47 protein-coding genes (2 of these 47 cut by a window edge) are annotated in these 57671 nt (G+C 60.1%); 42 read left to right on the plus strand and 5 right to left on the minus strand.

The window, feature by feature from the left end:
- The 3 genes from FE782_RS08065 to FE782_RS08075 all read right to left on the minus strand — a co-directional run.
- Positions 1-415, minus strand: partial view of a carbohydrate ABC transporter permease gene (locus FE782_RS08065; RefSeq protein ID WP_238392402.1) — the 5' end (the start) only. It extends 443 nt beyond the left edge of the window; only the first 415 of its 858 coding nucleotides appear in the window; the start codon lies at positions 413-415; its stop codon lies off the left edge, out of view.
- A 39-nt stretch (positions 416-454) separates the two neighbouring features.
- The gene (locus FE782_RS08070) at positions 455-1366 is read right to left on the minus strand and encodes an ABC transporter permease (RefSeq protein ID WP_439116427.1); all 912 of its coding nucleotides are present in this window, start codon (positions 1364-1366) and stop codon (positions 455-457) included.
- 144 nt (positions 1367-1510) lie between these two features.
- On the minus strand, positions 1511-3385 hold the full coding sequence (locus FE782_RS08075) for a DUF8769 domain-containing protein (RefSeq protein WP_138193573.1): 1875 nt from the start codon (positions 3383-3385) through the stop codon (positions 1511-1513).
- Positions 3386-3565: 180 nt separating this feature from the next.
- Between FE782_RS08075 and FE782_RS08080 the strand changes: the two genes are divergently transcribed.
- The 24 genes from FE782_RS08080 (at position 3566) to FE782_RS08185 (ending at position 33199) form a co-directional block, all read left to right on the plus strand.
- Positions 3566-5386 (plus strand): cache domain-containing sensor histidine kinase, encoded by a 1821-nt coding sequence (locus FE782_RS08080; RefSeq protein ID WP_158299295.1) that lies wholly within the window; start codon positions 3566-3568, stop codon positions 5384-5386.
- Positions 5387-5424: 38 nt separating this feature from the next.
- Complete coding sequence (locus tag FE782_RS08085; protein WP_158299296.1) at positions 5425-6537, plus strand: response regulator transcription factor; 1113 nt, start codon at positions 5425-5427, stop codon at positions 6535-6537.
- A complete protein-coding gene (locus FE782_RS08090; protein ID WP_138193576.1) occupies positions 6534-7733 on the plus strand; it encodes a DegT/DnrJ/EryC1/StrS family aminotransferase in 1200 nt (399 codons plus the stop codon). Before FE782_RS08085 ends, FE782_RS08090 begins: the two co-directional genes overlap by 4 nt.
- A 26-nt stretch (positions 7734-7759) precedes the next feature.
- Entirely contained in the window at positions 7760-10267 is a 2508-nt protein-coding gene (locus tag FE782_RS32240) for a hypothetical protein (protein WP_158299297.1), read from the plus strand.
- Entirely contained in the window at positions 10264-12762 is a 2499-nt protein-coding gene (locus FE782_RS08095) for a glycoside hydrolase family 38 N-terminal domain-containing protein (protein ID WP_158299298.1), read from the plus strand. Before FE782_RS32240 ends, FE782_RS08095 begins: the two co-directional genes overlap by 4 nt.
- Positions 12763-12769: 7 nt before the next feature.
- Entirely contained in the window at positions 12770-14464 is a 1695-nt protein-coding gene (locus FE782_RS08100; protein ID WP_138193578.1) for a polysaccharide deacetylase family protein, read from the plus strand.
- 18 nt (positions 14465-14482) lie between these two features.
- Complete coding sequence (locus FE782_RS08105) at positions 14483-15502, plus strand: Gfo/Idh/MocA family protein (protein ID WP_138193579.1); 1020 nt, start codon at positions 14483-14485, stop codon at positions 15500-15502.
- 137 nt (positions 15503-15639) lie between these two features.
- Positions 15640-16623 carry a 2-hydroxyacid dehydrogenase gene (locus tag FE782_RS08110; RefSeq protein WP_138193580.1) on the plus strand — a complete coding sequence of 328 codons (984 nt, stop codon included), beginning with the start codon at positions 15640-15642 and terminating at the stop codon, positions 16621-16623.
- 126 nt (positions 16624-16749) lie between these two features.
- Positions 16750-17517, plus strand: a complete 768-nt coding sequence (locus FE782_RS08115; protein ID WP_138193581.1) for a YheC/YheD family protein — start codon at positions 16750-16752, stop codon at positions 17515-17517.
- Positions 17518-17644: 127 nt separating this feature from the next.
- Positions 17645-18880, plus strand: a complete 1236-nt coding sequence (locus FE782_RS08120; protein ID WP_138193582.1) for a GGDEF domain-containing protein — start codon at positions 17645-17647, stop codon at positions 18878-18880.
- Positions 18881-19033: 153 nt separating this feature from the next.
- On the plus strand, positions 19034-19999 hold the full coding sequence (locus FE782_RS08125) for an ABC transporter permease (protein WP_138193583.1): 966 nt from the start codon (positions 19034-19036) through the stop codon (positions 19997-19999).
- Positions 20000-20012: 13 nt separating this feature from the next.
- Positions 20013-20900 carry a carbohydrate ABC transporter permease gene (locus FE782_RS08130; protein ID WP_138193584.1) on the plus strand — a complete coding sequence of 296 codons (888 nt, stop codon included), beginning with the start codon at positions 20013-20015 and terminating at the stop codon, positions 20898-20900.
- A 60-nt stretch (positions 20901-20960) separates the two neighbouring features.
- A complete protein-coding gene (locus FE782_RS08135) occupies positions 20961-22673 on the plus strand; it encodes an extracellular solute-binding protein (RefSeq protein ID WP_158299299.1) in 1713 nt (570 codons plus the stop codon).
- A 71-nt stretch (positions 22674-22744) separates the two neighbouring features.
- Complete coding sequence (locus tag FE782_RS08140; protein ID WP_158299300.1) at positions 22745-24748, plus strand: beta-galactosidase; 2004 nt, start codon at positions 22745-22747, stop codon at positions 24746-24748.
- Positions 24749-24827: 79 nt separating this feature from the next.
- Positions 24828-25595 carry a sugar phosphate isomerase/epimerase family protein gene (locus tag FE782_RS08145; protein ID WP_138193587.1) on the plus strand — a complete coding sequence of 256 codons (768 nt, stop codon included), beginning with the start codon at positions 24828-24830 and terminating at the stop codon, positions 25593-25595.
- Positions 25596-25742: 147 nt separating this feature from the next.
- On the plus strand, positions 25743-26471 hold the full coding sequence (locus FE782_RS08150; RefSeq protein WP_138193588.1) for an SDR family oxidoreductase: 729 nt from the start codon (positions 25743-25745) through the stop codon (positions 26469-26471).
- A gap of 181 nt (positions 26472-26652) precedes the next feature.
- Positions 26653-27567: an NHL repeat-containing protein gene (locus FE782_RS08155; protein ID WP_138193589.1), complete on the plus strand. Its 915-nt coding sequence runs from the start codon at positions 26653-26655 to the stop codon at positions 27565-27567.
- 123 nt (positions 27568-27690) lie between these two features.
- Positions 27691-28179, plus strand: coding sequence for a hemerythrin domain-containing protein (locus FE782_RS08160; RefSeq protein WP_138193590.1), 489 nt, complete (start codon positions 27691-27693; stop codon positions 28177-28179).
- A gap of 156 nt (positions 28180-28335) precedes the next feature.
- Entirely contained in the window at positions 28336-28497 is a 162-nt protein-coding gene (locus FE782_RS32245) for a hypothetical protein (RefSeq protein WP_158299301.1), read from the plus strand.
- Between the two features lie 149 nt (positions 28498-28646).
- Positions 28647-28943 (plus strand): DUF2277 domain-containing protein, encoded by a 297-nt coding sequence (locus FE782_RS08165; RefSeq protein ID WP_138193591.1) that lies wholly within the window; start codon positions 28647-28649, stop codon positions 28941-28943.
- Entirely contained in the window at positions 28936-29364 is a 429-nt protein-coding gene (locus tag FE782_RS08170) for a DnaJ family domain-containing protein (RefSeq protein WP_138193592.1), read from the plus strand. The genes FE782_RS08165 and FE782_RS08170 overlap by 8 nt, the downstream gene beginning before the upstream one ends.
- Positions 29365-29466: 102 nt before the next feature.
- Positions 29467-30186 (plus strand): YebC/PmpR family DNA-binding transcriptional regulator, encoded by a 720-nt coding sequence (locus tag FE782_RS08175; RefSeq protein ID WP_138193593.1) that lies wholly within the window; start codon positions 29467-29469, stop codon positions 30184-30186.
- Positions 30187-30486: 300 nt separating this feature from the next.
- Positions 30487-32046, plus strand: coding sequence for an ATP-binding protein (locus FE782_RS08180; RefSeq protein WP_138193594.1), 1560 nt, complete (start codon positions 30487-30489; stop codon positions 32044-32046).
- 133 nt (positions 32047-32179) lie between these two features.
- Positions 32180-33199, plus strand: coding sequence for a LacI family DNA-binding transcriptional regulator (locus FE782_RS08185; RefSeq protein WP_138193595.1), 1020 nt, complete (start codon positions 32180-32182; stop codon positions 33197-33199).
- Between the two features lie 64 nt (positions 33200-33263).
- Here the strand turns inward: FE782_RS08185 and FE782_RS08190 are convergent, their stop codons facing one another.
- Both FE782_RS08190 and FE782_RS08195 read right to left on the minus strand, forming a co-directional pair.
- A complete protein-coding gene (locus FE782_RS08190) occupies positions 33264-33998 on the minus strand; it encodes a phytanoyl-CoA dioxygenase family protein (RefSeq protein WP_138193596.1) in 735 nt (244 codons plus the stop codon).
- Positions 33999-34063: 65 nt separating this feature from the next.
- Positions 34064-34990 carry a helix-turn-helix domain-containing protein gene (locus FE782_RS08195; protein WP_138193597.1) on the minus strand — a complete coding sequence of 309 codons (927 nt, stop codon included), beginning with the start codon at positions 34988-34990 and terminating at the stop codon, positions 34064-34066.
- Between the two features lie 325 nt (positions 34991-35315).
- Between FE782_RS08195 and FE782_RS08200 the strand changes: the two genes are divergently transcribed.
- The 18 genes from FE782_RS08200 to FE782_RS08285 form a co-directional block, all read left to right on the plus strand.
- Positions 35316-38285, plus strand: a complete 2970-nt coding sequence (locus FE782_RS08200; protein ID WP_138193598.1) for an extracellular solute-binding protein — start codon at positions 35316-35318, stop codon at positions 38283-38285.
- Positions 38286-38300: 15 nt separating this feature from the next.
- Entirely contained in the window at positions 38301-39254 is a 954-nt protein-coding gene (locus FE782_RS08205; protein ID WP_138193599.1) for a carbohydrate ABC transporter permease, read from the plus strand.
- Positions 39255-39260: 6 nt separating this feature from the next.
- Positions 39261-40139 carry a carbohydrate ABC transporter permease gene (locus FE782_RS08210; RefSeq protein WP_138193600.1) on the plus strand — a complete coding sequence of 293 codons (879 nt, stop codon included), beginning with the start codon at positions 39261-39263 and terminating at the stop codon, positions 40137-40139.
- Between the two features lie 10 nt (positions 40140-40149).
- Positions 40150-41622, plus strand: a complete 1473-nt coding sequence (locus tag FE782_RS08215) for an NHL repeat-containing protein (RefSeq protein ID WP_138193601.1) — start codon at positions 40150-40152, stop codon at positions 41620-41622.
- Positions 41619-42233, plus strand: coding sequence for a YIP1 family protein (locus FE782_RS08220; RefSeq protein ID WP_138193602.1), 615 nt, complete (start codon positions 41619-41621; stop codon positions 42231-42233). The genes FE782_RS08215 and FE782_RS08220 overlap by 4 nt, the downstream gene beginning before the upstream one ends.
- A gap of 13 nt (positions 42234-42246) precedes the next feature.
- Positions 42247-44532: a DUF5696 domain-containing protein gene (locus FE782_RS08225; RefSeq protein ID WP_138193603.1), complete on the plus strand. Its 2286-nt coding sequence runs from the start codon at positions 42247-42249 to the stop codon at positions 44530-44532.
- The gene (locus FE782_RS08230; protein WP_138193604.1) at positions 44529-45410 is read left to right on the plus strand and encodes a carbohydrate ABC transporter permease; all 882 of its coding nucleotides are present in this window, start codon (positions 44529-44531) and stop codon (positions 45408-45410) included. Before FE782_RS08225 ends, FE782_RS08230 begins: the two co-directional genes overlap by 4 nt.
- 5 nt (positions 45411-45415) lie before the next feature.
- Positions 45416-46414: a carbohydrate ABC transporter permease gene (locus FE782_RS08235; protein ID WP_138193605.1), complete on the plus strand. Its 999-nt coding sequence runs from the start codon at positions 45416-45418 to the stop codon at positions 46412-46414.
- Positions 46415-46525: 111 nt separating this feature from the next.
- The gene (locus FE782_RS08240; RefSeq protein ID WP_158299302.1) at positions 46526-47944 is read left to right on the plus strand and encodes an ABC transporter substrate-binding protein; all 1419 of its coding nucleotides are present in this window, start codon (positions 46526-46528) and stop codon (positions 47942-47944) included.
- A gap of 67 nt (positions 47945-48011) precedes the next feature.
- A complete protein-coding gene (locus FE782_RS08245) occupies positions 48012-49004 on the plus strand; it encodes a Gfo/Idh/MocA family protein (RefSeq protein WP_138193607.1) in 993 nt (330 codons plus the stop codon).
- A 28-nt stretch (positions 49005-49032) separates the two neighbouring features.
- The gene (locus tag FE782_RS08250) at positions 49033-49911 is read left to right on the plus strand and encodes a phytanoyl-CoA dioxygenase family protein (RefSeq protein ID WP_138193608.1); all 879 of its coding nucleotides are present in this window, start codon (positions 49033-49035) and stop codon (positions 49909-49911) included.
- Positions 49912-49931: 20 nt separating this feature from the next.
- Positions 49932-50963, plus strand: a complete 1032-nt coding sequence (locus FE782_RS08255) for a LacI family DNA-binding transcriptional regulator (RefSeq protein ID WP_158299303.1) — start codon at positions 49932-49934, stop codon at positions 50961-50963.
- A 67-nt stretch (positions 50964-51030) separates the two neighbouring features.
- Positions 51031-52122, plus strand: a complete 1092-nt coding sequence (locus tag FE782_RS08260) for a Gfo/Idh/MocA family protein (RefSeq protein WP_138193610.1) — start codon at positions 51031-51033, stop codon at positions 52120-52122.
- Between the two features lie 37 nt (positions 52123-52159).
- Positions 52160-54226 carry an alpha-amylase family glycosyl hydrolase gene (locus FE782_RS08265; RefSeq protein ID WP_138193611.1) on the plus strand — a complete coding sequence of 689 codons (2067 nt, stop codon included), beginning with the start codon at positions 52160-52162 and terminating at the stop codon, positions 54224-54226.
- Positions 54227-54293: 67 nt separating this feature from the next.
- Complete coding sequence (locus tag FE782_RS08270; RefSeq protein ID WP_138193612.1) at positions 54294-55280, plus strand: alcohol dehydrogenase catalytic domain-containing protein; 987 nt, start codon at positions 54294-54296, stop codon at positions 55278-55280.
- A gap of 127 nt (positions 55281-55407) precedes the next feature.
- Positions 55408-56268 (plus strand): sugar phosphate isomerase/epimerase family protein, encoded by an 861-nt coding sequence (locus FE782_RS08275; protein ID WP_138193613.1) that lies wholly within the window; start codon positions 55408-55410, stop codon positions 56266-56268.
- Complete coding sequence (locus FE782_RS08280) at positions 56265-57254, plus strand: zinc-dependent alcohol dehydrogenase (protein ID WP_138193614.1); 990 nt, start codon at positions 56265-56267, stop codon at positions 57252-57254. The genes FE782_RS08275 and FE782_RS08280 overlap by 4 nt, the downstream gene beginning before the upstream one ends.
- A gap of 78 nt (positions 57255-57332) precedes the next feature.
- Positions 57333-57671, plus strand: the start of a protein-coding gene (locus FE782_RS08285) for an amidohydrolase family protein (RefSeq protein WP_138193615.1). It continues 735 nt past the right edge of the window; the window shows 339 of its 1074 coding nt (coding positions 1-339); its start codon is at positions 57333-57335; its stop codon lies off the right edge, out of view.

A 57671-nucleotide genomic window follows, 5' to 3' on the forward strand; every position in this document is an offset into this window, starting at 1 on the left:
ACCATACGGAATTGAGCAGACCGAGCTCCTTCACGAGCAAGTAACTCGGAATCATCGGCGCCGGGAAGATCATCGTGAACAAGACGATCAGAACGATCGCGGAACGGCCTTTCAGTTCGTGCTTGGATAACCCGTAAGACATGAGAGAAGTCGCCGTCAAGTTGACGGCCGTGCCGACGACGGTGATCAGAATCGTCACCCAGAACGAACGCCATATTTTCGGGTCGCCGAGCACCGCTTGGAAGTTGCCGAGCGTAAACTCGACGGGCACGATCGAGACGCGGCCTTGCGTGATGGCCGGTCCGGAGCTGAACGAGCCGGCGAGAATATGAAGGAACGGCAGCAGCATCGCTAAGCTTAACAAGGTTAAGAAGATATAGTTGAAAACGACGAACGCGCGCCGCGACGGTTGCATGCGGATCAAAACCTTTTCCTCCTCTCGGGTGTCGAAGGGTCAATAGAGCGAATTGCCGGTCGTCTTCTTGCTTAATCGATTGGCGCCCATGAGCAGGATGAACCCGACGACCGCTTTAAACATATCGATGGCCGTCGTGTAGCTATACTGCCCGCCGAGCAAGCCGACGCGGTAGATGTACGTATCGAACACTTCGCCGTTATCCCACAGCAGCGGATTCAAAAGCATATAGATTTGTTCGAAACCAAGGTCCAAAATATGTCCGATGCGCAGCAGAAGCAGCACCATGATCGTCGGCAGCAGCGCCGGCAGCGTAATACTGACGACCTGCCGGAACTTCCCGGCGCCGTCGACTTCCGCGGCCTCGTAATACTCCGGGTTGATGCCGGCGAGCGCGGCTAAATAAATGATCGTGTTCCAGCCGACTTCCTTCCAGATGCCTGACGTCACGATAATGCTTCGGATGAACTTCGGCTCCTGCATAAAGAAAATCCGCTCGAAGCCGAGCCACTCCAGGAAGTCGTTGAACAATCCGATCGTCGGCGACAAGAAGTTGATAACCAGACCGCCGACGATGACCCACGACATGAAGTGGGGCAAATACAGCACCGTCTGCGAGATTCGCTTGAACGCGAGCTTGCGCACTTCGTTCAGCAAGAGCGCGAGGAGAATCGGCGCCGGGAATCCGAAGGCGAGCTGATACAGAGAAATCAACAACGTGTTTCGAAGCACTTGGAAAAACTCGGGAAGCGTGAATAAGTTTTCGAAATGCTTCCATCCGACGTAAGGGCTTCCAAAAACGCCTTTGAAAATGTTGTAATCCTGAAACGCGATGATGCTGCCGGTCAGCGGGATGTACTTGAACGTCAGAAAGTACAGCAATCCGGGCAGGATCATCGAGTAAATGGCCCAGTGGCGGAGAAGATACGGCTTCTTCTTCGGCGGCGCCATCGACGGTCGTTCTGCGTTCGCGGTAAGTTCCGGTTGCGCCAAAGTTCTAACCCCTTCCTCGTCGTTATGCTATAACCTTATCGATTGGGCGCGGCGGTTTCCATGCTCATTCATGCTCCGCCTTGTCGTTTTTTGACTTGTCCGTCACAACGGAAGCCGCGCGGCATCGTAACCGGTCGCTTCGAACCGAGGCTCCGGCCGCGGCCGGCCGTTCACCGACGCGTATAAAACGCCTTCGCTCCTTGGGCTGTACGCGAAGTCGAACGTCACGTCAGGATGCTCGTACCGAATCCGTCTCGTGTACCCTTCGAGCTGATGCGTCGTCTCGTCGCGCAGCGACCCCGCGGCGGCATGCCGCCGGAACGACTCGAAGCTTCCGTGCTCGGCGGCGCTGCCGACATGAACGACGAAGCCGTTCGTTAGGAGCGCCGCCTCTTTCGGTTCGAAGGCGCGCGCCGGACCTTCATAGTTATAAAAGGAGAGCAGCAGGTACTCCTCGAAGCGTTCGAGCTTGACGGCCGACGTCCGGCCCGCGTTCGTTACGGCTAGGGGGAGGAACGCGAAATACACCGGGCCGTCCTCGATGTAGATCGGAACGGGCGCCTCCACGGCATCGCCGGCAAGCGAGGCTCTGCGTTCGCCGAACCATACTTGATCGACATCGGTAAAGTGGACGGGGAATACGACGGACAGCTTCATGCTCGTCGCGCGCTTGGCTTCGTAAGGCTTCGGGCGGTACGCGACCAGGGCGCAATTCCGGTGTTGGATGGAAAACTTACGTCCTTCGTCGCGCAGCATCTCCGGTCCGCTCGCCTTGCCGTTGTAGACGTTCTCCCGCCCCGGCTCGCGCTCGTTGAAGAAATAGCGGCTGAATACGGCGCGCGTATCGGTCCAGTCCCGAACGTCGGGACGCGTGCGATAGACGGCATGGAACGAATCGCTGATCGCCCCGTCGTAAAATTGGCCCGCGGACGTGCCGAGCGCGTAATCCGCCGTCATGCGAATCGTGTTCGGGCCCGACCAGGCCGGGTGCTCCGCCGCTTCGCCGGCGTACGCGGTTTCTTCGCCGGGCAGGCATTCCGCCGTGGCGACCGCGTCGAACGGGAGCGGCTTCCGCAGCGCCAACGCTTCCAGCTCCGGAGGGCAGTGGCAATCGCCGCTGTACAGCCAGGCGAGATTCGGCAGCATCAGCGTCTCGACGCCGATATGTTCGACTTGCTTCGTCCGTACAGGAAATAACGTCTCGATCGGCTTCAATGAAACGGCTTCGCCGAAGACGAGGTGGAGCAGGCCATGGACGTTATGAGGATGCGCGACGGAATCGACGAGATACGCGCGGGAATACGGTCCCGCGAAGTGGCCGGTCGTCGGGTGATAATGGATGGCGATTTCCGCCCACATGCGCGCCTCGCACTGGAGGGCGAGCTCGCGGATTCGTTCGTCCTTAACGTGGTTAACGATCTCGGCCAAAACATGCGTCGTGATCGGCGTATACGTCGGAGAGCCGAATTCCATTAAGGTGCCCCGGCGACGGAAGACGTCGATTAACTGCATTAACTTTGTTTCGCCAGCCGCGAACGCGTCCGGCTTGTTAAATGTTTCTCCTGCGGTCAACAAGGTGAACGTCGCCAAGGCGGCGAAGTTGTCATTATACATCGGGAAGCGGATGCGTTGTTCCGCCGCGCCGTCCAGACTGACGAGCACGTACTTCCGCAGCTTGGCGGCGGCCGCGTCCGTCAGTCGATCGGCGTATTTCAGAAGCAGCTGCATCGAGGTCATCGGGGAGAAGTGACAGTAGCGGGTTTCCAGCGATTCGATGATCGCGTTGGCGCGGTTCGCCGCGGCGCCCCCTGCGTAGAGAAGCGGCAAACAATGCCAAAGCTTCTCGCGAAAGTTGGCGGTCGGCCCTCGGCCGCGCCATTCGCCGCGCTCGTCGATCGCATCGTACATACGGGATAAATAGAGGTTGTAGAACTGTTGGCGCCGTTCTTGCTGCGTCCGTTCCGGGAACGTCATCATCGGAAATCTCCTTTTGTTCTGGTTGCTTCGATCATGAGCCAAGGATATCCAACCCGCTCGCCGAAAAATATGGCTTATTTTGCGGACGTTTGTTTTAATTTTCCCGACCGTGCGGGCAAAACCCTTTTTCTATGGAGGAACGAATATCATTATGCTACTTTATCATCAGGACGGGGCGGGGTGAAGCCGGTGGCTTGGATCCGGAGCGTACAGGGGCTGTCCATCAAGACGAAGTTGATCGTATTGATCGTCGTGTTTTTGTGTTTCCCTTTTCTAACGCTTGGGATTATATGGTATGAAATTTCGACGGAGTCGATCGAGAAGAACGCGATCGAGTACAACCGCCAAATGGTCTCTCAGGTGAACGACCGGCTGGAGGCGTACTTCGAGGATTTGGAAAACACGACGTATCCGCTCGTCATGCATCCGCAGATCCTGGAGTTTATCGACTCCGACCTTCCGATCAACTTCACGGCGCGAACGACTTTGTTGGAAAATTTGCCGAATTTATTTTTCGGACGCAACGACGTCTTCGGGTTTGCGATCGTCTCCCGAAACGATATCGTCGTGAAAGCCGTGAACGGGCGCGCAAGCTATGGAACCGAGGAAGTGGCGGAGCTTCGGAACATCTATCATTCGGAAGCGTCCGCGGTCGGACCCCGGTACAAGATTTTAGGCATCGATCAAGTTTCCAGCAACGTCGGGTCCCAAGAGAATGTCATGGTGTTGCGGCTCATACGTAAGTTCGTCAATCCGGAGACGTTCCGATCGACAGGGATGTTGATCATCGACTTGCAATTGGATCGAATCGCAGGGATCGCCGAAACCCTTAGCGTCGGCCCGCAGAGCAATGTATGGGTGATCGATTCGAACGGACAGATCGTCCATCACCATGACAAATCCATGCTGGGACAACCGGTCGACGCCGTCTACCTGCACGACTTCGCGCGCTACGAGAAGGAGGGCGTCTATCTCAAGACGGTGGAAGGGCAGCGCAGGCTCGTCGTGTTCACCCGTTCGGAAGAAACGAACTGGACGATGGTGTCCGAGGTTCCGATGAAGGAACTGATCGGGGACTTGATTCATTTGCGAAATTATACGTTATGGGCGGGGTCCGCGCTCGTCTTCTTCGTCCTGATCGCGTTGTCGATGTTCTCCATCTCCTTGACGCGCTCGCTCCGGCATCTGCAGCATCTGATGAAGAAGGCGGAGAACGGGGACTTGATGGCGAAGGCGTCGGAGAAGCGTACCGACGAAATCGGGGGACTGAACCGCAGCTTCAATAAGATGGTAGCGGAAATTCGGATGCTCATCGAGGTCGTGCACGCGTCCCGGATTCGGGAGAAGGAGATGGAGATCAAGCAGCGCGAAGCGATGATGCGCGCGCTGCAGTCGCAGATCAACCCGCATTTTTTGTACAACACATTGGAGGTCATTAACTCGTACGCCATTCTCGAGGGCGTCATGCCGATCAGCAAGATGGCGACGTCGCTTGCCGACGTGTTCCGCTACAGTATCGGCGATCCGAACGAACGGGTGTCGCTGCGGAACGAGCTGCATCATATGAGCGCGTATTTCGATATTTTATCGGAGCGCTATCCGTATTTGCAGGTCGACGACCGAACGTCCGCGACGGAGGTCGAGGACGTGCAAGCCGTTCGGCTCATCGTGCAACCGATCGTGGAGAACGCTTTCAAGCACGGGTACGAAAAGCATAAGCTGCGGCTCGGTTACATCGGCTTCGAAGGCGAGCGCGGGAGCGATTCCTATACGCTTCGCGTGATGGATCGCGGCGTCGGCATGCCGCCCGAACAGGCGGAGGCGTACAATCGGTATTTCGCCGATCCGGAGCCTTCGAACGAAGGCGACGGCCGCATCGGGCTGTGGAACGTGCATCAACGCATTCGTCTTACGTACGGTACGCCTTATGGGCTGTTTATCGAAACTTCCGGGCCGGAAGGCACCGTCATTCAGGTTCGCCTTCCTTATTCGAAGCAGTAGGTTTGCCGCGCCGGCAACCGGAGAGGGGGCGCTCTAACGTGTATAAGGTCATCACGATCGACGACGAGCCGCTCGTCAAGAAGACGCTTCGCGTCTTGATCGAGAGCTACCCGGACGACTGGTTTCAAGTGATCGACGAAGCCGAAGACGGACGGGACGGGTTGGAACGAATCGAACGTCATTCGCCGGATCTGGTCATCACCGATCTGAATATGCCGATCATGAACGGTCTCGAGCTGATCGAACGTCTTCGCGCATCGGGACGGACCGTAGACGTCGCCGTCCTGTCCGGATACGACGACTTCGATTATGCGAGACAAGCGCTTCTGCACGGCGTCGTCGACTATGTCCTGAAGCCGGTTCGGCCCGAGGCGATCCGTCAGCTGCTGGATCGCGTCCGCGCCCGTCGGACGGCGGACGCCGCCGCTTCGAACGGCCGGGGCGAATGGATCGCGTTCTGCGGCGAGACGGCGAAGATCGTCGCCGAACGCGTCTGGCTCCTGGACGATGCCGGAGCGGAGGAGCAACTCGAACGTTACGCGGCCCGCGTCGAAGCGCGCGGGACCGACCGAGAGAATACCGCGGAGGCGTATCAGGCGCTCGTCACGCTCGTCTCGAGCGAGCTGCGGCAACGCGGCGCGGGAACGCTCGGGCCGCCGCTCGCCGTCGAAGCGGACGGCGGCGAGAGCGGCGCGGCGCGTACGCGTTCGGAAGCTTCTCGCTTGCGGGAAGAGACGAATGCGCTGCTTCGCGCCAAGATCGAGGCGCTCGGACGCGAGCGGCAAGTCGGCAATCACCAAGGCATCCGCGCCGCGGTCGCTTATTTGGAGGCGCAATTCCACAATTCCGAGCTTTCGCTTCCGCTCGCCGCGGATGCCGCGGGCATGTCGCAGGGGCACTTCAGCCGAACGTTCAAGCGGGAGATGGGCGTTTCGTTCATCGAATACGTGACCCGGCTTCGCATCGAACGCGCGAAAGCGCTGCTCGACGTTCCCGGCATGAAGACGTGGGAAATCGCGGAGGCGATCGGGTATCAGGAGTATGCGCACTTCGCGAAAGTGTTTCGGAAGTACACCGGCTTGACGCCGTCCGAATTCCGGAAGCGGGAAGGCGGGGCGCGAGCGATGGACGAGAGGGGATACGAGGAATGAATCGATTGGCGATCGACGGCGGGACGCCGGTACGCACGGCGCCGTTCCCGACGTGGCCGGTTCACGGCGAAGAGGAAGAGCGTTATGTGCTGGAGGTCGTCCGTTCGGGCAAATGGGGCGGAACGGCGGGGAAGGTGAAGTTGTTAGAGCTCGAAGAGACGTTCGCCGCGATGCACGGCGCGAAGCATGCGATCACGACGGTGAACGGCACGCTCGGATTGACGGTCGCGCTGCAGGCGGTCGGCGTCGGGCCGGGCGACGAAGTGATCATGCCGCCGTATACGTTCATCGCGACGGCCAGCAGCGCCCTGATGTTCGGCGCCATCCCGGTGTTCGTCGACGTGGAACCGGATACGTTGCTGCTCGATCCCGAGAAGGCGGAGGCGGCGATCACGCCGCGGACGAAGGCGATCGTAGCCGTCCATCTGGCGGGGATGCCCGCCGATATGGGACGGCTCCGGGAGATCGCCGGGAGGCGCGGGCTGCGGCTGATCGAAGACGCGGCGCAAGGAGTCGGCGCGAAGCGCGGAGGCCTGGCGGTCGGAGCGATCGGCGACATCGGCAGCTTCAGCTTTCAGATGGGAAAGAACGTGACCGCGGGCGAAGGCGGCATCCTGCTCACGAACGACGACGCGGTCGCCGATCTCGCTTGGTCGCTTACGAACGTCGGGCGCGTTCGCAGCGGCGCCTGGTATCAGCACGAGCATATCGGTTGGAATTTACGAATGACGGAATTGCAAGCCGCCGTCGCGCTCGGGCAGCTGTCGCGATTCGAGCCGCAGTTCGCGCGGCGCGAACGCAACGCCGCGCTGCTGAACGAGCTGCTCGCGCCGATCGAAGGCATTCGGCTCGTTCGACGTCCCGCGGACGTCTCGCATCACGCGCAGCATCTGTATGTGTTTTTCCTCGACGACGGAATCGCCTCCGAGTCGAATAAAGCGGAAGCGTTGCGGCGGCTGCAAGCCGAGGGCATCCCGGCGGCGGCAGGCTATGTGTCGCTGAACCGGAATCGCGCGGTCGCGGCGGACATCCGCAAGTGGACCGGAGGCGAGGGTCCGACGCAGGTTTGTCCGGTCAGCGAACGGGCCAGCGCCGAACGCGCGTTGTGGCTGCACCAGAACGTGCTGCTCGCCGAGGAGCGAGACATGTACGACATCCGCGACGCCGTCGCGAAGGTCGTCGCGACGCTCGGCTGAGTAAGGGAGAGGGGACGACAACCGGCATGGAGTTTACGCCTTCAACCGAAGTATGGAACGCGCGCCCCGTCCGATGGGACGCCGTGCAAGATCATGAGATGACGCAACGCATCCACCGGGTGCTCAGCCGCTGGCTGCCGTTCGCCGACGCGCTGTACGCGGATTGGGACGTCCGGCCGAACAGCGGACACTTCTTCGGCGGGAGCTTCTGGTACGCTTCCGACAACGCTTCGACCGCGCTTGTGTACGCCGTGCTCGCGACGCTCGGCGCATACGACGAAGCGGCGACCGGCATTCCGCGCGAACGGGTGAAGACGCGCGCGATTCGGGCGATCCGGTATATGGGCTTCACGCACGATACCGGTCCGGCCGACTGCGTCCGCGTCGAAGGTTCGCTGCCGTACACGAGCGGCAAGAAGTGGGGCGGCCGAGGCGATCGATTTTTCCTCGCGAGCCAGAACGGGCGCTCGGTCGCGTCGATGGCCATGGCGGCGCTGCTGCTGTGGGGCGACCTCGACGACGAGACGAAGCTGCTCGTGCAAGACGTCGTCGCTTCCTACGCCGACCGCTGGGCGGACGAGGAGCCCCGGAACGGCGTCTATTACGATACGCAATGCGAGGAGAACGCCTGGACGGCGGCGGGGATCTCGGCCGCCGTCGTCCTGTTTCCGGAGCATCCGCATCATGCCGCGTGGGAGCGGGCCTTCGCCGATTGGGCGATCAACACGATCGCGACGTACGAGGACCGTCTCGCGTTCCCGGCAGGTCTCGTGGACGCGACCGACGGCATGTGCGTGAAGAGCGTCACGTTCCACCCGGATTTCACGGCGGAAAATCACGCGTTCGTACACCCAAGCTATCTATGCGCGGGCATCAATCTGCGGGCGCTTCACGTCGCGGCGTCGCTCATGACCGGTTCGGCCCCGTACGCCGAAGCGATCCGCAACAATGTAAAGCTGTACGAACGAACCGTGAAGCCTTGGGCGCAATTCGACGGCTTGGCGGTGCCGATCCAAGGCCAGGATTGGTGGTACAATCGTCAGCACGAGCGTCAGCTGACGCATACGGTGTTGAACGTCGTCCATGGAGACCGAGACGCGGCGGCATACGCGCGGGAGGCGCTGCGCTCGATCGAACGCATACAGGCGAGCAATTCGCGGGGCTGCCTGCTCGAAGAGAACGGCGAGGAATGCGTCATCAACGCCGCCCATGGGCAATTCGCGAGGGAGCTGGAGCACGGCTCCGCGGTCGATCTCGCGACCTCGTATTTGATTTACGCGTTCGGAGGGCCGGGCGCCGATCCGGCGGGCTCGACGGATACGATCGAGCGGCTTAAAGGCGTGCACGAGTATCCGTACGGCAGCGCGATCGTCTATCGGACGGAGCGAAGCTTCGCCAGCTTCTCCTGGCGCAACAACGCGATGGCGCTGACGCTGCCGCGGAACGGCTTGTGGACCGTTACGCCGCTCTATGCGAGCTACACCGGCACGGTAACGACCGAAGGCTACGACGGCCCGGCGGGGCTCGCGAACGCGAGCATCGTGCGGAGGGCCGAAGACGTCCGGGTCGTCCGATACGACGATCGCGGCTTCGGCGCCGTCGTCGCGATCCCTCGGGGAGACGGGGCGTTGCTGCAGGACGCCGCGTTCGCGGCGCTTCCGGACGGGAGCACCGTATACGTCGAGCGATTCCGCGCTGTGCGGGATTGCGTCGCGACGGAAGCCGCGACGGGACTCGTCGGTGTGCGCAACGAGAACTACCCGGCGATGCCGGAGCTGGCCCCCGGATGGAGGACGCTGCATACGTCCGTCGGCGCCGAGCGGTTCGAAGGATTTTACGGCCGAGGGGAGCCGAACCGGGAGCGAACGTTCGGCGCGGTCGACTACGTGAACGTGGACGATCAGATCGGGTACGTGCTCTTCGGTACGAGCGGCGTCCGGTATGTCAACAAACACGTCTATCCGAAATGGAAGGGCGTCGAAGATATCTTAGTGTTGAACGATATCGGCCCGTTCTCGATGCGGGGAGGCGAGTCCCGCGACCCGTTCGTCGTCGTGACGCTGCCGAACGCCGCCGCGGACGAAACCGCGCGGGCCGCGGAGCGAACGACGCTGTTCGACGGAACGGGCGGGGAGGCGGTCGTTCTGGAGACGGAAGGCGGTACGCTTGTTTACGCCTCGTTCGCTTCGCGCTCCGGCGAGGTTACGGGAACGAGGAGACTGGCGGACGGCGCCGACGGCGTATATTGCTATGAAGGCGAGCAGCGGCTGGAATGCGGCGTATACACATGGCGCGGCGCGGTCGGCGGCCGCTCCGCCGGCTTCGCCGAAGCGCGGTTCCGCCTCGCCGCCGCCAACGTCGGCGTGCTGGCGTTGGACGTGTCCGTCGTCGGCCGGCGGGCGTTCGCGACGAACGTCGGGACGGAGTCCGCGGAATTCGACGTTCGGCTCGGCGAAGCGACGGTTCGATCCATCCGGCTCGAACCCGGCGCCGTCGCCGCGATCGAACTGGGAAGGGAGGAGCGAACGACATGAACGGTACCGACGACAAGAGGCTGCATTTGATTTGCAACGCGCATCTGGATCCGGCCTGGCTGTGGGAGATCGAGGAGGGCGCGGGCGAGGCGCTGTCCACGTTCCGGATCGCGGCCGACTTCTGCGAAGCGTTCGACGGCTTCGTGTTCAATCATAACGAAGTCGTATTGTACGAATGGATCGAGGAATACGATCCGAAGCTGTTCGCCCGCATCGTCCGGCTCGTCCGCGAGGGCAAGTGGCATATCATGGGCGGATGGTATTTGCAGCCCGATTGCAATCTGCCGAGCGGGGAATCGTTCGTTCGGCAAATGTTGGTCGGGCGGAAATATTTTCAAGAAAAATTCGGGGTTCGGCCGACGACCGCGATCAACTTCGATCCGTTCGGACATACGCGGGGGCTCGTCCAAGTCATGAGCAAGGCGGGCTTCGACTCGTACATCGTCTGCCGTCCGGCGGAAGACGATTGTCCGCTGCCGGCCGAAGATTTCGAATGGATCGGCTTCGACGGCTCTTCCGTCGTCGGGCATCGCGCCTACAAAGCCTATCTAAGCGGCAAGGGGAAGGCGCGGGCGAAAGTCGAGGGCTGGCTGGCCGATCATCCCGACCGGAAGACGGGACTCGTGCTGTGGGGCATCGGCAATCACGGCGGCGGCCCGTCCCGCGTCGATCTGGAGCAGCTTAGCGCCCTGACGGCGGAGCGCGCGGGCGACATCGATATCGTGCATTCCGTGCCGGAGGCGTATTTCGGCGAGCTTCGCGCGCGCGGGGAGAAGCCGCCGTCCTACGAAGGCGATTTGAACGCTTGGGCCGTAGGCTGCTATACGTCCCAAATTCGCATCAAGCAGAAGCATCGACAATTGGAAAATGAACTGTTCGCCGTCGAACGCATGGCGTCGCACGCGGCGCTCGTCCGCGGCATGGCGTATCCGTCGGCCGAGTTGAAGGAAGCGCAGAAGGACCTCTTGCTTTCTCAATTCCATGACATGCTTCCGGGGTCCTCGGTGAAGCCGGTGGAGGAGGCGACGCTGCGGCTGCTGTCGCACGGTCTCGAGATCGTCTCTCGCGTTCGAGCGCGCTCTTTCTTCGCGCTCGCGGAGGGAGAGGCGAAGGCGGCCGAAGGGTCGGTGCCGGTATTCGTCTACAATCCGCACCCGTTCCCGGTCCGGGCGGTCGTCGTTTGCGAGTTCCAGCTGCCGGAGTCCGCCAAGGGCCGATTCGCGAACATCGTCGTGCACCAAGGAGAGACGCGAATTTCCGCGCAGACGGAGAAGGAGCTCAGCAGCCTCTACATCGAGTGGCGCAAGCGCGTCGTCTTCGAAGCCGAGCTGCCGCCGACGGCGCTCTCCCGGTTCGACTGCACCGTGGAATGGACGGAAGCGAAACCGAAGCCTTCCCATCTCGAAAAGGACGGCGTTCTCGCGTTCCGTAACGATGCGATGGAGTTCGTCGTGAACGCCGAGACCGGATTCGTCGATCGATGGGCGGTGAACGGCGTCGACATCGTCCTGCCGAACGCCTTCCGAGCCGTCGTCGTCGAAGACTTCGACGATTCGTGGGGCAGCTGTACGCAGCGGTTCGATCAAGCGGCGGGCGCCTTCGAGCTGTTGTCGAGAGACGCCGCGATGCAGCTGTCGGGTCTCGGCGGCGAACCGCTGCCGGCCGTTCGCGTGATCGAGGACGGCGACGTGCGCACGATCGTCGAAGCGCTGTTCGGCTACGGGCGTTCGACGCTCGTTATGCGATATTCCATCCCTAAGCGAGGAACGGAGGTCGCCGTCGAGCTGACCGTACATTGGAACGAGGCGCGCAAGATGCTGAAGCTCGCGGTGCCGACCGCGTTCGGCGAGAACGCGTCGTTCCTCGGGCAGACCGCCTTCGGCACGATGCGTCTGCCGACGGACGGCCGGGAGGTCGCGGCGCAGAAGTGGGTGGCGGCCGCATCCGGCCGCGCCGCGCTGACTTGCGTCAACGACGGCACGTACGGCTTCGATTGCGAGGCGGGCGCGCTGCGGATGTCGCTGCTGCGATCGCCGGGGTACTCGGCGCTGCCCGGCGGAGGCGTCGAGCGCACGATGCCGAACGACCGCCGCTCCGACCGCATCGATCAGGGAGAGCGCACGTTTCGTTTCTGGTTCGCCGCGGGCGAACCGTCGGAACGTCTCGCCGCGATCGACCGGGAAGCGGCGGCCCGCAACGAACAGCCGTACGCGCTGTCGTACTTCCCGTCGGGAGACGGGGACGGACCCGCGCCGGCGCTCGCCTCGCTGACGGACGGCGAGAGCGTCATGAGCGCCTGGAAGCGAGCGGAGGACGGCGAAGGGTACGTCGTGCGACTGTATAATCCGACGGGAACCCCTCTCAGGACCGCCTTGACGCTTCCGTTCGCGAACTTCGGATACGCCGTCGAGCTGTCGGCGTACGAAGCGAAGACGCTTCGTTACCGCGAGGCGGTCGACACGCTCGAAGAAGATACGATCATGGAAGGGTGGTGAGCGGCGCATGAACATCGCGAGCGTCGGCGTCTGGATGAATGAACGTTCCGCCGCGTCGCGCCGGACCCGAGGCTGGAACGAATTCGGCGGCTATCTGGAAGAGTTGCTTCAACATCGCGGCATCTCGTACCGCCTCATCGACTCGGTCGACGCCCTTATGAACGGCGGCTTCGACGTCGTCGTCGCCGCGTTCGCCGACGACGCGGCGGGCGACGCCGACGCGCTGCATGCGTTCGCCGAGCGCGGCGGGCTCGTCGTCGCGACCGGCAATCTGAATCGGCTCGCCGCCCGCCTCGGCTGCCGCGTCGCCGCGCCGTCGGAGCGCGAATATGCGACCGTGCGGACCGAGGACGGTCCGATCGGATTCGCCGCCGAGCAATACGGCGGCGGCTCCGGAGCATCGCTGCGCTTGCGGTACGCTAGGGCGACGCCGTGGCGCCCGATCGACGGCGACGCCGGCGCGGAAGCGTACGGCGAGCTGCCGGGCGGCAAGCTGCTCCAGCGGTTCCCGGTCGGCGGAGGGCGCATCGATCGGTTCGCCGTCGACGTCGCCTGGACCGCGGTGGCGCTGCAGCAGGGCGACCGCCCCGTATTCGAAGACGGCATTCCGGCGCCCGACGGCACCGCCGACGTGACGGACGGGGTGCTGAAAGCCGATGACGTCATGTTCATGGATTGGGAACAAGATCGGGCGACGACCGCCTCCGGCTTGCCCTATTTCGCATATCCGTATGCGGATTGGTGGCGCGAGCTGTTCGTCGGCTACCTCGTCCGGGCGGCTTGGGAGCGCGGTCTCGCCGTACCGTTCAAGGGATATTGGCCGAACGGCGTCGATCATGTCGCCCATCTATCCCACGACAGCGACTTTAACGGCGACGATCATGCGATGACGACGCTTGAGCTGTTGAAGGAGCAGGGCATCCGCTCGACTTGGTGCATGCTCGAGCCCGGTTACTCGAAGAAAATTTACCGCCGGGCGCGCGAAGAAGGTCATGAGCTGGCGTTCCATTATAACGCGGTCGCCGACGACGACGGCGTATGGAGCGAGGACGAGTTCCATCGGCAGTTCCGCTGGCTGCTCGACGCGACGGGCGAAACGAAAATAACGACGAACAAAAACCATCTGACGCGCGTCGAAGGCTGGGGCGAGCTGTTCCGCTGGTGCGAGGCGGCGGGGATCGAATCCGATCAGACGCGCGGCCCGAGCAAGAAGGGCAACGTCGGCTTTCTCTACGGCACGAGCCATCCGTATTTTCCGGCGGCCTGGGCAGACGAAGGGAATCGGCGGTATAATGTATTGCAGGTCGGCTTCTTGACGCCCGACATGAATACCGGCAAATGGTCGGACGATGCCTTCATCGCGCCCGCGCTCGATACGGTCGCAAGCACTGAAGGCGTCGCGCATTTCTTGTTTCACCAAATTCATCTCCACTCCCGGGAAGGAGTGCGCTTCGCCTATCGGAAGTGGGCCGGAGAGGCGAAGACTAAGGGCTTCTCCTTCCTGACCAACAGGGAAATCAACGACTGGGAACGCGCTAGGCGCGCCTTCGACGTCGCGGCCGTCGACGCTTCCGGACGACCCGCGACGAGAGGCGGCGCCGCGCCGAACGGAACGATCGTGTGGCTGCCCGTATCCGAGGAGGCGCGCACGGGCGACGAATCGCTCCGATACGGCGTTCCTTGCCGGAAGCACGTATTGTAGGAGGAGGCTCGCGAAGCGATGAACGAAAGTCGGACCATCCCGCCGCTCCGGTTCGCCGTGTACGGCTGCCAGCACGGGCATATCGAAAGTTTCATCCAAGCAATGAAGAAGCTCGGGCATACGTTCATCGGAATTTATGACGAACATCCGATTCCGTTGACGTACGAAACCGCCGAAAAGCACGGCGTCCCGCTGTTCGACCGCCGCGGTTCGCTGGACGCGGCGGATCTGGTCGGCTGCGCGGCGGCCAACGACGAGAAGATCGACGCGGTCGAATGGTGCGTCGCGCGGAAGAAGCCGATCATGGTCGACAAGCCGATCGTTCTGCATCGGGACGGACTTCGCCGGCTCGAACGCGCGACGGAAGCGGAGGGCTCCCGGATCGGGATGATGCTGACGTCGCGGTACAAGCCGTCGATCTTTACGCTTCGGAACGACATCGCGGCCGGGAAGTACGGCGACGTCGTCAGCATCTCGATGCGAAAGCCCCATCGGCTGACGCCGGAACGCAGACCCGCTTGGTTTTTCGACAAGGCGCGTCACGGCGGCATCGCCGTCGACTTGCTGATCCACGACTTCGACTTGCTGCGATGGCTGACCGGCCGCGAGATCGTCGACGTCGCCTGCACGATGACGAAGAAGCTGCTGCCCGAGCATCCGACGTTCTACGATGTCGTGACCGCCAGCGCGATTATGGAAGGGGGGCTCGCCTGCCAGCTGTATTCGGATTGGCATACGCCGACCCGAAGCTGGACGTGGGGGGACGGCCGCATCTTCGTCGTCGGCACGCGGGGGACCGCGGAGCTTCGACTCGAGGGAGATCCCGGACTCGCGGTCATGGATAAGAACGCTTACATCAGCGTGACGGACGAAGCGGGCTTCGCGATCGAATCGGTCGACGCGCCGGCGCTCGGCATCGTGGAGCAGTTCGTGCTTCATGCGTTCGGCGGCGGGGAAGCAGGGGTCACGCACCGCGACATCTTGCTCGCGTCCGAAGCGGCGATTCGCGCCGACGAGAAGGCGACGTTCATCCAATAATCGAAGGGGGCCGGTCTTAAGGATCGGTCTCTTTTTTTTCATTTCGGGCGCGAAATGCGTTTGCCCATCCGCCGCGGTTGCTTTACGATAGGAAATAGTCGGTGCAACATGGGAAGATCGAACGAGGAGGCAAAACGATGGACCACGGCAAACCGAAAGTATTCGCGGCGAAGCGCATCCCTCCGGAGGCGCTCGCTTACCTTGAACAGTACTGCGATGTGCGAAGCTGGGACGGCGACGGCCCGATTCCCCGCGAGCGTCTGCTCGCGGCGCTCGCCGACGCGGAAGGGCTGCTGACGTCGGGCGACGCGATCGACGACGAGCTTCTCGCTCGCGCGCCGAAGCTCCGGGCGGTCAGCACCGTGTCGGTCGGCTATAACCACTTCGACCTGGACGCAATGCGGCGCCGGGGCGTCGTCGGAACGCATACGCCTTACGTGCTCGACGACACGGTGGCGGACCTGGTGCTGGCGCTCATGCTGTCCGCCGCGCGGCGCGTAACGGAGCTGGACGCATACGTAAAGTCGGGGCGTTGGGAGCGGGGCCAACCCGAAGCGGCTCTGTTCGGAACGGACGTGCATCATGCGAGCTTGGGCATCGTCGGCCTCGGCCGAATCGGAGAGCGCATCGCCCAACGCGCGGTACACGGCTTCGGAATGAAGCTGTACTATCATAACCGGAGCCGCAATCCGGAAGCGGAGGAGCGGTACGGCGCGCAATACGTATCGATGGACGAGCTGCTCGGCGAGTCGGACTTCGTCGTCTTGATGACGCCGCTGACGCCGAAGACGGAACGATTTTTCCGGAAAGAGCATTTCGACCGCATGAAGCCGTCCGCCTTCTTCATTAACGCGTCGCGGGGCCGCACGGTGGACGAGAACGCGTTGGTCGAGGCGCTCGCGACGGGGCGCATTCGCGGCGCGGGACTCGACGTCTACGAGGTCGAGCCGGTCGACCCGAGCCATCCGCTGCTCGCGATGCCGAACGTCGTGACGCTGCCGCATATCGGCTCGGCGACCGCGCAGACGCGGCGCGACATGGCCCTAACGGCGGCGCGCAACCTGGTCGCGTCGCTCCGCGGAGACGAAGGCGCATACGTCGTGAAAGAGCTGCGATCGTAGCGGAGCTTCGCCCGCACGGTCAAAGATAGACGCATCGCTCGGACGAAATACCCATCCCCGGATTTCTTCGATGAATAGGATATACGGTCATCGAATCCATCGGAGGAGACGGGAGGTTTCGTTTCGTTGCTAAGGAAGCGGTATTGGCATGTCAAAAATAAATGGAAGCGGCATCTGATCTTGGCGGGTCATCCCGTCTTGAACCGGCACTTGCCGCCGACTCGCCTGCTTCGTCGGGATACCCTTCGCAAGTTTCTGAAGAAATACGGAGTCGTCTATGTGAAGCCGGTATTCGGCTCGTTCGGCAACCGGATTCTCAGGATCGCCAAGCGGGACGACGCGTATTTCCTTCACTATGAAAATAAGACGAAGCGCTACAAAAGCCGGAGGAAGGTCCTAAAGCGGGTATTCCGGCATACGCGGTCGCAGCTGTTCCACGTTCAGCGCGGCATAAGCCTCGTAAAACTGGGCGGCCATCCCGTCGATTTCCGCGTGCTGCTGCTCCGGCCCAAGTCGAAGTGGCGGATGATGGGCATAATGGGCAAGGCCGCGACAGGCAACCGCGTCGTGACGAACTACCACCATGGAGGCCGAGCGGTCCGATTCGGCGAGGCGCTGCGGCGCGCCGGTTGGTCGAACGACGACATCCGACGCGCGAAGGCGGACATCGAGCGGTTGTGCCTGATCGCGGCCGGTCGGTTCAGTCGTCGTTATAAACACTGCCGACGTCTCGGCATCGACATCGGATTGGACGAAGAGAAGCGGATTTGGTTTATCGAGCTCAACACGAACCCGTTCTACGAATTGTTCCGACACCATGAAAACCGTAATCTGTACGGCAAGATCGATCGGCTGATGAAGCGCATCGAATCCGTGCAATCCAATCGATGGTAACCGAACGCCGACTCCAGCAGTCGGCGTATTTATTTTGGGAGACGTTCGGATGTCAACGCTCCCAAAATAGTGTAGAATATAGTAAGCCCCTTACTAGAAGTCAGAGAAGGAAGAAGGATTCGCAGCAATGGTATACGTTCGCCTCTTTTCCCTCGCCTTGTTCGCGGTCGCGCTGGGCGTCGCCGCGGCCGGAATAGGTTCCTTCCGACTTTCGGGCGAATACTGGAAGTATTTCGGTATTTATTTACTATTTTCCATACTCTACAATCATCTTCGCTTCATCAGCAAGAAGGGGAAGACGGAGATCGAATACGGCATTAATTATGGATTATCCCTAGGCCTGTACGCCGGACCGACGGGCTTATTTTTGTTCGAGCTCGCCTACCGATTCGCGAACGTCTTGTACCGCAAGCTGGACCGAACGGCGGATCCGGAGGAATGGTCGGATTTCTTCTACAACGTAGGCTCGTTCGTCATCCAAAATACAGTCGCCTTCTTCTTATTCTCATGGCTCGCGCATGGCGCGGGAGATGTCCACGGCTCGCTCTATTGGATCGCGATCGCCGCGGCGGCGCTGTTGACCGGTTTCCTATCCGACACGCTGATCGTCGTCTCATTCGTGCTCGAACGGGAAATTCGTACTTGGAATGAAGCGTTGGAATTATATAAAACTAGGACGCCGATGGCTATCGCGCAAACCGCTCTCACCAACGGTTTGCTGTTTTACTTTATCGCGGCGGACGAATGGCCGATGCTCGTCGGGTTGTTCCTTCTCAATTACTTGGCCAGCTACTCGATGCTGTTCAAAGCGCAGAGCATCCAAGCCCGGGTGGAGCGAGACAACTTCGAGAAGATGGCGTATACGGACCATCTGACGGGCGTGCATAACCGGACGTATATGGAAAAGGTGATCCAATCGATGGAGGGCGGGAACGAGCCGATCGGGATCGTCGTGACGGACATCGACCGGTTCAAGTGCATCAACGACACCTATAACCATTCCGTCGGGGACCGGGTCATCCGGCATTTCGCGGACACGATGAAGGCGTCGTGCGCCGAGAACGACATCGTCATCCGTACCGGGGGCGAAGAATTCACGCTGCTGCTTCGGGGGCGTTCGTACGACGATTGCCTCGATTTTTGCGAGCGGCTTCGCCGCGTCGTGGAAGAGAGCGTCGTCGAAGCGGAATTCGGAGGCGCTCGCGTCGACATCAGGTACACCGCGTCGTTCGGCATATATTTCCGAACGGCCGGCAGCGTGACGCCGCTCGCGAGCGGATACGTCCACGCCGACAATCTGCTGCTGCAATCGAAGCAGCAAGGCCGCAACCGAATCGCCGGCGCGCGGGAAGCCATCGCATAGGATAGAATTCATAGGAACCCTTCGGGGTTCTTTTCTTTTTTTTCTAAGGTATTCTCGTACGGTTACTCCGGTTAAAAGCGCTTCCACTCGGTTCTATAATCGAGACAGAAACAGTGAAGCGCAATGCAGAGAGAATCGGAGGAGACGCCGTAGATGGAAACCAAGCTCGACCCGAACTCGATCCGCCCGGTCGGCCGGCCTTCCGCGCTCCGCGCCTGGGCGCAGAAGACGGTCGCCCAGCGAGAGTTGCTCTTAATGACCGTACCCCTGATCGGACTCGTCATCGTGTTCAACTATTTGCCGCTGTACGGATGGCTGATCGCGTTCCAAGACTTCAAGGTCGCTAGAGGCATAAGCGGCAGTCCGTTCGTCGGATTCGAAAACTTCCAACAGTTGTTCAAGGACCCGCACTTCTTCCGCGTCCTGCGCAATACGCTCGCCATGGGCTTCCTAAACTTGATCTTCGGCTTTCTCGGAGCGGTCGGTCTCGCGATCGCGTTGAACGAAGTCCGGGTGCGCTGGTTCAAGCGGTCGGTGCAGACGATCACGTACATCCCGCACTTCGTCTCGTGGGTCGTCATCGCCAACATCGCGCATGTGCTGCTGTCCCCGGACGGGGGCCTCTTGAACGACCTGATGACTGGAATCGGCCTGATCGGCGAACCGTTCTACTTCATGGCTCGGCCGGATTGGTTTTGGGGGATTAATACGTTCTTCTATTTTTGGAAAGAAGTAGGCTGGAACGCGATTATTTACCTCGCGGTACTCGCCGGCGTCAATCCGGATTTGTACGAGGCGGCCGACGTCGACGGAGCGGGGCGCATGCGCAAAATTTGGCATATCTCGATTCCGTCGCTTATGCCGGTAGCGATCATAATGTTGACGATGTCGCTCGGCTGGGTCATCCAGAGCGGATACGAATCGCAATATTTGCTCGGCAACTCGATGGTCATCGACTACTCGGAAGTGCTCGACCTGTACGCGCTGCGGTATTCGTTCCAGATCGGCGATTACGGCGCGGGGGCGGCCATCAGCATTTTCAAATCGGTCGTCAGCATCCTTATGGTGTTATCCGTCAACTATTTCGCGAAAAAGACCGGCAACGGCGGCTTGTTCTAAGGGGGGGTTGACATTGAAAACGATAAAACTCGGAGACGCCGCGCTATCGACGATTTTATATACCGGTCTTACGCTCTTCAGCTTGTTTACGCTTTACCCGTTCATTAACATTCTCGCGGTATCGCTGAACGATAAAATCGACACGATCCGCGGGGGCATCTACTTATGGCCGCGCGTCTGGTCCACGCAAAACTATGCGGAGATATTCGCGAATCCGCACTTGTTCGGCGCATTCCTAATGTCCGTGCTCCGGACGGTGGTCGGCACGGCGCTCGGCATTCTTTGCACCGCATTGTTCGCATACGCGCTAAGCACGAAGGAATTCATGTACCGCAAGCTGCTGAACGGGATGCTCGTCGTGACGCTGTATGTGAACGGGGGGCTCATTCCGACGTACCTCTTGATCAAAAATCTCGAGCTCATGAACACGTTCTGGGTTTATATTCTTCCGCTGCTCGTCAGCGGGTTTTACATCATCATCATGCGGAGCTATTTCGAGACCTTGCCCGAGGGTCTCATCGAATCGGCGAAGATCGACGGAGCGGGCCATTTCCAAACGTTGTTTCGCATCGTCATGCCGGTCAGCCTTCCGGTGCTCGCCACGATCACGCTGTTCGTCGCGGTACTGCACTGGAATTCCTGGTTCGACAACTTCTTATACACAAGCCGCGAGCAAAACCTAAGCTTGCTGCAATACGAATTAATGAAAATCTTGCTCAGCGCCATGAACCAATCGGCTGGCCAGCAGGCGCATATCGACGAGAGCACGATAAACATCGCGAATCCGCAATCGGTACGCTCCGCGATGACGATCATCGTCACCGTCCCGATTCTGCTCGTCTATCCGTTCCTGCAGCGGTACTTCGTGAAGGGCATGACCGTAGGCGCGATGAAGGAATGAAGGTGTATCCAAGGCGATTCGCCTTTGATATAAAAAATTACACATGAGGGGCAGATGGAAATGAAAAGCAAAAAAGCATGGCTTCATGTATTGCTCGCGGTGTGTCTCGTCCTGATCATTACAGCATGTTCCGGAGGCGGCGGAGGGGGGGCGGCCGAACCGTCGGAGCCGTCCGGGACCGTCGAACCGTCCGGGCAGGCGGAGACGCCCGCGGTCGAGGAGCCGAAGACGCTCGAGCCGATCGAGTACACGTTCGGCGCGAGCGACAGCAAAGCGCAGTGGGGCGGACCGATCAATCAGGTCATGGAGGAAAAGACGGGCGTGTCGCTCAAGTACGAAAACATCGTCGGCGACCAATTCCAGAAATGGGATTTATGGCTCGCCTCCGGGGACTATCCGGACATCGTCCGTCTCGACGCCGAGTACGTCAGCAAATACCGGGATGCGGGAGCGATCATTCCGCTCAACGACTTAATCGACCGGCATGGACCGAACATTAAAGCGAAGTGGGGAGACAATCTGGATATGCTCCGCCACCCCGACGGCAATATCTATTCCTTATACTCGGTGAATCTCGCCGAAGAAGCCCCGGCGGATTCCGCGGCGCAATTCGTGGTCCAGTACGCCGTCTTGGAGGAAGCGGGCTTCCCGCAAATCAAGACGTTGGACCAATTGTACGCGCTTATTAAAGACTACGCCGCGAAGCACCCGGAGATCGACGGCAACCCGACGATCGGGTTCAGCGCCGCCGCGGATTCGTGGACGATGAAGATCTTCTTCAACAACGCATCGGTGTACGCGAACGGACTTCCGGACCACGGCAATTTCGTAATCGACGAGAACAATCAAGTGAAATGGAATTTTACGTCCGACAACGCCGTCCAATATTATAAATTCCTCAACACGCTTTACAACGAAAAGTTACTGGATAAAGAATCGTTCACGTTGACCGACCAAGCGCTCCAAGCGAAGATGGCGCAAGGACGCGTGCTCGCCGCTTACGCGCCGAGCTGGTTCGTCAGCGGTCCGCAAGCGACGCTTCGCGCGGCAGGCAATCTCGACCGCCAATACGCGCATCTTCCGATTTATATGAACGAGAACGTCGTCGACCGCAGCAACGCGATGACGGCCGCGAACGGCGGCACGGCGGAGTGGGTCATTACGGAACAGGCGAAAAACCCGGAGCGCATCATTCAATTCATCGACTTCCTGTTCTCCGACGAAGGCCAAATCTTGACGCAATGGGGCATCGAGGGCGTTCATTACGACGTCGTGAACGGCAAGCGTCAACAGCGCCAAGATTGGATCGACAAGAAGACGGCCGATCCGGATCTGCAATACAAGGAAGGGATGCAAGCCGAAGCTACCGGCGGTCCGACGAGTTGGTTCGGCGTCGGACACGGCGCGCTGCTGGGCGACGGCGATCTTGCGACGCCGGTCACGCCGGAATCCGTGCGCAAAAACTACGACGAGAAGACGCTCGAGGTGTTGGATGCATACGGGATCCAGACGTGGGCGGACCTGCTTCCTCCGGTCACGAAGGTGAAGGGATATTTGTGGCAGCTTCAGCCGCCGTCCGACGACGAGTTCAAGCGTATGGATCAACAGCTCGAGGACTTGTTCCGCAAGGCGATCCCGAGCATCGTCATGTCGAAGGACGCCGCGGACTTCGACGCGCAAGTCGCCTCGTTCCGCGACGAAGCGGCGAAGATCGGCCTCGACAAGTACGAAGCCGCGTTTAATAAGATATGGAACGATTTCATCAACAAATAAACGATATCGTTGGGACGCATCCTCGACCGTTCGCGGTCGGGGATCGTCTCGCCTTAAGGGAGCGAGAGGGCATGTATTTCGGGGCGTGTTATTATCCGGAGCAATGGCCGGAGGAGCGATGGGCGACCGACGCGAAGCTGATGCGGGAAGCCGGCTTCAACGTCGTCCGGATCGGGGAATTCGCGTGGAACGACTTCGAGCCGAGGGAAGGCGCGTTCGACTTCGATTGGTTGGACCGCTGCCTCGCGCTGCTTGCGAACGAAGGGATTCGCGTCATTCTCGGGACGCCGACCGCGAGTCCGCCGAAGTGGATCATGGATCGGCACCCCGAGCTGTATAAACGGGACATGTACGGCCATGTGCGGGGCTTCGGGACGCGGATGCATTATTGCTTCAACGGAACCGAGTATTTGCCTTACGTCCGTCGCGTCGTGGGCGCGATGGCGGCGAGGTACAAGGATCATCCGTCCGTCGTCGGCTGGCAAATCGATAACGAGTTCGGCTGCTCCGACACGACGTGGTGTTATTGCGATCGCTGCAAGGTCGCGTTCCAGCGCTGGCTGCGCTCGAAATACGGTACGATCGAAGCGGTGAACGAGGCCTGGGGAACCGTCGTTTGGAACAATCGGTACGCCTCGTTCGAGGAGATCGAGACGCCGAAGCTTACCGTATACCAGCTTCATAACCCGGGTCTGCAGCTGGATTTCCGCCGGTTTTCCTCCGACGCCGTCCGCGATTTCATGAACGTACAGGTCGAACTGCTTCGGGCCGCGGCGCCGGGGCAGCCGATCACGCACAACATGATGGGCACGTTCAACGAGATCGATTACTACAAGATGTCGGAGACGCTCGACGTGGCGGGGCTCGACTTGTATCCGAACTTCCCGCATAACGAGCCGATCAATCCTTATACGCCCGCCTTGTTCCACGACGCGACGCGCGGCTTCAAGCATGCCAATTATTGGGTGCTGGAGCATCAAAGCGGCACCCCCGGCGGCAATATTCTGAAGGAGACGCCGAAGCCCGGGGAGCTTCGCCGCTGGACGTACCAGTCGATCGCGCGCGGCGCCGATGCGGTCGTCTATTTCCGGTGGCGAACGGCGACGTTCGGGGCGGAGGAATATTGGCACGGCATTCTGCAGCATAGCGGCGTCCCGGGTCGCAAGTTCGAAGAGGTTCGCCGCATCGGCGAGGAGGTCGCGAGGCTTGCTCCCCATCTGGAAGGGACGACGGTCCGAAACGACGTCGCGATCGTCCGATCGTTCGACAACGATTGGGCGTTCGCGATTCAGCCGCACGCGCCGGGTTACGAATATTTGCGCCAGGTGCGCAATTACCATCGGTATTTCGTCGAATGCGGCGCCGGGGTCGACGTCGTGTCCCCTGACGCGGACTTCGGCGCGTACCGCGTCGTCATCCTGCCGAACCTCGCGATCGTCGACGACGCGCTCGTCGGCAAGATTTCTCGGTTCGTCGAAGCGGGCGGCGCGGCGGTGCTCGACTTCCGCGCGGGCTCGAAGCAACCGGACAACCGGATGCGCGCCGAGGTGCTCCCCGGCCCGTTCAAGCCGCTGCTCGGCATCGCCATCGACGACTACGGCATCATCCCGCTCGATCGGAAGCAGCGCGTCGCGTTCGAAGGCGACGGGACCGAATGCGAAGCGAGCGTCTGGTACGACGTGATCGAGCCGAACGACGCCGAGACGGTCGCCTCGTTCGCGAGCGATTACTTCGCCGGGGCGCCGGCGATCACGCGCCGCCGTCATGGCCGCGGCCTTGCGTATTACGTCGGTACGGAGCTGGATCGCGCGGGCGTGCGCAAGCTGCTCGACGCGGTTCTGACCGCGCAAGGCGCGACACCGGATTGGACGGTCGATCATCCCGAAGTGGAGGTGTCCGTAAGATCCGACGGGGGTCGTCGCGTGACGTTCGCGATCAATCACGCGAGCGTCCCCGTGCCGATCCGCCCGCCGGCGGGCAGCGTCGACCTGCTCGCGGCCGAACCGGGAGCGGCGTGTCCGGAGGAGGAGCTGCTGCAGCCGAACGACGTGTTCGTATTCCTGCAAGAAGATTAATGATTCATGGTAGGCGCTTCCAACGACCCATGATAAAATACGAGGGGATGTACAAATTGGCGATGGAGGCGGTATGGACATGAAGTTGGCGGCGCAGTTATACACGGTTCGGGATTTCTTGAAGACGCCGGAGGACATTGCGGAGAGCCTACGCAAAATTAAAGCGATCGGGTATAACGCGGTGCAAGCGTCCGGCGTCGGTCCGATCGACGACGCGTCGTTCCGGCGTCTCGCCGACGAAGCGGGCGTGACGATCTGCGCGACGCACGTCGGGTTCGACGCGCTGAAGAACCGTCCGGAAGACGTGATCGCGCAGCACAAGCTGTGGGATTGCAAATACGTCGGTTTGGGCGGACTCCCGGTCGAAAACCGCGCGGATCGCGCCGGGTACGCTTCGTTCGCGGAGACGGCGACCGAGATCGGACGAAGGATGAACGAAGCCGGACTGAAGTTCATCTATCACAACCACGACTTCGAATTCGCCAAGTACGAGGGCAAGACGGGGATGGACATTCTATTCGAGGAATCGGATCCGAACGTCGTGGACTTCGAGCTTGACGTCTACTGGGTGCAGGCGGGCGGCGGCGACCCGGTCGAATGGATTCGCAAGGCGGAGGGCCGGATGAAGGTCGTACACTTCAAGGACATGATCGTGACGCCGAGCCGCGAGCAGCGCTTCGCCGAGGTCGGCGAAGGCAACATGAATTTCAAGGGCATCCTGCAGGCGTGCCTGGACATCGGCGTCGAGTGGGCGGCGGTGGAGCAGGACAACTGCTATGGCCGCGATCCGTTCGAGAGTCTCGCGATCAGCTTCCGCAATTTACGGGAGCTCGGCGCGGAAGCATAGGCGGCAACGGAGCCGCGGGTAACGGGGTCGTGACCGCGTTCCGAACGATTCGTTACTGAAACCGTGACAAGCTGTCATGCGGCTTCGCCCGGTTCCGTCCTATGATGGGGAGGAGTTCATCCGATCCACCATAAGGAGGCGAATGATGTGAGTCGCGCGGGGCAAGTGGCGCTCGTGACGGGCGGCAACAAGGGCATCGGCTTCGAGATTTGCCGTCGGCTCGGGGAGTTGGGCGTAACGGTGTTGGTGGGGGCGAGAAGCAGGAACCGAGGCGTCGAAGCGGCGGAACGTCTCGTCCTGGAAGGGGCGAGCGCCGAGTGGGTGCCGCTCGACGTCGTCGACGCGGTGTCCGTCGAACGGGCCGCGACCGCGATCGAGGACAGATTCGGCAAGCTGGACATTCTCGTGAACAATGCAGGCATCTTCTTGCCGGAGCCGACGCCCGGCGCGCTGGATGCCGGCACGATGAAGGCGGTATACGAAACGAACGTGTTCGGCGTCCAACGCGTCACTTCGGCGATGCTGCCGCTGCTGCGGCGTTCGCCTGCCGGCCGCATCGTCAATATGTCCAGCTCGCTCGGGTCGCTCGGCTTGCACGGCGACCCGAGCTTCGAGCTCGGCGGTTTTCTGGCGTCGGCTTATAACTCTTCGAAAACCGCGGTCAACGCGATGACGGTCATGCTCGCGAAGGAGCTCGCGGGTACTCCGATCAAGGTGAACGCGGCGGACCCCGGCTATTGCGCGACCGACATGAACGGCCGTTCCGGTCCGCGAACGCCGGCGCAAGGCGCCCGGGCGGCGGTCCGGTTGGCCATGCTGCCGGCGGACGGACCGACCGGCCGTCTGTTCGACGAGAAAGGTCCGCTTCCTTGGTAGCGTAATACAATGGAGAACCTTGCAGCCCCCGGCGACGCCGGCGACTCGCAAGGTTTTTCTGCGTCCGCTCGTTAATGCGCGTCGGAAAATGTCGGTATTTTCGACTACTCACCTCGTCCCCGATTCGATACAATGACATAGAACGATTGGTAATCTAAATTCAGTATCGGAGGAATCTTTAATGATCATCGGATCCGGAAATCACCGCTACGACATGAATCCGGCTTGGGCGCAGCTGCCTGAGTCGATTCGGTTCGGCTATTGCCACGGCATCGTCACCGATTCGGAAGACAACGTATATGTATTCCATACGAACGCGCCGTGCGTCGTGAAGTTCGATCCCGAAGGGCGGTATCTCGCTTCGTGGGGCGACGAATACGAAGGCGGCGCGCATGGGTTCTACTTGCATGACGAAGGCGGCGAACAGTACTTATACATCACGGATACGGCTCGAGGCTCGGTCGTCAAGACGACGTTGTCGGGCGAGAAGGTGCTGGAGCTCGGCGCTCCGGATTTGCCGAACGCGTACGACGCGGAACGCAAGTACGTTCCGACCGACGTCGCGGTCGCCCCGAACGGCGACATCTACGTCGCCGACGGCTATGGGCAGAACTGGGTTCACCGCTACCGGGCGAACGGGGAATACGTCGGTTCGTTCGGCGGCACGGGATCGGAGCCGGGGCGGTTCAAGTGCCCCCACGGCATCTCCGTCGACGTGCGCCGGGGCGAGCCGGAGCTCTATGTCGCCGATCGCGGCAACCATCGCATCCAAGTGTTAACGCCGGACGGCGAGCCGATTCGGATCATCGACGAAAATATGGATATGCCCTGCAGCTTCTTCTTCCACGGCGACGAGATGATCTTCCCGGACCTGCACAGCCGCGTCACGATTTTCGATGCGAACGATACGTTCGTCACGCATCTCGGGGAAGACCAACTCGCTTATAAGCAACAAGGCTGGCCGAATTTGCCGGAGTCGTACTTCCGAGGCAATCGTTTCAGCTCTCCCCACGGCGTCTGCGCGGATCGGTCGGGCAATATTTACGTGGCGGAGTGGACGGTGAACGGAAGAGTGACGAAGCTTACGAAAATGTAGTCGAACGTTCAAGGCCGAGCGAACGTTCCGTTGGCGGGGATAACGTGTGACGTCGCTCACATCCGGACGAGCCGCGATGCGGTATCGTAAAGGTATACCCAACCCCAGAGGAGTTGAGCGGATATGCCTACCCGGTACTCGCTGCTTGTGTTTTCCCGTACGTTCGAACCGATGGTCGAGGAACACGACGCGCTGAAGAAGCGAATGCGTCGCCTGCAGCACGAGGTACGCGCGGATGCGGCGATCGCGGATCCGATACAACTGTTGCGTCGGACGAAGGATGAATTCGTAGACTTCATGCAGGATCTCGCTTCTTATGCCGCATGGGAGGAGCATGCGATCTTCCCGGTCGTCCTGCCGAACGCGACGCACGGTCCGAGTACGGTTACCGTCTTGGAGCATAACGTGGAAATTTCGGCGCACTACTTTCGGACGTTCTTGGACATGACGCGGAACGAAGCGGCGATGGAGCGGGAAGCGCATGCGGCGGAAGCGCTGTCCAACATGGCGTTGACGCTGCAGCATATCGGCAAATATTTCAAGCTGGAAGAGCAGCTCGTCTTCCCGGTATCCGAGCGGCTTATGGATACGTTAGCCTATAACGCGCAGTAATCGTCCATTCGCGGCGACCGGTCGACGAAGGACGGTGCGGCATGACAGAAATATGACAAAGTCGATGACAAACCGGCTTGGTTTGTCACTGGCGCGGCATTCGTTCATCTCTTAGGATAAGGATGTAGCGACTTTCCAAGAAGAGAGGGAACGGGAATGCTAACGATGACTCAGCGGAAGCTGGCGTTTTGGGTCGGGACGGCGGCGTTGCTGGCGGCCGGCGCGTTATGGCTGCTGGCGGGGGCCGGCTCCGGGGCGGAAGCGGGCGAAGAAATCGCGCGGCGCATCATCGTCTACGGACCGAACAGCGAAGCGTAACCCGAAGAAATCACGGCCTTCAGCCGCATTCGTTCGCGAATGCGGCCGATTCGCGTTCGTTCCGAGTCGGTGGATTTGATATAATATAAGCCAACGAGAATTTTCGGGCCGCCGCGTTCGCGTCCGTCCCGCGGGAATGAGGAGAACATATGTGTCGTAATATCAAGACGTTATTCAACTTCGATCCGCCGGCGACCGAAGAGGAGATCATGGCGGCTTCGCTGCAATTCGTTCGGAAGGTGAGCGGCTTTAACGAGCCGTCGAAGGCGAACGCCGATGCGTTCCGCGCTGCCGTGGACGAGGTCGCGGCCGCCGCGAGCCGATTGTTGGACTCGCTCGTCACGAACGCCGAGCCGCGCAATCGGGACGTCGAACTCGAACGAGCGCGCGCGCGCAACGCCAAGCGCTTCGGCAATCCATCGAGCGGAGGCGGGAACGATGGTTGAGTCCCCGTCATGGAGCCGGTTGAAGGCGCGGTTGGAGTATGAGGAAGCGAAAGCGCGAATGGATCGCCAGGTGAACGATTGGTTGGACGAAGCGGTCCGCGACTTCGAGGCGAAAGGCGGACTGGAGCATGTACAGGGCAAGGGGAAGCCCCTTCGCATCGAGACGGGAGACCCGATCAACGGGGTGCTGAAGGCCGCGAACGTGAAGCCGCCTTGGCTGGAGCTTCAGCATGAAATCCGCGACGGGCTTCGCGCGTTGAAGCGAGAGTTCGATCAGGAGCCTTCCGTCGCCGCCCTGCGGGCGCTGGAGGCGATCAACCTGAAGATCTCCCGGTATAACGCGCTCGTTCCGCATTATTCGATGCAGAAGGCGAAGATCGATCCGGCGACGCTGGACCGCCAATCGGAGTCGTGGGAGTAGCGGAAGAGCGGGCAAAACCTCTTGTTCTCGCCCGCTCTTTAGAGATATAATGGACAAGGTATTCTTGAGTACTGCCGAATCAAACGAGAAAGCGGGAACGTCATGGGCCGTAAGTGGAATAATATCAAAGAAAAGAAAGCGTCGAAAGACGCGAATACGAGTCGAGTTTATGCGAAATTCGGCCTTGAAATTTATGTCGCCGCGCGCAAGGGCGAACCGGACCCCGAGTCCAACCGCGCGCTGAAGGTCGTACTCGAACGGGCGAAGACGTATAACGTGCCGAAGGCGATCATCGATCGGGCGATCGATAAGGCGAAGCGCGGCGCGGAAGAAAACTATGAAGAGCTGCGTTACGAAGGCTTCGGGCCGAACGGTTCGATGATCATCGTCGACGCGCTTACGAATAATGTCAACCGGACGGCGGCGGCCGTTCGCGCGGCGTTCAGCAAGAACGGCGGCAACTTGGGCGTGACCGGTTCGGTGTCTTACATGTTCGACGCCGCGGCGGTGCTCGGCGTCGAAGGGAAGACGGCGGACGAAGTCATCGAGCTGCTGCTCGAAGCGGACGTCGACGCGCGCGACGTCGTCGAAGAAGACGAATCCGTCATCGTGTATGCCGCTCCGGAGCAATTCTATGCGGTGCAAGAGGCGTTCAAGCAAGCGGGCATTACGGATTTCACGGTCGCCGAAATTACGATGATCGCGCAGAACGACGTCGAGCTGTCGGGAGACGCGTTGACGCAATTCGAGAAAATCGTCGACACGCTCGAGGACCTTGAAGACGTCCAGCAGGTGTATCACAACGTGGATATGGGCGAGTAAGCTCGGGATCGTAACGCTTGAGGGAAACCTTAAGCGTTATTTTTTTATCCCTTCGCATACATATACATAGTCGTAAGTCAGGAACAAGGAACGGGGATGTCGACCGTGCTCGAAACTACGTCGTCTCATCGATAATTCAAGAAAAAGTACCGAACGCCGTCGGAATCGATCGGATGCAAAAAAGGTTTGAAAACCGAATGTTACCACTCTATAATGAGTACAGGTTCTCGAAACGAGAACGAATATCAGGCATTCTATCAACGGAGAACGGAAATCATCGGGAACAGGATGAAGCTGATCATGAACGTTGACAGTACGGAAACCAAGGGAGTCAAAGTTACGCATCTTAGTCAATTGGCCTCCGTCGGTCAAATCGCGGCGGGCATCGCCCATGAAGTAAAAAACCCGCTCACCGCGGTGAAGGGGTTTCTGCAGCTCCTTAAGGAGAAGAACGAAAAACAATATATCGAAATCGCTCAGACGGAGCTGGATAACGCGATCGGCATATTACAAAATTTGTTGCACGTATCCAAGCCCGACCTGGAGGACGAGCCGTTCGAATCGATCGACTTGGCCGTCGAGCTGGAATCGGTGTCGCAATTGTTCCAGGACCAGTTATACCGCGTTACCCTCGAGAAGCGGCTGGACCAACCCGGACATTTGGTCATGGGGAAGCGGAATCAACTTAAGAAGGCATTTTTCAATTTGCTGAAGAACGCATTCGAAGCGATTCCGGACGAAGGGCGAATTACGATCGATTATTCGGCCGACGAAAATTTCGTCACGATCGTCATCAAGGATAACGGCGTCGGCATTCCGAAACAGAAGATGGATTTGCTGGGGACGCCGTTCTTCTCGACGAAATCGAACGGCACCGGCATGGGGCTCACACTGGTCTTCTCCGTCGTTTACCAACATAACGGCGTGATCAACGTCGAAAGCGAGGAGCACGTCGGAACGACGTTCACGATGACCTTCCCGAAGGAGACCGGCTTGATCAAACGGAAGGAAGTGCAACGATTGGAGCTGGAGATGCCGGAGTATCCCGATTTAAAGACGTTCTTCAGGCTAAATCGGAACCACTTCGAAGAACGGCTGCTAAGGGAAGCCGTCAACGTAAAGGGTAAGATCGACGAAATCTTGAAGATCGGAAATATTAACCTGATCGACAACGCCCATAAGCTGGTCCTCTTCATCGTAGAAGGGAGAGAACACGAGGTCGTCGCCTTCGCGAAGACCGAGGGCGTCGTGTGGGCGAAGCATTCGCTCACGCTCGCCTTCAAGCTGGAGTGGATCCAATCGGTTCGTCGCGTCATGTGGGATTTCCTCTATAATTACGACCGACTGCATAATTCGGCGGGCACCATCGAGGACTTCTATACGATGGAGAAGCGGATTAACGAATTGATGGATATGTTCCTGAGTCATTTCTTTATTAATTATTCGCAACTCAAGGACGACCTGATCCGCGCCCAACGCGAAATGGTGGATGATTTGTCGGTCCCGATCATCCCGCTGACTCCGACGATCTCGATCCTGCCGTTGATCGGAACGATCGATTCGTATCGATCGGGGACGATTCAAGAGAAGGTGATCACGAAAATCGGCAACGATCGGCTCGAGACGTTGATCATCGATTTATCCGGCGTCGTCGAAATCGAACCGAACGTTATTAACGAATTGATCAGCCTGATCGCCGGCATCAAGATGATGGGCTGCGAAACTATCATTACGGGGCTGCGTCCGGAGGTCGTGAAGGTGATGGTTCGCATGTCGTTAACGTTCGAGGACAAAGCGACGCTCCGAGGTACGCTGCAGCAAGCGCTGAAAGATCATTTGGGATCTATTATCGGAACATGACGATCGCTGCCGCATCCAATGGATGCGGCTCTTATTTTTCTACCTCGAGTCGATCGATACGATTGACATTCCTCGAATCGAAGCTTAATAATGTAAATAATACGAAGTTCGTTACCAAGCTAAGGGGAATGGGATGAAACCGACCATTAGGGATGTGGCAGCGGAAGCCGGCGTCTCGATCGCGACGGTTTCGCGCGTGCTGAACGGGAAAGACCGGGTCAAGAACAGCACGAAGGCGAAAATCGAAGAAGCGATCCGCAAGCTTAACTTTCAACCCGACCAAAATGCGAGAAGCATGATCAAGAAAGAAACGAAGACGATCGGAATGGTCGTCCCGGAGCTGTCGAACGAATATTGGGCGCAGCTGTTCGACGTGCTGCAGCACCTATTCTGGGAGAGAGGATATACGATCTTCATCGGGACGACGGAGCGTAACCTGGAGAAGGAAGCGACCGTCGTGAAGACGTTCATCGAACGTAGAGTGGACGGCATCATCTTCGGATCCGCCTTGCCGAGACCGAATCCGGACCGTACGATGGAGCTGCTCGAACGATTCGCGGTTCCGACCGTGTCGCTCGATCCGAGAATGAAAGGGCTGCATTGCGTCGTCGGCGATCACCTGCAGGGCGCAACCGACGCGGTGGAACACCTCATCCGGCTCGGTCACCGCAGCATCGCGTACGTCGGAGGGCCGATCGTACCCGACAATCGAGAGCTCGGGCTGCGTAACGCATGCCTGTTGAACGACTTGCCGGTGAACGAGGCGTTGTTTCGGAGAACGAGCGATTCGCCGACGTTCCAGTCGGGTTACGCGGAGATGAAACGGCTGCTCGGAGAAGGGGAGTCGTTCACCGCCGTCTTCGGCTTTAACGACGCCGTCGCGTTCGGCTGCATCCGCGCGTTGGAAGAAGCGGGCAAGCGGATTCCGGACGATGTCGCGATCGTCGGATACGACGATATCCAGATGGCGACCGTCTTCAAACCGAGGCTGACGACGGTCCGCCAACCGGTTCGGGAGATCGGCGAGGCGTTGGCGACGCTGCTGCTGAGAGCGTTGTCCGAGACGCCCGACGCGCAGCGAAGCTTCCCGAGAACGCATATCGCCTTCAAGACGGAGCTTGTCGTGCGCGACAGCTGCGGAGGGCGCGGGTAACGCGAGAGGAAACACGCATGCCGACGATTCGGCCTGCGTGTTTTTTTGTCGCCGGAGCGCCGGGTTAGACGTTCTCGCACGGATTGTCGGCAAGGTTTCGGCCGCGCGCCAGCCAAAACCGCCAGCCCGGATTTTTCTCCGGATTGATCTTCGTATCGGCGGAAATATAACGCATCGTATATCCGCAGCGGCGGTACGGACTCGGATTCGCCGCCGCGCCGTGAATGATGCGCGAGTCGTGGAGCGAGCATTCGCCCCGTTCGAGCTCGAAGTAAACCGCCTTTTCTTCCTCGATGTTTTTCACTTGGGCATGGAACGTGTTGAACGTCTTGTCGACGTCTTCGTATTCGGAGAAGCCGTTAATATGCGTTCCGGGAATGACGCGCATGCAGCCGTTCTCCTTCGTGCTGCGGTCGAGCGCCAACCAGATCGTGACAATGCTGTCGTACTTGTCGAACCGTCCGTTCCAGTAGGCGGAGTCCTCGTGCCAAGGCGTCATACGGCCTTTGTACGGATCTTTGCAAATGAAATGGCTGGACCATAGGACGATATCGGGGCCGATTAAGCCTTCCACGAGATTCAAAGCTTCGTCGCTCAAGAGAAACTCCAGCAGCCGTTCGTCGCGGAAGTGCGGCGTGTCGAGCTCGTCGGACAACTTGGAGCCCTTCTCCGCAAGATGTTCTTCGAAGATCCCCGTAAGCCGGTTCAACTTCTCCTCGGAAAACAGCTGCTTATGATGCAAAATATATCCTTGCGTACGGTAATGTTCGATTTCCTGCGGCGTCAGCGTCGTTGTCATCGGAATCGTTCCTCCTCGGTTTTGAAGGGCGGTGGGGTTGGAAAACGTTTACGAATTCGAAGTCATTATAAAACGGAATCGACGTCCGAATCTTGCGAATGATTGACGCGGATTTGTGCTGTATTGACGCGGGAGTCCTTCTCCGGGATCAGCGACGTCTTGCGCGCTTTCCGGTACGAGGTCGGGGACAGACCGAAGCATCGCTTGAATTGATGGTTGAAGTGGCTGACGTTCTCGAAGCCGGATTCGTAACAGACCGAGAGCACCGGTTCGTCTGTGAAAATCAATAAATTGCCGGCGTACTGCAGCCGCGCCTCGTTAATCCATTGCGTCGGGGTGACGCCCAAATATTTCTTGAACGTCCGACTCAGGTGCTCGGGGCTCTTCGGCGACAGCTCGTGCATGCGAACGATGCCGCCGACGAACTGTTCCTTGCGCTTCATCGACTGCACCAAGCGCTCGAGCCAATCCGGCATCGGATCGTCCGCCGGCTCCGCCGATCCGGCGAAATATCGCATCAGCGCGTCGGCGAGGAACGCTCTCGCTTCGGCGCGAATGCGCCGCTTCCCGGAAGGCGGAAGAAGGGTCAAGTCTCGGAAGCGGGCAAGAAGGGATTCGGTTTGTTGACGCCCGAGCATAACGACAGGCGGGGACGCAGGTTGCGTCAACCCCTGAAAGTCGAAACCGTCGCCCAAGTACGTCCGAATCGCATCCATGACGCGGCTGGGAAACGCGATATTCAGCAGCTCGCCGGGACGGCCGTCCGCCGGTTCGTAATAATGGGCGTCGTTCGGCCGGACGAAAGCGAACGCGCCTTCTTCGAGCAGCGTCCGCTCGCCGTTGGCGATGTGGTGGAAGGCGCCTCGCGAGACGAGAAACACCTCGTAAAAGTCATGGTCGTGGATGCCCGTGACCGTGGCGAGCGAACGGTGGTGGGCGAAGTGTACCTCGGTTTCGACGTCGAAAATATCCTTTGCCAGAAGCGTAATCACTTGAAATTTTCCCCCTTGCGCAAAAAATAGTGTTTGACAATCGATGGGCGGCGACTATATTTTGGTAATGTAAACGTTTTTACTTACAAGGTGATTGTTTTTATTGGAGATAGTGAGATTTGCCCGAAATTTAATGAAAATGAAAAGAAATCTAAGGAAAAATGCAAAAATATTATGGCATTAAGTACAAAATGGGGTTATTTCCCATAATGTAACCGCTTTATATTTTATCATAAGACTGTAAACGTTTTAATACATATTTCTTAATTTGAGTTTGAAACCGTTTACTTTTTTGAGCTTGCCAAAAAAGGGGAGGGCCGGATCGATGTTATCCAAGCTGCCGAAGTACTTTGTGGGTCTCGCCGTCGCGGGGTCGATCGCGTATCTCGCGGTCGATTGGTTTCTGTCGAGAGGCTACGACCGGAACGCGATGGCCGGAATTCCGGAGTACGACAACGTCGACGAAAGCTCCATCTTGTCCGCGCAGGACATTAACGCCAAGCTCGAGCCTTCCTACTTGGCTTATGCGGCGGAACGGTCCGCACAGGGCGTCTCGGATGCCGAAAACGTGGAACTCGTCCTTCCGGCGGCGGCGTTCTCCTCGAAGAGCCCGTCGGGCGCGGCAGTCGAGAGCGGCATCGGCGATCTTCCCGGAACGTCGCTCGTCTTGAGCGAGGAGAACGCTTGGGTGGAATACGAGATCGACGTCCCGCGGGACGGCTTCTATCAGATCGGCATGACCTACTACGCTATGCCCGGGAAGCGCGCATCCGTCCTTCGCAGCTTGCAGATCGACGGCGCATACCCGTTCTATCAAGCGAAGAAGCTTGAATTCACTCGGCTGTGGACGGAAGAAGGCGACACCTGGTTCGACAACCAGGGCAACGAATACAACGCGAAGCAGAAGGAGACGTTCGGCTGGCAATATCGGGAGTTCCGAGACGCCGAGGCGAAGGTGTCGGAGCCGTTCCGGTTTCACTTGACGCAGGGCAAGCATACGCTGCGCCTCCATATGATCCGCGAGCCCGCGGCGATCGGCGAAATTCGCGTGTTCGCTCCGGTGCGGCTGCCTTCTTACGAGGAGGTGGCGAAATCGTACGAGACGAACGGCTACAAGCCGACGACGGGCCATTTGATCAAAATCCAAGCGGAAAGCCCGACGCTGAAGTCCGACCCGACGCTGCGCCGCATCGAAAACCGGGAGCCGTTGACGGAGCCGTTCAACAAGAAGGGCGTAGGGCTCAATACGTTCGGCGACCTTGCCTGGAAGCGCGGCGGCCAGTGGGCGGAATGGGCGTTCGAGGCGCCCGAGAGCGGTTTGTACGAAGTAGGCGCTCGGTTCGGCAGCTGGTGGTTGAACGGCATTCCCGTGGAGCGCATCGTGTCGATCGACGGCGCGATTCCGTTCCGGGAGATGAACGCGGTGAAGTTCCCGTACGAGGAAAATTGGCAGGTGGGCGACTTCGGCCTACGCGACGAGCCGTATTTGTTTTACTTGGAAAAAGGGGAGCATCGCATTCGCATGGAGGTTCAGGTCGGCTCGCTGGGGGAAGCGTTCGAGAAAGTGCGAGACGTGTCCCGCAAGATGTCCTTGCTGAGTCGGGAGATCATTCTATACACCGGTACGAACCCAGATCCGAATCGCGATTGGGAGCTGGAGCGTAAAATCCCGAATTTGATTCCGCGGCTTCACTTAATGGCGCGAGGACTCGACGACGCGATGAAGATGACGTTCGAGCTCGGCGTCGACCCGAGCAGCGCGGAGGTCGGACAGCTCGGCGTCATCCGAGACCAGCTGCTCGACATGGCGGAAGACCCGAACACGATCCCGGGCCGCATGCAGGCGATGACGGACTCGCAGTCGTCTCTCGGACTGTGGATTACGAACCTCAGTCAACAATCCTTGGATTTGGATTACCTTATCGTCAAGTCGCCGGATACGCCGTGGCCCCCGGCGGAAGCCCATTGGGCGAAGAAGGCGTGGTATTCGTTCCAAGATTTCCTGCTTTCGTTCCGGAAAGATTACAGCGGCATCGGCAACGTGTACGAAGCAGGCGAAGGCGAACGAACGCTTGACGTATGGGTCGCCCGAGGAAGGGATTGGGTCGAAATCATCAAGCAGCTGGCGGACGAGGATTTCACGCCGCAGACGGGCATCAAGGTGAACGTCAACGTTATCCCGGCGCAAGCGATGAACCTGCTCATGCTGTCGACGACGTCCGGCAAGCAGCCGGACGCGGCGCTGGGCGTCGAAGCGGAAGTGCCGATCGACTTCGCGATTCGCGGCGCGGTCGTCGACCTGAGCGAGTTTCCCGATTACGAGGACATCGCCTCAAGATTCCGGCCCGGCGCGTTAATCCCTTACGCCTACGACGGCGGCGCCTACGCGCTCCCGGAAAACCAAAACTTCACGATGCTTTTCTACCGAACGGACATCATGAACGAGCTGGGCGTCGAGGACATCCCGGAGACGTGGGACGAAGTGATGGATCTGATCCCGATCTTGCAGCAGAACGGCATGGACTTCTACTACCCGCACGCTTCCAATGCGCCGCAGCTTGCGGTGAACGAGTTTTCGCCGTTCCTGTTCCAATACGGCGGCGAGTATTACAAGGAGGGCGGCAGTCGGTCGGCGCTCGATACGCCGGAGGCGATGGAGGCGGTGAAGGTGTGGACCGGATTGTTCACCAATTACAAGATCAACAAGGACGCCAACTTCTATAACCGGTTCCGTTCGGGCGAGATGCCGATCGGCGTAGCCGATTACTCGACATACGTGCTGTTGTCCACGGCGGCGCCGGAGCTGTCCGGCTGGTGGGAGATGAAGCCGATGCCGGGCGTCCGCCAAGAAGACGGCCGCATTAACCGCTCTACCGGCGGCTCGGCGCAGACCGGCATGATTTTCAAGAACACCGGTATGGAAGCCGAGGCTTGGGAGTTCCTCAAATGGTGGACCAGCGCGGACGTGCAGGAGCGCTTCGGCGGCGAGCTGGAATCGATCCTCGGCGTGGAGGCGCGCTGGAACACGGCGAACGTGGAAGCGTTGGAGCGGCTTCCGTGGCCGGCGGTAGATATCGAAGCGATTCTGGAGCAGTGGGAATGGTTCCGAGAGCGGGAAGTCGTGCTCGGCGGGTACTACACGACGCGCCACGTGGCCAACATCTGGAACGAAATCGTGCTGAACGGGAAAAATCGCCGGGAAGCCGTCGAAGACGGCATCCGCGAAATCGATCGGGAGCTTCGCAAGAAGAGGGAAGAATTCGGGCTCGGCGAGCCCGGCTCTTCCGCCGAATAGGGGGCCGGGTACCGCATGAACCATACGACCGTTACTACGTCCGGGGCGGCCGCGTACGCTCCGGAGAGCAAGCTGAGACTGTTGTGGAAGGCGATGTACGCACACCGAGTGTCGTACTTGTTCCTTGCGCCGTTCCTCGTATTCTTCGCGCTGTTCACGATCATTCCGGTGCTCACGTCGATCGGGCTCAGCTTCACGTACTACAACATCCTGGAGTCCCCGCGCTTTATCGGGCTCGGAAATTACCGGCTGCTCTTCGTCGACGACGACATCTTCCTGACGGCGATCGGAAACACGTTGAAGTTCGCGGTCGTCACCGGTCCCGTCGGTTACATCATGGCGTTCCTGCTGGCGTGGTTGATCAGCCAAATTCCGAACCGGTACCGATTCTTGTACACCTTCTGCTTCTACACGCCGGCGATCACGAGCGCGGTCGCGATGACCGTCGTGTGGACGTATTTGTTCTCCGGCGATCGATACGGCATGATCAACAATTGGCTGCTGCAATCGGGCATTCTGAACGAGCCGTGGCTTTGGCTGCAGGACGTGAAGACGATCATGCCGGTGCTGATCCTCGTGTCGTTGTGGATGAGCATGGGCATCGGCTTCCTGGCGTTCCTCGCCGGACTGCAGAACGTGCCGCGGGACTTGTACGAAGCCGGCGCGATCGACGGAGTGAGATATCGGTGGCAGGAGCTATGGTACATCACGATCCCTTCCGTCAAGCCGCAGCTGCTGTTCGGCGCCGTCATGCAGGTCGTGTTTTCGCTCCAGGTGTTCGACGTGAGCGTCCAGCTCGTCGGCATCCCGAGTCCGCTATACGCCGGGCACACCGTGATGACCCATCTGTTCGACTATGCGTTCATTCGATTCGAGATGGGGTACGCATCGTCGATCGCCGTCGTCCTGTTTTTCATTATGGTGGGGCTGAACCGGTTCATCTTCAACATTCTCGGACATAAGGAGTGAGCAGCGATGGCCGTATCGTCTTCTACGATCGTGAAGGGAAGGTTCGACTGGGGCGGTCTCGCGCTCTACGCATTCCTTACCGTATTGGCGTTGTTTATGCTGGCGCCGCTCGTCTACATGGTGTCGACCGCGTTCAAGCCGATCTCGGAGCTGTTCTTGTTTCCGCCCCGATTTTTCGTCATGAACCCGACGTTGAAAAATTTCCATAACCTGCTGCTCGCGTCGGGCACGTCCTTCGTGCCGTTCACCCGGTATGCGTTCAACAGCGTCGTCGTGTCGCTCGGCATCGTCGTCGGCGGGGTGCTCATCTCCGCGATGGCGGCATATCCGCTAAGCAAGCACGTCGACATGCCGTTCCGGAAGTCGATCTTTAACGTCGTCATTCTGGCGCTCATGTTCGCCCCGCAGGTGACGCAAATTCCGCAGTATTTGGTCATTAACAAGCTGGGCCTCATGAATACGTATTTCGCCTTGGTCATCCCGTATCTCGCGTATCCCGTCGGGTTGTTCCTCATGAAGCAGTTCTTGGACCAGATCCCGGACGCGCTGCTCGAGGCGGGCAAGATGGACGGAGCGAAGGAATGGACGATCTTCTGGAAAATCGTCATGCCGCTTCTCAAGCCGGCCTGGTCGACGCTCGCGTTGTTCGTCTTCGTCGCCGCGTGGAACGATCCTTGGTCGTCCGCGGTGTATACGACGACGGAGGACATGAAGTCGCTGCCGTACGCGCTGACGACGATCAACGGCGGCACCGCGAACGCGATCGCGACGGCGGGCACGCTCGGAGCGGCAAGCCTGCTCATGATCGTCCCGACAGTCCTCGTCTTCGTCGTCACGCAGAAGATGGTGCTCGAGACGATGGCCCATTCGGGGATAAAGGAGTGAAGACGCCGCTATGAGACGGTACTTGCGCGCCGCGATCGTCGTGCTCCTCGGCTGTGCCATGCTTCCTATATCGGCATCGGCCGACAGTCCTTACGAAGGGTATATCTACGACAGCCTGCGGAATACGCCGCAGTCCATCAATGGGTACTTGTATCAAGACTCGATCGACGGCTACGATCTCGAGACCGGGCCGTTCGTCGAGCCGTCCGATATTTTCGTGGCGGAGGACGATACGTTTTACATCGCGGATACCGGGAACAACCGGATCGTCCGCATGGACGGCGATCGGAACGTCATTTCCGTCGTCGCGCCGGAGGAGGGCGAAGGGAAGCTGTCCTCGCCGAAGGGCGTCTACGTCACTGAAGAAGGGGAATTGTACGTCGCGGATACCGGAAATCAACGGATCGCGCGTTTCGATTCGTACGGCCGCTACGTCGGCCAATATTCGAAGCCGGATTCGCCGCTTCTTGAAACCGGATTCACGTTCTCGCCGTCGAAGGTCGTCTTCGACAAGCGGGGGTATTTGTTCGCCGTCAGCGAAGGCGCCCATCAAGGCTTGGTGCAGCTGCGGCCGGACGGAAGCTTCGCCGGATTTTTCGGCGCGAATCACGTCGAGTTCAGCTGGACCCGGCTGCTGGTGCGTTACATCGCGACGAAGGAGCAGCGGGATCAGCTCGCCAGCGTCCGCCCTCCCGAATTTTCCAACCTGTTTTTAGACCGGGAAGGGTTTATTTACACGACGACGTTCGGCATTCGAGCGAATCAAATCAAGCGGCTGAGCGCCGTCGGCGTCGATATTTTAAATCTGAACGAGTCGAGACGGTACGGAGATTACCGGATGCCGGTAGAGCGATGGTCCTCGCTGTTCGAAGCGTTCGTCGACGTCTCCGTCGACGCGAACGGCGTCATTACGGCGATCGATCAGACGACGGGCAAGGCGTTCCAATACGATCAACTGGGCAATCTGTTGTTCGTCTTCGGCGGGCTGGGCAATCAGAACGGACTGTTCATGACGCCGTCGGCGATCGATTCCATGTCGGACGGTACGATGCTTGTCGTCGACAAGACGCGCGGGCGCATCGATCGGTTCCGCACGACGCCGTTCGCCGACAAAGTACACGAAGCCGTTAAGCTGTACGTCGAGGGGAAATACGAAGAGGCCTCCGTCCCCTGGCATGAGGTGCTGCGCATGAACAGCAATTACGACTTGGCTTATAAGTCGATCGGCAAGGCGTTATACCGTGCGGAACGGTACGAAGAGGCGATGACGTACTTCAAAGCCGCGAAGGACCGGGCCGGGTTTTCGGAGGCGTATCTGGAATATCGCAAAATCTTCCTGCGCAAGCACTTCGACGTCATCTTCGGCGGGATCGCGCTCTTGTACGCGTTGTTCAAGGCGTACCGCTACAGGCGAAGCCGACGCCGACGGGCAGGCGGGGCTGCCGCGGGCGGAGGCTGGAAGAGGGGAGGGGCGAATCTGTGAAACCGTTACGGATGGCTCGGGACGTTATGCTGCATCCGCTGGAGTTTTTCTACGATATTCAATTCGTCGGCCGATCGAAGGTCGTCGCGGCGATCGCGCTCGTATTGCTGACCGTCGCGGTCCGCGTGCTGTCGTTGACGATTACCGGCTTCTCGTACCAAACGCGGGAGCCTTACCAAATCTCCGTCGTGCTTCAAGCCGTATGGATCATCGTTCCTTGGCTGACGTGGGCCGTCGCCAACTGGGGCGTCAGCACGATCGTCGACGGGGAAGGGAAATTCGTCGACGTGTTGTCCGGCAGCGCCTTCGCGTTCATCCCTTACGTCGTCTTCATGCTGCCGATCGCCGTCTTAACGAACGTACTTTCCTTAAGCGAAAGCATGATCGTCTCCGGCTTGACGGCGGCGGTCTATCTGTGGGTCGTCATGCTCGTCTTGATGAAGGTTAAGGTCGTACACGACTTCGAGTTGGGCAAGGTCGTATGGATTTCGCTGTTGACGATCGCCGGCATGTTCGTCGTCTGGTTTATCGGCCTTCTGGTGTTCGGGCTCGTAAACCAAGCGTTCTCCTTCGTCATCGGCTTATACAAGGAGCTGTCATTCAGATGGTAAGGGGGGGCAAGAGATGAGAAGCATGTCGAGGCTGAAGTCCGGTTTGCGGACGCATGCTTGGAAAATCGCGGGATACGCCGTTACGGCCGCTCTTACGATCGCTTTTATTCTGGTCATCAGCGAGCCCCCCGCCGAACCGGCCGCGCCGGCCGCCGCGGCCGTCGAGGAGCCGAAGCCGGAGCTGAACGAATTCGGCGCGCCTGACTTGTCGCTCGAGAACGAACGGTTCCGACTCCGCTTCGACGGTCGATACGGCGGCGTAACCGTAACGGATAAGGCGACGGGCGAGACGTGGGTCAGCATCCCGGCGATCGACGAGACGATGCCGCCGAACAACCAGCGGTTTATTCGTTCTCCCGTACATATCCGCTATACGGAAGGCAAGGGCAGCGCGCAGACGTACCCGTTCAAGGAGCAAGGGGCGCTGCAAGCGAAGCTGTCCGACGCCGGCGACGCGATCGTCGCCGCGTTCGACCTGCCGACGCTCGGGATGTCGTTCGTCATGGAATATCGACTGACGGACGACGGTCTGGAGATCGTCATCCCGTTCGATTCCATCCGCGACGGCGTCGACAAGAAATTGGTTTCGATCGAGCCCCTTCCGTTCTTCGAAGCGGCCGCGGGAACCGAACGCGGAGCCGTCGTCATACCGGACGGATCGGGCGCGATTATTCCGTTCAAGGAATCGCATCCGCCGTACTTCGAAATCTACAGCGAATTCATTTACGGCGGAGATCACGCGTTCCGAAAGAACGTATACCAGAAAGTTACGGACAACGAACGGGAGCTTCTCAGCTACGGCCCTCGGGAGATGGCGGCGCTCCCGATATACGGGATATATAAAGAAGGGGATAAGGCGTTCCTCGCCGTCGTTCAAGACGGAGCCGAGGACGCGAAGATCAACGCGACCCCGTCGGGGCTCCGCGGCATCCAGCTGTACCGAACGTCGGCGGAGTTTATTTACCGGAACGACGACGTCGTCTTTCTCGGCAGCTCCGGCGAGATTCCGTTGACGCTCAGCGACATGATTCCCGGCGATCGGTCGATTCGGTACGTATTTCTGCAAGGCGATGCCGCCGATTACGTCGGCATGGCGTCCGCCTACAGGAAGTATTTGACTACCGTGCAGGGCGTCGTCCCCGTCGAGGGACAGTCGCCGGCGTATCAGCTTCGGTTGTTCGGCGGCGTTCTGCAGGACGAAATCCTAGGGCGTACGTTCATCTCGATGACGACGTTCGACGAAGCCCGCCGGATGCTCGAAGGACTGATCGAACGCGGCGTCCGTTCGATCGAGCTGACGCTCGAGGGCTGGAACGACGGCGGCGCGTTCGGCAACCAACCGGCTCACCTGCCGGCGGACCGGCGGCTCGGCGGCACCGCGGATCTGAAGGCGTTGGCCGACTACGCCGCTTCGCAAGGGATCGACTTGTACCTCAAGACGAACTACGTGAAGCCGTTCCATAAGAGCAGAGCCATGAAGGAGTCGTCGGATGCGATCCGGGGCTTGAACAAGGAGCTGATGAAGGTTTACAAGCCGTACGTGACGACGCGGCAAGCTTCATACGAGCTGTATTACCTATTAAAGGCGGACCGCGTGTCGGAACGTTACGTCGAGAAGGAGATGCCGGCGTTCGCGGAGCTCGGCGCGACGGGCGTGCAGCTGGGATTGATGGGCAGCATGCTGTATTCGGACCCGGGCTCGAAGACGCCGACCTATCGGAAGACGACGCTCGACGCGTGGGTGAGGTCGATGGACGCCGCGCGGGAGCACGCCGGGAAGGCGGCGGTCGATTACGGCTTCGGCTACGCGCTGGGCCATGTGGATCGCATCGACGACATTCCGCTCGACTCGAGCCATTTCTTGTTCGAGGAACGTGCGATCCCGTTCTATCAAATCGCGGTTCACGGCATGATTCCGTATACGGCGAAGCCTTCCAATCTTCGAGACGACCCGAAGGCGGAGTTTCTACGGGCGCTCGAATACGGCGCGCTTCCGAGCTTTCGGTTCACGCACGAGGATCCGGCGATGCTGAAGCGGACGATGGTGGACGATCTGTTCAGCTCGCGCTTCTCGGAGTGGGCGGACTTGTCGGTGCGGGAATACAACGAGGCGGCCGCGGTGCTCGAACAGGTGGCCGGCGAGCCGATCGTCGCGCATGAGCGGCTGGCGGAAGGCGTGTTCCGGACGACGTACGGGAACGGCGTACAGGTTATCGTCAACTACAATTCGAAGGAGACGTCGGCGGACGGCGCGACCGTGCCGGCCCTCGGGTATGCGGTGAAGGGGGGAGCTCAATGAGAAGATTCGGGAAAATGTCGATGCGCACCCGCCACATCTTGGAAGGGTACTCGTTCATCTCCCTATGGGTCGTCGGCTTCCTGATGTTTCTAGCGGTTCCGTTCGGGCAATCGCTATATTACTCCTTCAACAAGATGACGTTGACGAATCAAGGACTCGTCGCTTCGTTCAACGGCCTTGCGTATTACCGGGAAGCGTTCACGCTGGACGTCGAGTTCGTGCCGAAGCTGATGTCGACGGTGACGACGATGGTCGTTCACGTGCCGCTCATCATCGTGTTCGCCATGTTCAGCGCCTTGCTGCTCAATCGTCCGTTCCGCGGACGCATGCTGTTCCGGTCGATCTTCTTCCTGCCGGTCATCATCGCCTCGGGCATGGTGCTCCAGAAGCTGCTGGAGCAAGGAGCCGCGACGCTGCCGATCTTCGTTCAATACGATCTGGCGCGAATCTTAAGCCAGTATGTTCCGGGCGAAGTGCTGCTGCCGCTCCTCCGAATGGCCGATTCGTTGACGCTCGTCATGTGGGACTCGGGCGTACAGATTCTTATTTTCCTGGCGGGCTTGCAGTCGATCTCGCCGTCGCTTTACGAAGCGGCCAAGTGCGACGGCGCGACGCCGTGGGAGAGCTTCTGGAAGGTGACGTTCCCGATGATTACGCCGATGATCCTGGTCAACATTTTGTTCAGCATCGTCAATTCGTTCACGAAGGTGAACAATTCCGTCATGCAATACATTCATACCGTCGCGTTCAAGGAGAACGATTACGGTTACGGCGCGGCGCTGGGGTGGATTTACTTCGCGATCATCTTCGCGATCATCCTGCTCGTCATGCTGATGTTTCGCAGAATGGATAATCCGTATACCCGGGAAGGCAGGTGACGCGAGTGCGATCGGAACATTCCGCGGAACGGACGGCCGCGGCGGATCCGCTGGCCCGTCTGGAAGCGAAAACCTCGGCGTACCTTCGTTCGAGGGCGGCGCGGCGCTCTAAAGAAGTGCTCGGCTTGACGCTGCACTATACGGTGCTGCTGAGCTTGTCCTTCGTCTTTATTTATCCGATTTTGTACATCGTCAGCCAATCGTTCATGCAGGTCGAGGACATTACCGACGCGACCGTGCAATGGATTCCGAAGGCGCTCTCCTTCGAGCATTACCGGTTCGCCTTCAACAAGATGGATTATTGGCACAGCTTCGGCAACAGCGCCGTCTCGACGCTTCTATCCGCCGCCGCGCAAATTTTCAGCTGCGCCGTCGTCGGGTACGGCTTCGCCCGTTATCGGTTTCCCGGTCACTCGCTCTTGCTCGCGCTCGTTCTGTTCGCGTTCCTCGTTCCGCCGCAGACGATCGTCATTCCGTTGTTCATCTTCTTCGGAGAGCTTCACTGGCTCAATACGTCGATGCCGATCATCGTGCCGGGGTTGTTCGCGCAGGGGCTGCGGGGCGCTCTGTTCGTCCTGATCTTCATGCAGTTTTTCCGCGGATTGCCGCACCAGCTGGAGGAGGCGGCGCGCATCGACGGCGCCGGCGCGTACCGCACGTACTTCCAAATCATGCTGCCATTGTCCGGACCGGCGCTGCTCGTCGTCTTCCTGTTCTCCACCGTATGGCATTGGAACGACGTCTTCGAACCGAACCTGTATTACATGGTTCAGGAATTCTATAACTTGCCGCAGCAGCTGGCGATCTTGGATACGGAAGGCGTGTTCCGCGTTCAGCAAGCGAAGATGATGACGGGAGGCCGCACGCTCGGATCGGTGCCGACCAATTTCAACCGGAATATGGCGGGGGCGCTCATCACGATTTTGCCGCTCATTCTGCTTTACGGATTCGCCCAACGCTATTTCATAGAAAGCGTAGAACGGACCGGCATCGCGGGAGATTGATTCGCTGTCCCGGCAGGCTCGTTCGTAAAGGAGCGTGATGCGTATAGGAGCGTAATGTCGGCGCAGGATTTCAAGGGACGCACCGAAAATCCAAAAAAAGGTGGATGTCAAATGAAAAAACGAGCATCGATTTCACTGATTTTGATTCTTGTTCTGACGATGGCGCTGGCGGCTTGCTCCGGAGGAAGCGGACTCGGAACCGGTACGCCGGAGCCGGCCGATCCGAAAGCGGAAGCCCCGTCGAACGACAACAAAGGCCAAACGGACGCTCCGCCGGCGCAAGAGGTCGTTACGGCGGATCCGAACAACTTCGTCCCGGCGCTCGCGACGGATACGCAGGGGGAGGTCACGGTATGGGCCGCCTGGCCGTTGGAATCCTGGATCGGCATGTTCAATTCCCAATACCCCAACGTCAAGGTGAATCTCGTCGTGATGGACGAAATCGAGGGGAAGCTGAAGACGGCGTTGGCCGCGGGTTCCGGCGCGCCGGACATCGCGTTCCTCGACGGCGGGTTGATGGGCAACTACAACACGGTCGACGGATTCGAGGATTTATTGCTTCCGCCGTATAACGCGGGGATATACGAGGATTTCTTCCCGCCGTCCGTATGGCAGCGCTTCAAGTCGCTCGACGGACAGAAGCTGATCAGCATCGCCACCGACACCGCGCCGGCCGTTACGTTTTATCGCGTCGACATCCTGGAAGAGAACGGCTTCCCGACCGATCCTGCGGAGCTCGGGGAATACATCGCGAACGCCGACAACTTCATCAATATGGCGAAGACGCTCCAAGCGCAGGGCAAGTATTTGATCCAGTGGGATACGGAGCCGCTGAGCATCTATACGTTCGGCATCGGATTTTTTAACCGCAAGCTCGAGTGGCAGCGCAACACGCCGCAATTCGCCGACGGCTTGGATTTGTCGAAACGGTTCAAGCAAGAGAAGCTCGCCTCGAACATCGACTTCTGGTCGGACGAAGGGACGCAGGCGCTCGCTTCGGGCAAGACGGCCATGACGTTCCTCGGCAACTGGGGCGTCGACGAAATTCGCAACAAAGCGCCGGATACGGAAGGCAAATGGCGCGCGACGCATCTGCCGTTCGGCGCGTACGGCGGCTGGGGCGGCGCTTCGCTCGGCATCACGACGCAAAGCAAGAATAAACCGCTCGCGTGGGAGTTTATCCGGTTGATTCTCCTCAACAACGTCTTCGCGAACAAGGAAAACATCCAGTACGGCGGGACGCCCGCGTTCTTGCCCGCGTACGACCTGCTGGAGTCGGTGGAGACGCCGAACGTCTTCCTCGGCGGCCAGAAGACAGGGAAGATGTATATGGAGATGATTCAGAAAATTCCGGAATCGATCAGCACGCCGCTCGACGTCAAGGCCCAGGAAATCTGGGATAAGGGCATTCAAGAGGCGCTCGAGAAAAACATCGATTCCAAGACGGCGCTGCAAAACATTCAAGACGAGGTGGAGCGCGTCTTGGGTCCGGACATCGCGGCGCTGAAGCAGCAGCTCGGTATTCAGTAACGGATTTTGCGCCGGAATCGTTCGCGTCCGCGAGCGATTCCGGCTTCCATCCTCCGGAGGTGAACGTATGATCCGATGGGGCATCTTGGGCTGCGCGGCCATCGCCGAGCAGCATATCGTTCGAGCGATTCGGAGCTCGCCGAGCGGGGAGGCCGTCGCGGTCGCCAGCCGAAGAGCGGATACGGCCAAGGCGTTCGCCGACCGGCACGGCATTCCGCGGCACTACGGCAGTTACGAGGCGCTGCTCGCCGATCCGGACGTGGATGCGGTTTACGTTCCGCTGCCGAATCATCTGCATTGCGAGTGGACCGTGCGCGCGGCTCTCGCAGGGAAGCATGTGCTGTGCGAGAAGCCGTTCGCGATGGACGCCGAGGAAGCGGTCCGCATGGCGGAAGCGGCCAAGACCGCGAACGTGCGGCTGGCGGAAGCGTTCATGTACCGACACCACCCGAGGTACGCCCGCGCGAAGCAGTGGATCGCTTCGGGCGCGATCGGCGACGTGCGTGCCGTCTCGGCGTCGTTCGCGTTCGATCTGTCGAGTCGATCCGACGATATTCGCTTTCGTCCCGAACACGGCGGCGGCTCGGTGTACGACAACGGCTGTTACGCGATCAGCGGGGCGAGGCTGCTGCTCGGCTCGGAGCCGGAAGCCGTGACGGCCCATGCGTGGACGTCCGAACGCCATGGCGGCGTCGATATGATGAACGCGGCGCTGCTGGAGTTCCCCGGCGGGATCGGCGCGACGCTGCTGTTCGGCATGTGGTGCGACGGCCGGAACGAAATTCTGGTGTTGGGGAGCGAAGGCAGCATCGCGATTCCGAACGCGTTTTACTACGAGCCCCCGGAGGAAACCCGGCTGATCCTGCGGAGCGGGGGAGAAACCGTCGAGGAGACGTTCTCCGCGACGGATCATTACGCGCTGCAGGTCGAGTCTTTCGCGAGAAGCGTGGAAGAGGGCGTCGATCCCGCGTTCCCGCCGGAGGACGCGGTCGCGAACATGCGCGTCGTCGAGGCGACGCTGCGCTCGGCCCGTTCGCGGACCCGCGTCGTCATCGGGTAGCGCCGGAGCCGCCGAAGGAGGGAGAACGATGACTGCCGCTGTGTTAAACGATGCGCAAATCGAGCATTTCATCGACAAGGGTTGGGTAAAGCTGGAGCGGGCGTACGCGGAAGCGGACGCGTTGGCCGCCCAGACGTACGTGTGGAGTCAAGTGGAGCGGCGAGGCGTGCTGCGAAGCGACCGTTCGACTTGGACGAAGCCGATGGTCCGGATGAACGAAAATTACGACACGCCGGAGTTTCGGGCTTGCCAAACCGACCGATTGCTGGGCGCGATCGAGGACTTGATCGGACCCGGGCAGTGGTTGTTTCGCGAACGGCCCATTCGTTGGGGGTGGTGGCCGGTAAATTTCAGCCAAGGCGCCGAGCGGGCGTGGGACGTCCCGACCGAAGCTTGGCATATCGACGGCATCCATCACCCCCAATTTCTCGATAGTCCGGAACAAGGGCTGCTTCTGCTGTGCATCTTCTCCGAAATCGGTCCGCGCGGCGGCGGCACGCTCGTCGTCGAAGGGTCGCACAACATCGTGGCTCGCATTCTGAAGGAGCGCCCGGAAGGGCTTGCGGTGAAGGAAGTGAACGAAGCGGCCAAGCGGCATCCGTATTTGGCCGAGTTGACCGGCAGTCGGCCGATCCCGGACGGCCTCTCCCGCATCGAGCGATTCATGGAGCGCGAGACCGTCGACGACGACGGCTTCCGGCTTCGCGTCGTAGAGACGACCGGGAGGCCCGGGGACGTCATCATCGGTCACCCGTTCTTGTTCCATGCGGCGTCGCCGAACCATACGGGCGCGCCGAGATTTATGTGCAACAACCAAGCGCCGCTGCGGGACCGCATCCGATTGGACCGGCCGCCCGGCGAGTCGCACACGCCGTTAGAACGGTCGATTCGCAAGGCCGTCTATTGAGAAGAGGGATGGGGAACGGGATGAAAATTACGATTAAGGAGGTGGCGAAGGAGGCGGGGGTTTCCATCGCTACCGTTTCAAGAGTGTTAAACGGCAAGGACGGAATCAAGCCTTCCACGAAGGACCGCGTGGAGAAGGCGATCGTGAAGTACAACTTCTCTCCGGACCACATCGCCCGATCCATGATCGTAAAGGAGTCCAAAACGATAGGGCTGTTAGTGCCACAGTTATCCAACGAATACTGGGCTACCTTGGCGGAAGTCATCGAGGAAGCGCTCTGGACGCATGGATATACGCTGTTGTTATGTACGTCGTCGACCCGCGACGACAGCCTGCAGAAGGAGAAAGCCGCGATCCATTCCTTCATTCAACGGAAGGTCGACGGCATCATCTACAGCACCTCCAGCGGGGCGAACGAGTCTTTCCTGGAATTCACCGAGCAGATCAAGCGATACGGCGTGCCGATCGTCGCCTTCGATCAAAAAATCCAAGGGATGAGCCAAATATACGGCGATCATCTGCAAGGCGCGATGGACGCGGTCAAGCATCTCATTCAGCTCGGCCATCGGAATATCGCGTACATCGGCGGGCCGCTCGTCAGTCCCGAACGGGAGCTCGGATACCGGAACGCGCATACGATCCACGATTTGCCCGTCTACGAGCAACTGATTACGCGCGGCGAACCGACGTTCCAATTCGGCTACCGCGCGATGCGGGAGCTGATCGAGTCGGGACGCCTGTTCACAGGCGTGTTTTGCGGCAACGATCTCATCGCGCTCGGCGCGCTGCAGGCGCTCGAGACGGCCGGGCGGCGCGTGCCGGAGGACGTCGCGGTCGTCGGGTACGACGACATTCATATGGCCAGCTTCGCCAAGCCCGCGCTGACGACCGTGCGGCAGCCGATCGCCGAGATGGGGCGGACGCTCGTGGAGCAAGTTTTGTTGTCCATCGAAACCGGCAACGCCCCTCAACAGAGCCGCCATCTCGTCTTTCCGATGACGCTCGTCGTTCGGGAAAGCTGCGGCGCGAAGACAAGGGTTCGGACGTTGTAACGATCGGATCGTCGGCGAGCGCGGCATTACACATAACGGTTCATTACCGACAAAGGAGAGACGTAACATGAAAAGAGTCAAAGTCGGCGTCATCGGATTAGGGGAAGTCGCGCAAATCATTCATCTGCCGATCTTGCAAGCGCTGAGCGACCGATATGAAGTCGTCGCGTTATGCGATATTTCGCCTTCGCTCGTCGCCTGGGCCGGAGAACGGTACGGAGTTGACGCGCTCTACACCGACGCGCACGAGCTCGTGCGGCGGGAAGACATAGACGCCGTGTTCGTTCTGAACAGCGACGAATATCACGCCGAGCACGCCATCGCCGCGATCCGCCAAGGCAAGCATGTGTTGATCGAGAAGCCGATGACGCTCACCGTCTCCGACGCGGACGCGCTCATCGCGGCGAGAGACGAGGCCGGCGTGCAGGTGTTGGTCGGCTACATGCGCCGGTACGCGCCGGCGTTCGAGAAGGCGTGCGAGGAGCTCGCGTCGCTGGGACCGATTCAATACGCGCGCATCCGCGACATTATCGGGCAGAACGCGATGATCATCGAGCAGTCGAGCGTCGTGCGCCGGTTCCAAGACATTCCGAAGGAAGCCTCAGACGACCGCTGGGCGCGGGCCAAGCGGATGGTCGACGAGGCGGTCGGCGACGTGCCGCAGCCGATCCGGAATTCGTATCGTCTGCTGGCGGGATTGAACAGCCACGATCTGTCCGCCATGCGGGAGCTGCTAGGCATGCCCAAGCGGGTCGTGTCCGCCTCCCATTGGAACGACGGGTATTACATCACGGCGACCTTCGAGTTTGACGGCTATCATGCGACGTTCGAAACCGGCGTCGATCACCAGCGCCGATTCGACGCGCACATCGAAGTGTTCGGCAAGTCGAAGCAGATGAAAATTCAGTACGATACGCCGTATATTCGCCACCTGCCGACGACGCTGCAGGTCTCGGAGACGGTCGGCGACGCGTATCGACAATCCGTGCACCGACCGACGTTCAAGGATCCGTATACGGTCGAGCTCGAACGCTTCTACGACGTCGTCGCGGGCGGGGCGCAGCCGAAGACGACGCCGGAGGATTACAAAGAAGATCTCGCTTTGTTTAAGATGATTTGCGACGCGCTGCTGCGCAATTATTCTTCCGTCGCGCAATAAAGCTTCGAAGGACGGCGGTTGAAGGAGGAAACGAGCGATGGGGACGGCGGGTTCGGCCACGGGTGAATTCATCTACGCGAAAGAGGAATTGGAATGCCGGTTCGATGCGTATTCGGGCCGATTGTTGTCCGTTCGCCGCGGCGAGACGACGTTCGCGACGAGCGGACTCGTCGTCGACGTAGGCGTCGACGGCCGATACGCGCTAGGCACGCTTGAATACCGTCCGTTGGACGGTCTGCACACGTGGGAGCTGCCCTTGATCGTTCCGAACGGCGGCGGGTCCGCGAACGCTCGATTCCTGGGACATTCGCTCGACGGCGACGGCCGGCTGCATCTGAATTATGCGTTCGACGGCCTGCTCCTGTCCGTCGAATACGCCGTTCGGGCGGGGACGTTATGTATCGAAGCGGACATCCGGAACGCCGCTTCCTCGCGCCGCCTCGTGGAAGGCGTCGCCTTCCTGCTGCCGCAGGCGCTCCCGAACGAGGCGTCCCTGCGCTTTGAATTTCCCGGCAACGTACCGCACGGCGTCTATTCCGCAGACGAGCTTCGCGCGTCGGACGCTCCGATCGCGACCGGATTGGTCAATCCCGTCATTCATGCCGCCATGGGCGATCTGAGCTTCAATGTGCTCTTCGTGGACGAAGAAGAAAAATGGGCGACCGCCGTGTACAGAGCGGCGGAGCCTTCCCTCGTCTACGCGAACGTGGCGGCCGTCGAGTGCTTCTTGGAGCCGGGGGAGTCGTTCCGCTGCGGCACGCTGTACGTACAGCCGGTCGGACGGCTATCGCCGTCCGAAGCGGTGCGCGCCTTGTACGCTTCGCGCGGCTGGACTCCGCCGACGGACGGCGTTCGCGACGGCGTGCTGTACTCCTGCCATCCGTACGGCACGATGGATTCGGGCTTTCAGGACCGCAGGACGATAAGCGAGTTCGCCGATGCGCTGCCGGGACTTAAGGCGATCGGCGTCGACCATGTCTGGGTGCTGCCGATCTTCGAGCACTTGGACCGGGGCGTCTATCATCCGACGGACCAAGCGATCATCGATCCGCGGTACGGCACGGACGACGACGTCGCCGCCTTCAGCCGAACCGCGCACGAGCTTGGGATGACGTTGTTGTTCGATTACGTACCGCACGGGCCGGAGCCCGAGGATCCCCTCGGCGTCAAGCTGCGGCAGTGGGCCGCGGTCGACCGCGGCGGACAGCCCGTTATCGAGTGGAACTGCTTGAGCTTCGATATGGCGAATCCGGACTACCAAGCGTATTTCCGCGCGCTCGTCCACGACCATGTCGATCGATTCGACATCGACGGCAGCCGCATCGATTGCGCGATGGGAGGTTTGACGAATTGGAAACCTGCCCCGGGGAATCGGCCGAGCAGCTCCAATTTGAAGGGAGGCGTCGCGATCTCGAGGACGATTCGGGAGGCGCTCGCGGAGAAGGGCAAGAAGCCGCTCGTCACGCCGGAAAATTTCAATCCGGTACCCGTATATGCACCGTATACCGATGCGTTCTACGATATGGCGTTGTACCGCGTTCTCTTCGAACTCGAGAACGCCGGGCTGGAACCGGCGGAATACGCGGCGCGCCTTACGCATTGGCTCGAGACGGAGCTGCGGTTCACGCCTGAAGGCTATATCAAGCTGCGCTTCCTCGGCAACCACGATACCGTCTCCTGGGTATGGCAGAAGCGGCGCGCGACGGAAGCGTACGGCGTCGAGAAGGCGAAAGCGCTCTGGGTTCTGATAAGCAGCATCGACGGCATGCCGATGCTGTACCAGGGCGACGAAGACGCTTCGATCTACCGGCGCACGGGTCCGGACCTGCGGTCGTTCTTTACGTCCTTGTTCGAAGCGCGGAAGACGTGGCTCGGCAACGAGTACGATATTCGCTATCAGAAGACGGACTCCCCGATCGTCGCTTTCGCGCGTACGAACGGGACGCGGAGAAGATGGGTTGCGGTGAACCTATCCCCGGAGCCGGCTTCATGTACGGCGGCGGCGGTCGTTCGAGACGTCTTGTACGGGGCTTGCGACGTAGGCGGCGACGGGCGCTCCGTGTCGTTGCAAGGATACGGCTACGTCTTGGCCGCTACGGAATGACGGGATGGGGAAGGGAACGGGCACGGGCACGAATTATGATTTGGTACGAACCTAGGGAGGGGTAATTATGGATACGATGAGAGCCAGCGTGATCGCCGGGCCGAGGAAGAGCGAGGTCGTCGCGGTTCCGATCCCCGACATCGGGGAAGAGGAGGTGCTGATCCGCGTCACCGCCTGCGGCGTGTGCGCCTCCGAGCTGCACCCGTGGATGGAGGGAGCCGGTTGGCTGGAGGCGTCCGGCCGCCGGCCGATCTTCGGTCACGAGCCGGTCGGCATCGTCGAGAAGGTCGGTTCGCGGGTTCCCGGGTTTCGACCGGGAGACCGCGTCACGGGGCTGATTCAGAACGCCTTCGCACATTATGCGAAAGCCGATTACCGCAAGCTCGTCCGCGTCCCCGAAGGACTGGACGACTTGGAGGCGTTGGGCGAGCCGCTATCCTGTTTGATGAGCGGCGCGGACCGGACGCCCGTCGGGCTCGGGCAGGATGTTGCCGTCGTCGGCGCGGGGTTTATGGGACTGGGCTTCTTACAGTTGATGCGTCTGAAGGGGGCGGGGAAGATCGTCGCCGTCGACATGCGGGAAGAGAGTCTGGCGGCGGCTCGACGGTTCGGCGCGGACGAAGCCTATACGCCGCAAGAAGTTCCGGCGGAATATAAGGTGACGGCCTGGTCGCATATGGACGAAGGGATCAAGGGAATCGACGTCGCGGTCGAAGCGTCCGGCACTCAAGGCGGCCTGCAGTTGGCCGGAGATATGACGGCGGTCCACGGCGCGTTGTCCGTCGTCGGCTACCATCAGGGCCACGGCGGCATGCGCAGCGTAAATATGGAGCTGTGGAATTGGAAGGCGATCACCGTCGTCAATGCGCACGAGCGGCGGAGCGAAGTTCACATGAAGCAGATGGAAGCCGGTCTTCGACTGATCCGGAACGGTTTGTTTAACATGAGGGATCTGATCACGCACGAATTCACCTTGGAGCAAGTAGATCAGGCGTATGAAGCGATCGCTTCGAAGCCTGCCGGCTTTATTAAGTCCGTTATCCGAATCGATTGATTTCCGGGGGAATCGCGCCAAGCGACAAGATTGTCGTTCTTTCGTCGAAACGGGTCTCATCTTGTTTGATATGTGGTTAATATTTAATAGAGTAAATAATTAAATAGATTAAGGAGAGCTGAACCATATGATCCCTGCTATCAATCCGACGACCGTAGGCGGTTGGTCGATTCCGTTTCGCGACTTCTTGGATGCCGCGGCTCGCGCGGGGTTCCCCGCGATCGATTACTCGATCGAGCCGTTCGCGGAAGTCGCGCGGACACAATCGCTCGAAGCCGCTCGGGAGCTCCTCGCGGCAAGAAGCTTGGCGATCGGCTCCTTCGGCCTCCCGGTCGAATTTCGCAAGGACGAAGACACGTTCGCCGAAGGGCTGCGGCGGCTTCCCGAGCTCGCGAAGCTGGCGACCTCGCTGGGCGCGGACCGCTGCTGTACTTGGCTGTGGCCGGCCACCGACGAACCGGTCGCCGAATACACGTCCCGATTTATCCGAAGGCTCCGCGCATGCGCTTCCGTTCTCGAGGAACATGGCATTCGGTTCGGCGTCGAATGGGTCGGCACGAAGACGCTGCGGACGATGAAGCATGACTTCATTCATACGCTGCCGGGCGTGTTGGAGCTGATCGGCGCGATCGACCGCCCGAACGTCGGCGTGCTGTTCGACAGCTTTCATTGGTTCACGTCCGGCGCGACGACGGACGATATTCTCGCCTTGAGGCCGGAGCAGATCGTGCTCGTTCATATCAACGACGCGCCGGACCGGCCGGTCGACGAGCAGGTCGACGACCGGCGACTGCTGCCCGGAGAAGGCATCATCGATTTGAACGGGATGCTGAACGCGCTCAGGCGCATCGGCTACGACAGCTTCGTCTCGGCCGAAGTGTTCAGCGACACGCTGCCGCTTCTCGGGCCCGAAGGGGCCGCGCGGAAGACGAAGGAAGCGATGGACCGCGTCTTGGGCGCGGCGAGCGAAGGAGGGAGCGGGCGATGAAGAGCGCCGCGATTTTGGCCGAACGGAAGGCCGGATTAGTGGAACTGCCGATTCCGAAGCCGTCGGGGGACGAAGTGTTGGTGAAGGTCATGGTCGCGCCGATGTGTACGGAGTACAAGGCGTTCTTGGACGGAGCGCCTAATTCCTGTCTGGGCCACGAAGCCGTCGGGGAGGTCGTCGAAGCCGCCGCGTCGGGACCGTTCCGCTCGGGCGACCGCGTCATCTCCATGCCGCTCTCCGGCTGCGGCGTCTGCGACCTCTGCTTGTCGGGCGATTACATCCATTGTTTATCCAACCCGATGCGAGACGCCGCCATGGCGCAATACGTCGTGAAACCGGCGCATGCCCTAAGGCGCATACCCGACGAAATGAGCTACGAACGCGCGGGGCTCGCTTGCTGCGGCCTCGGCGCGTCGTTCGGCGCGATGCAGAAGCTGGGCGTCGGGGCGTTCGATACGCTGCTTATTACCGGACTCGGTCCGGTCGGGCTCGGGGCCGTCGTCAACGCGGCGTTCCGCGGCGCCCGCGTCATCGCGGTCGAGTCCAATCCGTACCGGGCGGACGTCGCGAGACGGATGGGCGTGGACGCCGTGATCGATCCGCGCGACCCGGAAGCGCTGCAGCGCATCCGGGAGGCGACGGCCGGCGCAGGACCCGACTTCGCCCTCGATTGCTCCGGCGTTCCGGCCGCGCACCGGCTTTGCATCGACGCCGTGCGCCGGAAGGGGAAGGTCGCTTTCATCGGCGAATGTCATACGGACACGCCGATCGTCGTCAGCCGCGACCTCATCCGCAAGGGCATCTCGCTCGTCGGCTCCTGGCATTACAACTTGAACGATTTGCCCCTGCTGTTCCAAGTCATCGAGAGATCGCCCCTCGTCGACCTGTTGGTCACGCATGTATTCCCGATGAGCGACATTCAACGGGCGTTCGAGACGTCCGTCTCCCAGCAATCCGCCAAAATCATGCTGAAGCCTTGGGAGTAGACGAAACGCGAGGGCGAACGACGCAAGCGCCGGACCTGGGGTCCGGCGCTTTTTCCCAAAAAGATAGGAGAGAAGTCGATGCACGCGACAACGACAACGGCAACGACGATTGTCGATACGGATATCCATAACGAGGTGCTGCGGCAAGAGGACCTGCTGCCGTACTTGCCGGAAGCGTGGCACCGGCAATGGATGACGGCCGGCACCGGCATCGGCATGCCGTATTATTCCCCGGTCGGCGTTCTGCGTAGGGACGCGGATCCGGGGAACGGGGGCGTACCCGGCAGCGATCCGGGCGTCATCGTCAGAGATCACTTGGACCGGTACGGATTCCGGTACGGCATCTTGAACTGGGGCAGAGCGCTCGAGATGCCGATCCACCCCGACCCGGATTACGGCAACGCGGTCGTCTCCGCG

The organism is Paenibacillus antri, from assembly GCF_005765165.1.
Lineage (GTDB): Bacteria > Bacillota > Bacilli > Paenibacillales > YIM-B00363 > Paenibacillus_AE > Paenibacillus_AE antri.

Bases quoted from the DNA above. Each gene is read 5' to 3' on its own strand.
- FE782_RS08070 (WP_439116427.1), bottom strand. From the start codon at position 1,366: ATGGCGCCGCCGAAGAAGAAGCCGTATCTTCTCCGCCACTGGGCCATT.
- FE782_RS08075 (WP_138193573.1), bottom strand. From the start codon at position 3,385: ATGATGACGTTCCCGGAACGGACGCAGCAAGAACGGCGCCAACAGTTC.
- FE782_RS08090 (WP_138193576.1), top strand. From the start codon at position 6,534: ATGAATCGATTGGCGATCGACGGCGGGACGCCGGTACGCACGGCGCCG.
- FE782_RS32240 (WP_158299297.1), top strand. From the start codon at position 7,760: ATGGAGTTTACGCCTTCAACCGAAGTATGGAACGCGCGCCCCGTCCGA.
- FE782_RS08095 (WP_158299298.1), top strand. From the start codon at position 10,264: ATGAACGGTACCGACGACAAGAGGCTGCATTTGATTTGCAACGCGCAT.
- FE782_RS08100 (WP_138193578.1), top strand. From the start codon at position 12,770: ATGAACATCGCGAGCGTCGGCGTCTGGATGAATGAACGTTCCGCCGCG.
- FE782_RS08105 (WP_138193579.1), top strand. From the start codon at position 14,483: ATGAACGAAAGTCGGACCATCCCGCCGCTCCGGTTCGCCGTGTACGGC.
- FE782_RS08110 (WP_138193580.1), top strand. From the start codon at position 15,640: ATGGACCACGGCAAACCGAAAGTATTCGCGGCGAAGCGCATCCCTCCG.
- FE782_RS08120 (WP_138193582.1), top strand. From the start codon at position 17,645: ATGGTATACGTTCGCCTCTTTTCCCTCGCCTTGTTCGCGGTCGCGCTG.
- FE782_RS08125 (WP_138193583.1), top strand. From the start codon at position 19,034: ATGGAAACCAAGCTCGACCCGAACTCGATCCGCCCGGTCGGCCGGCCT.
- FE782_RS08135 (WP_158299299.1), top strand. From the start codon at position 20,961: ATGAAAAGCAAAAAAGCATGGCTTCATGTATTGCTCGCGGTGTGTCTC.
- FE782_RS08140 (WP_158299300.1), top strand. From the start codon at position 22,745: ATGTATTTCGGGGCGTGTTATTATCCGGAGCAATGGCCGGAGGAGCGA.
- FE782_RS08145 (WP_138193587.1), top strand. From the start codon at position 24,828: ATGAAGTTGGCGGCGCAGTTATACACGGTTCGGGATTTCTTGAAGACG.
- FE782_RS08155 (WP_138193589.1), top strand. From the start codon at position 26,653: ATGATCATCGGATCCGGAAATCACCGCTACGACATGAATCCGGCTTGG.
- FE782_RS08160 (WP_138193590.1), top strand. From the start codon at position 27,691: ATGCCTACCCGGTACTCGCTGCTTGTGTTTTCCCGTACGTTCGAACCG.
- FE782_RS32245 (WP_158299301.1), top strand. From the start codon at position 28,336: ATGCTAACGATGACTCAGCGGAAGCTGGCGTTTTGGGTCGGGACGGCG.
- FE782_RS08165 (WP_138193591.1), top strand. From the start codon at position 28,647: ATGTGTCGTAATATCAAGACGTTATTCAACTTCGATCCGCCGGCGACC.
- FE782_RS08170 (WP_138193592.1), top strand. From the start codon at position 28,936: ATGGTTGAGTCCCCGTCATGGAGCCGGTTGAAGGCGCGGTTGGAGTAT.
- FE782_RS08175 (WP_138193593.1), top strand. From the start codon at position 29,467: ATGGGCCGTAAGTGGAATAATATCAAAGAAAAGAAAGCGTCGAAAGAC.
- FE782_RS08180 (WP_138193594.1), top strand. From the start codon at position 30,487: ATGAACGTTGACAGTACGGAAACCAAGGGAGTCAAAGTTACGCATCTT.
- FE782_RS08185 (WP_138193595.1), top strand. From the start codon at position 32,180: ATGAAACCGACCATTAGGGATGTGGCAGCGGAAGCCGGCGTCTCGATC.
- FE782_RS08190 (WP_138193596.1), bottom strand. From the start codon at position 33,998: ATGACAACGACGCTGACGCCGCAGGAAATCGAACATTACCGTACGCAA.
- FE782_RS08200 (WP_138193598.1), top strand. From the start codon at position 35,316: ATGTTATCCAAGCTGCCGAAGTACTTTGTGGGTCTCGCCGTCGCGGGG.
- FE782_RS08205 (WP_138193599.1), top strand. From the start codon at position 38,301: ATGAACCATACGACCGTTACTACGTCCGGGGCGGCCGCGTACGCTCCG.
- FE782_RS08210 (WP_138193600.1), top strand. From the start codon at position 39,261: ATGGCCGTATCGTCTTCTACGATCGTGAAGGGAAGGTTCGACTGGGGC.
- FE782_RS08215 (WP_138193601.1), top strand. From the start codon at position 40,150: ATGAGACGGTACTTGCGCGCCGCGATCGTCGTGCTCCTCGGCTGTGCC.
- FE782_RS08225 (WP_138193603.1), top strand. From the start codon at position 42,247: ATGAGAAGCATGTCGAGGCTGAAGTCCGGTTTGCGGACGCATGCTTGG.
- FE782_RS08230 (WP_138193604.1), top strand. From the start codon at position 44,529: ATGAGAAGATTCGGGAAAATGTCGATGCGCACCCGCCACATCTTGGAA.
- FE782_RS08240 (WP_158299302.1), top strand. From the start codon at position 46,526: ATGAAAAAACGAGCATCGATTTCACTGATTTTGATTCTTGTTCTGACG.
- FE782_RS08245 (WP_138193607.1), top strand. From the start codon at position 48,012: ATGATCCGATGGGGCATCTTGGGCTGCGCGGCCATCGCCGAGCAGCAT.
- FE782_RS08250 (WP_138193608.1), top strand. From the start codon at position 49,033: ATGACTGCCGCTGTGTTAAACGATGCGCAAATCGAGCATTTCATCGAC.
- FE782_RS08255 (WP_158299303.1), top strand. From the start codon at position 49,932: ATGAAAATTACGATTAAGGAGGTGGCGAAGGAGGCGGGGGTTTCCATC.
- FE782_RS08260 (WP_138193610.1), top strand. From the start codon at position 51,031: ATGAAAAGAGTCAAAGTCGGCGTCATCGGATTAGGGGAAGTCGCGCAA.
- FE782_RS08265 (WP_138193611.1), top strand. From the start codon at position 52,160: ATGGGGACGGCGGGTTCGGCCACGGGTGAATTCATCTACGCGAAAGAG.
- FE782_RS08270 (WP_138193612.1), top strand. From the start codon at position 54,294: ATGGATACGATGAGAGCCAGCGTGATCGCCGGGCCGAGGAAGAGCGAG.
- FE782_RS08275 (WP_138193613.1), top strand. From the start codon at position 55,408: ATGATCCCTGCTATCAATCCGACGACCGTAGGCGGTTGGTCGATTCCG.
- FE782_RS08280 (WP_138193614.1), top strand. From the start codon at position 56,265: ATGAAGAGCGCCGCGATTTTGGCCGAACGGAAGGCCGGATTAGTGGAA.